The sequence below is a fragment of the Corynebacterium sp. LK10 genome (genome assembly GCF_008042455.1).
Taxonomy (GTDB): Bacteria; Actinomycetota; Actinomycetes; order Mycobacteriales; family Mycobacteriaceae; genus Corynebacterium; species Corynebacterium jeikeium_D.
Genome location: NZ_NOVT01000002.1, coordinates 288358 through 346028 on the forward strand (window position 1 = coordinate 288358; position 57671 = coordinate 346028).

Below are 57671 nucleotides of genomic sequence, written 5' to 3' on the forward strand. Positions count from 1 at the left end.
GAGGAGGACGCGTCCTTTACTTCGCTTACCTCAATGCCCTCGCGCTGCAGAATTTGGCGAGCAGTATCCTCCGACTTGCCCACGACATTGGGCACTTCGATGCCGTTGTTAATGGTCAACGTCACAGAACTACCGCGTTCGAGGCCAGTGCCTTCCTCAGGAGACACGGAAAGAACCTCTTCCGGCTCAGCAGAGGAGGAGAACTCCGCCGATACCTCCCGGACTTCCAGCCCGGCCTTGCTCAACAGCTCACGAGCTTCATCCTCTTGAAGCCCCACGATTTTTGGCACCTTCACCGGTGCTGGCCCCTTGGAGTAATGCACAGTCACAACTGAGCCAACTTCGACGGTCTGTCCTGGAGCAGGAACCGCATATACCAAGCCGCCGGTGGAGACATCATCGGAAAAGACGGGGTCTCCGACCTCTTCTTTCAACGTCCGCTTAGCTAGGGCAGCACTGAACACTTCCTTTGAGTGGTTCGCGGGATATGCGGGCACAGTCGGGCGGCCGAGACTGACCAGTACGCGAACATCATCACCGCGGACAACCCGCGCTCCAGCCAGGGGGTCCGAGCCAATAATCTGGGACACTGCGACATCGTTGTCGTAGCGCTCATCAACCACCGGTTCAAAGCCCGCCTCACTGATTGCGGTCATCGCCTGTGGTTGCGACAGCCCAGTGATAGAGGGCACTTCGCCATAACGGCCAGAGCCCAGCCACCACGCGCCAAGCCCCATGCCCAACGTGGCAACCAGGGCGATAATCAGCCACAATGCACATCCACGGCGCGTCCGCTGTCGGGTAGCTCGACGGCTCTTAGGCGTCTGAGTCTGAGCAGATCGCGGCTGCGGATGCTGTGGGTGCTGTGGCCCCTGAGTGTCCGGCGGCAGCGGATATTCCGGAGCGCCTGGAACGTCGGCTGGTACGAGAGCTCCACCAGACGGCTCCGGGGATTCCCAGCCAGTGGGGTTGTACTCGTCATAGCGATCGAAAGTGCGTGTCCGCCCCGCATCCGGGTCGTCGAAATCATCGAAAACGTTTGGTGGTCCCGGTGGTCGGGAAGAAACGGGGCTACCGGGTGCGTCCGTCGAGAAGCCATAGCCGTCGTGACCGAAGCGCTCGGGTGCCGTCTCTGCGGTGCCGTGTCTGTCATCGAAATGGTCGTTGCCCGGTCGGTGGAAGTCCTCTGTGAGCCCCTCCATGGCGGCAGCGTTGGCGGCTGCTGAATTGACGGGCGATGGCACGCGGAATGGTGGCAGCGCGAGTTTGTCCGCAATGTCTTCGAGTGCGTCACCGAATTCCTCGGCCGTCTCAAACCGATCCTCCGGCCTGCGGGAACAAGCGCGGGCGACCAACTCGTCGAACTCCTCGGGAACGCCGTCGATGAGCTCCGAGGGTGGCGGGACATCTTCGTTCAATCGCTTCATGGCAACGCCGAGCGAAGAATCGGCGATGAATGGCGTGGTGCCGGTAAGCAGCTCAAAGAGCAAAATACCCGCCGCATACACATCGGAGGCAGGGGAGATGGATTCACCCGTGACCTGCTCCGGAGCCAGATAAGCGACGGTGCCGACGATGACCGAGTTAGAGGTCACCTTGGCATCAGCGGCCGCGCGCACTAGACCGAAGTCCGCCAGCTTCACTCGCCCGTCCGAGGCAATCAGCACATTTTCCGGCTTGATATCTCGGTGCACCATGCCGCGGGAATGCGCCACCGATAGGGCGCGCAAAACCGAGCGCATTACGACGGCAGCTGCATGTGGAGGCATCGGACCGCGCTGACGGAGCAGCTCGCGGAGGGTCCCACCGTCGACGAATTCCATAATGAGGAAAACATGCCCCGCCGGGTCCGTGCCCTGGTCGTAGACGTTGACGAGCGACTCGTCATTGAGGTGCGCGACCGCGCGGGCCTCACGTTCGAAGCGGATGCGGAAAGACTCGTCGTCGACAAAACGCGGATCCATGACCTTTGCGGCCACCCTGCGATCGAGCCGCAAATCGGTGGCGCAGTACACGGTGCTCATGCCACCGTGTGCGATGGTGGCTCCGATGCGGTAGCGACCATCGAGAATCTGCCCCTCGACAAGCTGCGACATAAACCAGCCTTCCCTGTTCCAATCAGTTGCTTCTAATAAGTATATGGGGACGTACCTACTGCAAGGCCAACGCGCTAAAGTGACCAGTGTGAGAAAGATTCCAACTTGCCACGATGTCCTGAGCGCCGACGAACCCACTCTTGCGCTGCCCGATGCCGCTGACCTCATTGGCGTCACCGTCACCCGAATTCACGCGTTGCTGCAGGAGGGTCGCCTTATTGCAGTCCACCGCGACGGCATTGCACAAATTCCCGCCCGCTTCTTTGAAGATGATGAGGTCGCGCGTTTTGTACCTGGCGCACTCGCATTGCTTGCCGACGGCGGCTACACGCGAGAAGAAACGCTGGAGTGGCTATTCACCGAAGATGAATCTCTGCCTGGACGTCCGGTGGACGCCCTGCACGGTCACCTTGCACGCGAAGTAATGCGCCGCGCACAGGCTATGGCGTTGTAAAGACCCGGACGGCGTCCTACGCCCGCCGTCCTACGCCCGCGATAGCTCCTGTCGTAATCGCCCGGCCACTGCTGTGAAAAGCAGCGGGAGGGCGATTTTTGCTTTTCGAGCGCGTCCCACTTGAGCGCGTTGCGCAAAGACGTTGTAGTTCATGCGCTCAATTTCGCCGAGAATGTCTGAGTAGAGAATCTCCGCGGCACGGATAGCCTGACGCCCTGGCACCTCTAACATGTCCACGCCGCTGCTGGCTTCGGCATAGAGTGCGCGGTTGCGAGCGATGAAGAAGGCCAATGCCTGACGTACCGCCGGGGTCGTCTGTCCCGTGGCGGCACAGTAGCCGATCTCCTCGGTACCCACTCCGAAGGCCTCCCACTCATTCAGTGGTAGGTAAATACGGCCACGGCGAAAATCCTCGGCGATGTCGCGGAGGAAATTCGTCACCTGAAAGGCTTTTCCCAGGAGCTCTGCGTAGGGAGTGGCTTCCTCCCGGGAGACCCCTGTGCGGGTGCCTAGGATGGGCATCATCTCAAGGCCGATGACTGCTGCGGAGCCCCACATATACGAGTCGAGTTGCTCCCATGTTTCAAAATGCGCAATGTGGCACGATGTGTCGGGCACGTCCATCAACATGGAGTGAACAAAGTCCGCAGAGAGCTGTGGATCGATGTCGTAGTCGCGAAAAGTCTGTGCGGCCGCCGAGATGACGGCACGGTCGCGGTCGCGGTGGACGTCGTCAAGCGAACCGATGACGACAGCTGAGTGGAAAAGCTCGCTTAAACGTGTGACCGTGGCTTCGATGTGCGTGGGGGAGCGGTCGGCGTCGGCGGGGCAGTCGACGTAGTCATCGACGATGCGTGCCCAGGCGTAGAGAGACCACACCGCACGCTGTTGGCGGGGTGCCAATAGTCGCGTGGCCAGGGAATACGTGCGACCGTGGGAGGCCATAATATCGCGGCAGAGCTCGTAGGACTGTGGCAGCGCGATGGTCGAGAGGGGCTGTGGGGTGGGCATGGACAACTATGCGACCTCGGTCGACCGCGACAGGGGCGCCACCGTGGAATCCGTGTCTGCGGCGGTTTTATCGTCGCGCCACGGGTACTTCCAGCTGAATTTTCCAGTGGTCAGCCAGCCGACGGCCAGCCAGCCGAGAACGGTAATGATAACCATCCAGGGCACGTCGTAGAAGCGGTGATTGCCGCCGCCGGCGAAGGACAGCGACAGGATGAATGTGAACAACACGGTGCCTTGAACCACCCATCGTGGCGGGCGAATCGTTCCCATGGGAGTCAATAAGCTGGCGTAGTACCAGGGAAGTGCCACGGCATTAAATACGCAGGCCACCACGTAAGCGGCAATCATGCCAGCGACATTGTTACGAGGGGTGGCTCGGAAGTAGAACCAGGAGATCACGAGTCCCACCAGCATGATGATAGAGGAGACCACGCGTGTGTGGCTGACGATGACATTGAAACCGATGTCGTCGTTGAACCACGCCATGACGCCCGAGATCACACCAGCGACCGCTGACGGTGCTGCCAGGGGGTTAATCACCTTGGTATTGCCGCTGATCTCGGAGATCCAGCCCCAGCTCGAGCCGGTCAGCCAGGTCACCACTGCAAGCGTGCCGACGCAGACTGCGACCAACACGATGCCCACACCGGCAATCGCCGGAATCTTGCGCAGCATCTCTTGAACCGTGGCGATGGGCTGGCGCCTGGTCAACACAATCCACACGACGAAGGGCAGCGCCAGGACAGCGGTGGCTTTCAGCGCGACGCCGATTCCGATGAGGACAGCAGCGACCAGGCCACCCCGCATGTGCTCCATGTGCAGTGCGGCGACTAGTGCCAGGCTGACCAATCCGACCATCAGTGCCTCGTTGTGCATACCCGCAATCAGATGCAGTAGCACCAGTGGATTGAGCACACCGAGCCACTGTGCGAAAGCCGGATTTGCTCCAAGCTCCCGGGCGATTCGCGGGATCGACCAGACAATGGCGGCGAAGCCCAGCAGACACACAATGCGGTAGAGAATCACGCCGACGGTGATGTTGTCGCCGACAATCCGCGTGATGACCTCGCCAATTCCCAGATGCAGCGGGCCATACGGGGTGGTGGTATTCCGCCAATCTGCGGATACCTCCAGCAGCATCGGCCCTGGATTGGCTGCAGCTCCCTCAGTGTAGGGATCAAACCCATCGCGGACCATCGCGCCCTGCATGAGATACGAATAGACATCGCGAGAGAACAGCGGTGCGGCCAGCGCGAGGGGAATTGCCCAGGCCATCAGGATTGAATTGAACCGACGCAACGTGGACTCATCGCCGCCAGCGTTCGCTGGAACCGCAGCGTCTGCTGCGTCGCCATCATGGGCAGAACCGGCCACAATGTCCCGGATGGTCCCCTTCGAGAACAGCAGTTCCCGCCCGATGCGCAGCCACGAGATAAGCAGCAGGGCGATACCTACCCAAATCACAATCTCACAGAAAATCTGACCGTGACCGTAGGTGATCCAGTCGAGTCCCAGAGCGTGGACAAGGCCGCCACGGTAGCGATTCGCACCGGAACCGTAGGAGCCCAGAGCAATGAGGATGCCACCGTAGACACCCAGCTGAGCACTCCGCGATAAATTCATGTCAACCTAAACAATCGATACATTGCTGATGCATTAATCCTAGTTGGTCAGTGACCACCGGCAGACATCCGGGAGACATTCATGAGCTAAGGCGTTTCAAACCGCTGTGCCGCAAGTCGTCCCGAAATCATGACCGTCGGCACGCCAACCCCCGGCACCGTCGTCGATCCCGCCAGCGTCAGATTCTTTGGCATCTTCGGAGAGAAGTTGCGGGGACGGAACGGCCCCGTCTGTCGGAACAGATGCGCCAGCCCAAACGGCGAGCCAACGCCCATGTCGCGTTCTTGCCACTGCTGAGGGGTATCGATCCGACCGACTCGCCACTTCGTAGAAATCCCGGTCAGTCCGCGCCGCTCCAGCTCAGCGGTTATTTTCGCAACGTAGTCCCCACCGATTCGTGACCAGATCAGATTGGCCGACTGCAAGTTGGGGCACGGCGCGAGCACACTGACGGGCTCCCACTGCACGCCGTTCGCATCTGTGACAATACGCTCCGGCGCGCTCACCGCAGGCCGGGTGACCAGCAATGATGGGTCCGACATTAGCTTTCCATGGCGCGGTGACGAGATCTCCTCAAAGGTTTCGTTCCACTTTTCGCCAAACGAAATCAGGTGATGCCGCTTCGGCCACGTCGCAGTCTCCGAAACCGGAATCAGCCCGTGCGCCACCACCGCCGATGGAGAAAATCGAACTGGGAACAACCGTCGCGCTCCCGTCCGCTTTACGACGCTCCGAAGGCCTCGCCGCTTCGATGAGCTACCGGCGGCAGAGGTAGCCGCGTCGTGAAGCCAGCTCTGCACCACAGGTAAATCGGTCGTAGCGATGACGGCATCGGTGGGACGCTCGCCAGTTGCCGTGGTGATGGCGGAGACAAAGCCTACTTCGTCAACTTTCAGCCCAGTGACATCAACGCCGAAGTCGATGGTTCCGCCAGCTCGACGGACGGCCTCGGCGAGCAACTCGCTGACGGCGCCTATACCCGAACCAAATGCGGGGGAGTGCGGATAGTAAACCCCCATCGAGGTATCCATGTGGGAAATGCAGCCGTAGACCGCACGGGCCTTAGCGGGAGGCACACCTGCGTAAAGCGCCTGGAAGCTGAAAACGCGAGCGAGATCATTATCTCCGAGGAAGGCACGAATCTTAGGTTCGAGGGCGCCGAAGGCACCGAGTCGGAGGAGCGTAGTGAGGTCGCGAAGCGCGCCGGGCCCGGTGAATAGGTCCGTAACGCGGTCAAAGCTGCGGGACATGAAGTTGTCGAAGCAGGCATTGAAGAGAGTTTGCAGCCACGTGCGAAGTTTGCGGTAACCGGCGACGGTGGAGTCAGAGGCACCGAAGCGCGCGAGTTCATCGGCCATCATGTCTTCGTTGGAAAACACGTCGAGTCCGCCGCGGGTGGCAAATTCCGCACGGTAGGTGGGCGTGATTGGGGAGGCCGAAAAACCCGGGTCGATATCGCGCGCGTAGAGGCCGACGGCGGCGAGGGCATCGTCGACAAGCGAGGGCATGGTCCATACAGTTGCGCCAGTGTCGAAGACTGCGGTGAGCGATTGCTCGTCGATATCGACTGTGATGGGTTCACTGGCGCAGCGTCCGCCGACGAAACTTCCCCGCTCGACAACGGTGACATCGTAGCCATCGGCGATGGCGTAGAGCGCGGCGGTAAGTCCGGACAGGCCTGCGCCGATGATGGTCAGTCGTGGTTTGGAGCCCTTATGAGGACGAGTGACCGCACGTCGCAGACGCGGGGAATTAATGGGGGCACGAGTGGGGGAAGCAGCGGGCATGACTACGCAACACCTGGTCTAATGCTGACGAGCGGTGGCGCGAACGCCCATAGCAATGAGGTTCTCGCGCGACGTTGCAGGCAGGTCGGCATTCTCGATAGTGGAGAAAGCGCGGCTGGTCAGGCGGTCAATTTCACGTTCGACGGCATCGGCAGCGCCGGAATCAGCGATGAGATTTCGTAGCTCATCAATATCTGCAGCAGACGAGACCGCTCCCAGGCGTTCATCGATAAAGCGGGCCTTTTCAGGTGCGGAATCGAGGTAGAGGCTTAAAGCCTGGCCGACCAGTACGGTTCGCTTGCCCTCGCGGAGGTCATCGCCGGCAGGCTTGCCCGTGACTTCGGGATCGCCGAAAACACCCAGCTGATCGTCGCGGAGCTGGAATGCCACACCGATATCGCGGCCGAAGCTGCGGTAGGCCTCAACCAATTCCGCTGGGGCGCCGGCAATCGCAGCACCAATGTGGAGCGGCCGCTCGATGGTGTAGGCGGCGGTCTTGAACAGATTGATTTTCTCAGCGGTCTCGACGCGACTGTCCCGGCTGGCTTCGGCCGTGATATCGAGCAGTTGGCCGCCAAGTACTTCAGTGCGCATCGCCCGCCAGGGGACAAGTGCGCGGGTTAGCGCCTCCGAGCTGAGGCCTGAAGAGTGCATCATGTCATCAGCCCAGGTCAGAGCAACATCGCCAATGAGGATTGCGGCCGAAATACCGAAGCGGTCGGCGGCTCCATTCCAGCTATTGGCCTCGTGCTTGGCCTCGAATACCTTGTGGATAGTCGGTGCGCCACGGCGCGTATCAGCGTCATCGATGATGTCGTCATGAATGAGTGCACAGGCTTGAATGAGTTCCAGGGCGCTCACCGCGTTCATCACAGCCTGGGAATCCTCGGCTGGGGAGAAACGGCCTTCGAGGCCGCCTGCTCCCAACCACCCCTGCCAGGCGAAGGCTGGACGCACGCGCTTGCCCCCATTGAGGACGAAGGAATGGAGCGAATCTATGGCCTCGGTGTACACCGCATCGACCGACGCGACATCGTCGCCACGGCTTTTGAGGTAGTTCTCCAGCGTTTTGGTAACAGCAGCTGGTACTTCGCGGGGCTGCAGCGCGGCCAAATCCAGTTCTTCGCTCATGTGAGCCTCTCGTCGATGACGGGTAATGCTGACTCAAGAATAGGACACCGCTTAGTATGAGTGACTATGTCCTCAACAATGCCACCGTCGCCAGGCCGCCAAGTGACGATCCGCCAGGCGCTTTCAATGCCGAGCGCGGGCAGTATTCCCTTCTCGGTCGAGTTCATGCCCCCGCGTGACGACGCCGCCGAGGAACGTCTTCTTCGAGCAGCTGAGGCTTTCCATGATCTTGGTGCCTCCTTTGCATCCGTGACCTACGGCGCCGGTGGTTCTAGCCGCGACCGCACCCTGCGAATCGCCCAGCGCGTTTCGAGGCAGCCGCTTACAACGCTTGTGCACCTGACATTGGTAGAGCACACTGTCGACGAGCTGCGGGAAATCCTGCGCTCTTATCTCAGCGCGGGGCTGACGAATCTGCTTGTTCTGCGTGGTGACCCACCGGGAGACCCGCTTGGTCCTTGGGTGGAGACCGAGGGCGGTCTGCACTACGCCAGCGAGCTGATTGAGCTGATTAAGGCCGAGCCGGAGTTCGAGAAGTTTGAAATCGGCATTGCGTCGTTTCCGGAAGGACACTACCGCTCGCCGGATTTGGACCATGATACGCAGTACACGCTGGCCAAGCTGCGCGCGGGAGCCGAATACTCGATTACGCAGATGTTCTTCGATATTGAGCACTACTTACGCCTTCGAGACCGCCTGGTGGAAGCCGACCCAGTGCACGGTGCCAAGCCCATCATTCCGGGGCTGATGCCGATTACATCGCTGCGCTCAGTGCGCAGGCAGGTTGAGCTCTCCGGGGCACAGTTGTCATCCGATTTGGAGGAACGCCTGATTAAGGCAGCAGATGGTGACGAGCAGGCCAATAAAGATGAGATTCGCAAGATTGGTATCGAGTTTTCGACCAACATGGCAGAGCGGCTCATCGCCGAAGGCGTGCCGGGGCTGCACTTTATGACTATGAACTTCGCTCGCGCCTCCCAGGAAGTTTTGCACAACCTCGGCATGGCGCCCGAATGGGGCACCGGCCAGGATATGCTGCGCGGCGGTTTTTAATTGCTAAAAGTCCTGCATGTCGCGAACTCTTCGCGCCCACAGGACACCTAGCACTGAGGCTAGGACACCGGCGGCTGTGGTCACACCGGCAAATAATAGGAATTGATTCCGCTTGGTGGATCCAGCCGGCGACGAAGCCCATACATTATGGTTCTCGCCACTGGCGAGCTGCCATTCCACCTTGTTCGGTTCGGTCTGGCGGCCATTGGAGTCAGTAACCTGCTCCGGGAACGCGACGACGAAATCAACCTTCGCGCCGGGCAGGTGAGTCAAATCCATGTGGCCGTTCATCGAAATCTTGCCGCCACCGGTACGGTCTAGGTCGATGTCTACGCGATCGTCGGAAAGCTGTCGGAGCGTATCGGTGAGTTCAATGAAGTGCAGCTCGTTGAACGAGACTTCCATCTTTCCTGTGGAGGAGTCGATTACTCCCTGCGAGACGCGGTCGGAGAGATCTTCCGGTACTTGCCACTGCTCAAATTGGGAACGGACTTCCTCCGTGGGGGTTACGTGAATTGTGCCCGAGACCCTGTCGTCGCCGGAAATGGTAATGCCAGCCTGTGCGTCAAAGCAGCCGCTGAGCGGCAAGATGGCGGCAATTCCGGCCATTGCTGTGGCAATGCGCAGAGGCGAAAGCCGTCGACGTGGTGTGGAAGGTTCACTCGGTGATGATGTCACGGGGAAGATCTACTCCTAGAACTGCGAAGGGACGGGAGTCCCCTGTGAAATAAAAGTTCCTTAAAACATCCTTGAAACCAAATTGGCGGTAGAGCTGCCATGCCCTATTGGCCTCATTCGGGTATTCCGGGGTTGACAACAGAACTCGCGTCTCTGGGCGGGAATCGACCAACTCGCGGAGCAGTCGTTTACCGAGTCCCCGCCCCTGAAAGCTGGGGTGTATGTGAATCTCAGACAGTTCGGCGTAGTTGCCCAAGAGCTTGACGACGTCCGGTAGCGAGCGCCCGTCCATGAGCAGTCCATCTCTTACCTGGCGATACCACCAGTGCGTGTCCAATCCTGTACGGCAGTAGCCGATGCCAACCAACCTGCAGCGCGGGTCGCGGAGAGCCTGGGCAGGGGAGAGCTCTTTGGGGTGAGCTATGGCTGCAGCAGCCATGAAGCCGGGTTGAGTGGTTTGCTTCTGCCATTCGTGGAGACGACCGGGCAAGATTGCGGGGTTGTACTGCATCGCGGTGATGTAGAGAGCCACTGCTTCTTGCAGGCGGAGATTGAAGTCTCCTGCTGTCATCGGAACCACGCTGTATTTCACAGTGACCAGATTAGCGACTTGGACGAACTTAGTTGTGAGATTACTGCAATAACATCGAGTCGAACAGGTGTGCGAAAGTGCGCATGGCGTAGTCCGGGCTTGGGGATAGATTGCAGTCAATCCCGCTAAGGAGAAGCGGAAAATCCGTGCTCATGTGAATGCTGTGTGAAAGGAGAAGCAGGGTGGTGGCAAGGTCGAACGTGGTGGAGTTTAGGGCGATTTCGCAGTCGGGTTCGGTCGCCCCGGTCGGTGTCTCAAGGCAATCGCTGGAGCTGCTGGGGCGGGCAGAGGCTCTGCTAGCGAATGCTCGGAATGCCAGCTCTGATGAGATGTTGGAGCTTTCCTACTGTGCGGCGCTGCGTTGCGCAGGCGCGCTGTTGAATCGCGACGATGTGTCGGTGGCTGGGGGTTCTGGCTCGGGCGCTCGTTCGGGCTCGGTAGTTAAGCGTCGTCGTTCGGCAACACAGAGTGCCTGGTTGCGTTTAAAGAAAGAGCAGCCCGAATTTGATAGCTGGGTCACCAAGTTTGAGCAGTTCACCGCGCTGCGTGAGGAAGTCCGGTTGGGTATTTCGCGTCGCATTGACTCTCGGCGGGCGCAGGAGTTGTGGGATTTAAGTTGTGCATTCTTGGGGGCTGTCCGGGCTGAGCTGGGTGTTCTGCCCGCGGCTGCGTAAGCCGGTGGGGGCGTGTTAGAGCGTTGCTTTCCTAAATAAATGGGGGATTGTTCGGATTCATGGAACAATAGAGGTGAGTCGCCCGTTGAAGGGGTAAGAATGAAGCTAACGGACGCCGCGTTAGCAGCACGTGGCCTGTAATTAACTTTGTTGTATCGGCATTGTTAGTTGAGGGGTCAAGGCTCGCCAGTATCGCGGTGGGCAATGCTCAAGTAGGCGATGGAGGAATTGTGGGACTATCTGAGCACGAACAGCGGATGCTCGACGAAATCGAGTCTGCACTCTACGCTGAGGATCCTAAATTTAGTTCGACGATGGCCGGAAATGCGTTCAGCTTTCCGGAGGAAAACAGCGCACCTCGTGGGTTTTCCATCCAGGTTTTTGCGCTCATGCTCCTCGGTCTGCTGATGTTGATTGGCGGCGTCGCTCTTTTCTCTGTGAGCAATTGGTTCATTGTGTTATCGGTTGCCGGCTTTGGCCTTATGTTCGGTTCCGGCGTTTGGGCTCTGACCGGCGCCGGTAAGCAGGAGAAGGCTAGTTCTGCTTCGGGGCTGAGCTTTGGAAAGTCTAAGTCCGGGGCGGCAAAGAGTCGTCGAGGGACCTCGGGTAGCCGTGGCTCCTCTGGTGATTCCACGTTGGAATCGCGTTTCCGTGGCCGCTTCGAGGGGCGTTAGGGGATAAGCCTCAAGAATTAACAAGTGAGGGCAAGCCAGCGATGGCTTGCCCTCACTTTTTTGTTTTTCTAGACGTGAATCGTCTCCACAAGATCTCACCCACTTTGCCCCACCCCGAGTCCCCACTTTCCCCCACTTAGCTATTGGGATGGAGGAATTCTTATCTGCGGTCGTTGTTGGTATCTCCGAAAGTTTGGCTCTGGCGACACAAAATTGCAGGTCAACGCACTAAGTCTGGCGACCAGGTTGAATCTGGATGGTTTTTAGCAGGTAAGTGGTGGGTAGTGGGGCGTAAACTGCTTTCTGTTAACAATGTGGTTGGTGTGGCGTCGTTATCGGCGTGGTCGCGGGTGGGTGCCCCACTTTTTATTCGCGCTTTAATTGTCGAGGTGATTCTTTAAAAGTCCAGGTCAATTGGGTTAAAGCAGATGTCCTAGCGGTGGGGTTGCGCTGATGCTGTGGCTATTTTTCTCCTTCTTGTGTTGATAGTGGCAGATAGTGGGGTAAAGTGGGGCATGATGTTGATTGAGGTTGGTCAACATTGCAGAAGTGAATATCCGATTTGCGCTTAAAGTTTGGCGAGATTTTGGCACAGCGGGAAAGCACAGCCCTCCGGCTCTGCTTGAAGGCAACGCCTAAATCCCTGAATTCGGTAAGCGTTTGTGCGTTGACATTGAGGTTGACACGGGGATAGGAGGCCAGTGACGCATGTTTCTGGGCACCTATACGCCGAAGCTTGATGACAAAGGGCGCCTGACGTTGCCGGCGAAGTTCCGTGAGGATCTCGCAGGTGGCCTGATGGTCACTAAAGGGCAGGATCATTCTCTGGCGGTGTATCCGAAAGAGGAGTTCGTCAAATTAGCTCAGCGGGCTACTAAGGCCTCTCGTACGAATGCCAAGGCGCGAGCTTTCATCCGAAATCTTGCGGCGAGCACCGATGAGCAGCGTCCTGATGGCTCGGGGCGAATCACGTTATCGATGGATCACCGTCGGTACGCGAATCTCTCCAAGGAGTGCGTGGTTATCGGCTCTATTGACTTTCTGGAGATCTGGGACAAAGAGTCCTGGGAGGCCTACCAGGCGGAGCATGAAGCTGATTTCTCCGAAGGTGAGGATGACTCGCTGTTCGGCGTTTTATAAACCGCTTGGAATAACCGAAAAGAGGGAATGTCCGCATGGACTCTGCCTGATAGCCCCTGGTGTACTTCCCCGATACCAGGTTCTGTCAGGCGGGGCCCTGTGAACATCCCCGCTTTTTGTTTTAAGCACCGATAGCAGCATTCCCAGTAGTGCTCATGAGGTGCGGTCTGGTTGCTGGCGCGGCACTCGTCGTTAAGCAAACCGGGAATACACTCGATAGATTCTCTGACCAGTGCGAACATACCCGGTGAGGAGGGGAAATGAACGGATCGGCACCTGCGGATGATCGCAAGTCCGGCGAGTTTGGTCATGTCCCCGTTTTGCTTCACCGAGTGACTGATTTGTTGCGCCCGGGCATCGAGGCACTGGGTGACGACGCAGTAGTTGTCGACGGCACTCTTGGTGCCGGTGGGCACACGGAATACCTGTTGGAGCAGTTCCCGAAGCTCTGCGTTGTTGGACTCGATCGCGATGACAATGCATTGCGAGGGGCAGAAGAACGTCTCGCGCGCTTCGGTGATCGCTTTGTATCCTTCCGTGTGCGTTTCGATTCGCTCGCCGAGGTGCTCAGTGGTGAGATTCCTGCAGCCGCTGGTGGCAGTGGCGCGGAGGACATTCTCGCCCGCGCCGCTGAGAAGGGCATTGCAGGTGCGCTTTTCGATCTCGGTGTTTCCTCGATGCAGCTTGACCAGGTCAATCGTGGATTCGCCTACCGAGTCGACGCCCCGCTGGACATGCGCATGGATGCAAGCCAGGGGATTACCGCAGCGGATGTGCTCAATACCTATTCGCACGGTGATATCGCGCGTATCCTATCGACTTACGGCGACGAGCGCTTCGCCGGCAAAATCGCCTCGGCAGTCCTGCGTGAGCGGGAGAAGGAACCGTTTACGACCTCCGGTCGTCTGGTCGAGCTGCTCTACGAAACCATTCCGGCGGCATCTCGCCGCAAGGGCGGACACCCGGCCAAGCGTACGTTTCAGGCTCTTCGTATCGAGGTAAATCGTGAGCTTGAAGCTCTGGAAAATGTACTGCCACAGGTCTGCAATGCACTCGCAGTCGATGGGCGTGCAGTGTTCATGAGCTACCAGAGTCTGGAAGACCGCATCGTCAAGAAGGACTTTGCGGAGCGCGTGAAGTCGACAACCCCACCGGGGCTCCCGATGGAGCTTCCGGGGCATGAACCGCACTTTGCTCTCATCACGAGAGGTGCGGAGAAGGCGTCGGCAAGCGAGATCGAAGACAACCCCCGAGCCGCACCGGTGAGAGTTCGCTGTATCGAGCGAATTCGAGCCGATTGACCCAAACCTTTCAACCGCACCAAACGCACCCTTAACGATCTAAGTACTGGGAGAACTTTCGAGCATGGCAACGACAATCACGGAGCACGCCCCCACCCGGCGCACCTCCCGCGGCGCATCTGCAACCGTCGCCGGTGCCAAGACGAAGACTCGTCAGCGCGGTCGCAGCGCCCGCACGAAACAGGATCTTTATCAGCGCCGGCGGTTTGGGCGCACAGGTTCTCAGCAGGTCATCTCGGTGCGTGGGCGTCGCGTTACGACGTCCTCGAGGGATAACCACAAGTTTGCCGGTGCGGCCGTGATGATCATTCTCGTCGTTGCCGGAATCGTGGCGGCGATGTGGCTGTCGGGTATTTCGACCTCGACATCCTTGCAGCTGGATGCTGCGCAGACCAAGGAAAAGGAGCTGCGTAACCAGCTGGAGGTGCTCGAGCGGGATGTTGCTTACATGAAGTCAACCGGTGCTATCGCGCAGCGTGCTGTGGAAGAGGGCATGGTCAATCCGGAGCAGCCTGCCGTTTTGACGACTGATCCGGAAGGCAAGGTCGTGGAAGTGCGACCGGGCGATGAGAAGCAGCAGAAGATTATCGACCTCAACAGTGAGTCGCCGAATGTTCCGCATGCGCCGTCGTCGAACCCGAAGGACACCGAGAATGTTCCAGGGATGCAGGCACCGGCCATTGAAGAAGCGCACCCACGTCCCAACGGGTTGCCGGCAACCGCTCCGTATGCGCCGCAGAACCATGAGCCCGCACCAGCACCTGCGCCGGCTCCGGCACCCGCGCCTGAGGCTGAAGCTCCAGCGCCAGCTCCGGAAGCGCCCGAAGCGCCAGCCTCGGTGCCGGAAGTACCGGAAGCACCGGCACCCGAGCCAGCTCCAGCACCGTAGGAACTTAGAAACTAAACACGGCCAAACTGGCCAACTGTCCGATATTCTGGCGGTTCCACTGTTTCTGGTCAGGCGACTGTAGACTAATTAATTCAGTACTCGCGATGGCAGGGAATACCGCCTAACGTTATCGCGCGCGGGAGAATCGACTTAGTAGAAAGCACTAGCGCATGATTCGATCTGAAGACGACTACCCCAACCGTGGAGGGGGGTATGACTTCGGCGAACGTGCTTACCGAATTACATCCCGTGAGCGCAGAGACCAAAGTCGAGTTCGGGATGGTCAGCGCAGCCGGAGGCTCGATGCTAATACCAACCGAAGCGTGCCCCCGCGCGAAAAAATGCGCATTAGTAATAAGGACTTCATCCGGCGTCGCAACTGGCTGCAGTTTATAGGCGCTATCGCAGTCGTAGTGCTGGTCTCCCGTTTGGCTTGGGTGCAGCTCGTCGCAGGTCCTGACCTTTCTGCGGCGGCACAGAATCAGCGCACGGTGGAAGTTGTTGATGCAGCTCGGCGCGGTGCGATTCTCGACCGTAATGGAGCTCAGCTTGCCTTCACGATGGAGGCACGCAGTATTACCGTGCACCCGAACACTTTGCGCAAGTGGATTGGGGACGCACATAAGCAGCGCCCGGATGATGTCGCTGCCTACGATGAACGCCTCGAGCAGATCGCCAAGGATTTGCCGAAGCTACTCGACGTGGCCGACATCGACGCGGAGAAGTCGGGAAGCAGTCGCCGTCGTCAAGCGGAACCCGAAACCGAGGAGAACTCGGTGATGAGCGCGCCGTCCCGGGTGAGCTCGAAGGACATTCTAGAGAAGCTGCGCAATGAGGACAGCACCTACGAGGTGCTCGTGCGTAATGTCGATCCGGACAAGGCCGCCGCCATCGTGGAAAAGTATCCGGAACTGGTGGCGGAGCGTCAGGATATTCGCCAGTACCCGAATGGGGCGACGGCGGCTAACGTCATCGGCAAGATTGGCATGGATGGCGTCGGCCAGTTCGGCTTTGAAGCCTCTCGTGATGCCACTTTGCAGGGTATTAACGGTGGCAAGACCATTGATATCGCCTCCAACGGCGTGGCAATCCCGGGATCCACGCGCGATGTTCACGCGGCTGTGGACGGTACGACATACGAGCTGACCCTGGACCTCGACATGCAGTACTTTGTCCAGCAGCAGGTCAACCAGGCGAAGGCCAACTCGGGAGCGAAAGATGCGTCGGCAGTTGTGCTCGACGCGAAGACCGGCGAAGTGCTAGCAATGGCGCAGGCGGACACGGCTAACCCGAATAAGGATATGGGGGCCGAGCTCGAAGAGGGGCGCACTATCGGAAACTCCGCTGTATCGAACCCATTTGAGCCGGGCTCTGTAGCAAAGATCATTACCGCCGCGGCCGCTATCGAAGATGGCAAGACCACACCGGATGAGGTTCTGCAGGTCCCGGGCACGATTGATATGGCGGGTGTCACCGTGCGCGATGCATGGGAGCACGGCACGGAAGCTTTCACGACGACCGGTGTATTCGGCAAGTCCTCCAATGTCGGCACCCTAATGCTGGCAGAGCGTTTGGGTCAGGACCGCTTCGCTGAGATGCTGCATCTCTTCGGGCTGGGGCAGTCCACGGGTATCGAGTTGCCCAGTGAATCGTCCGGCTTTGTGCCACAGCGTCCGCAGTGGTCCGGCGGTACATTTGCGAACCTGCCCATTGGTCAGGGTATGGCCATGACACTGCTGCAGATGACAGGAGTTTTCCAGGCAATCGCCAACGATGGCGAGCGCATCCCGCCGCGTATGATTCGTTCGACAATTTCCCCGGACGGCACGAAGACGGCAACAGAGCGCCCGGAAACAGTGCGTGTGGTTAGCCCGGAGACCGCCCAAACTGTGCGCGCTATGTTTGAAGGCGTTATGCAGTCTGATCCCACGGGGCAGCAGTCGGGTACCGCGGCCGGCAATAGTATTGAGGGATACTCGCTCACAGGCAAGACAGGTACGGCGCAGAAGTTTGACCCCGACACCGGCGCGTACTCGAATTCCAAGTACCACATCACGTTTGCAGGCATCGCGCCTGCCGACGATCCCCGTTTTGTCATTGGCATTATGCTTGACGAACCCCAGCGTGGTGTCCATGGTGACGGCGGTCAGTCAGCAGCCCCACTGTTTAAGGACATCGCCGCTTGGGCGCTTAACCGCTACAACGTACCGCCGTCGCCACCCCGCGAGGGCAAGTTGTTGCTGCAGCCGTAACGAGGTCACCACCACAATGAAGTTACCGCGACAGCACTAATACACAGACTTTTATTACTTTGGTTTCTGCAAAGTGAATCTCTTGAATTTTTCCAACCTGTTGTACACCAACGACTGACTTGAAAGAGGGAACAGCCAATGACCGCCACCCTTGCGAAATTGTGTAACCTCGCGCATGGCCGACTTGACGGCATTACCGAATCCGCGGCGGCAGGAGCGGATATCGCCGCAATCGAACTCAACGCTGCCGAAGTGCCTGAAGGCGGAATGTTTGCTGCCGTCCCAGGTACTCGCACGCATGGTGCGCGCTACGCGCAGCAGTCGGCTGCTACAGCGATCCTGACTGATGAGGAAGGTCTGAAAATCCTGCGGGAAGCAGGGGAGACTCGACCAGTCCTGGTTGTCGACGATGTCCGGGCCGTCATGGGGCACGTTGCTGCAGAAATCTACGATCACCCCTCGGATTCACTGACCATCATTGGGGTTACCGGCACCTCTGGCAAGACCACCACGACCTACATGCTGGAGGGCGCGCTCCTGGCAGCTGGATGCTCGACAGGCATCATTGGTACTACCGGCACGCGCATCAATGGCCGTGCCGTTCCGTCGAGCCTGACTACCCCAGAAGCTCCGGCCCTCCAGCGCCTGTTCCACCAGATGCTCTCCGAGGGGGTGACGCACGTTGTCATGGAGGTTTCTTCTCACGCACTGTCGTTGGGGCGTGTAGACGGAGTCAGTTTCGAGGTCGGGTGTTTCCTCAACCTCTCGCAGGATCATCTGGACTTCCACAAGACCTTGGAAGAGTATTTCCAAGCCAAGGCCAAGCTCTTTGATCCCGCAGGTCCGACACATGCACCGAAGGCTGTCGTGTGCATCGACGACGACTGGGGTGTCCGCATGGCAGATATCGCTGCCGGCGACCCGGATGTCCAAGTCACCACTGTCCATACTCAGCATCGCGTAACCGACAAGACGCCAGCTGCCGAGGTCTTTGCAGAATGGCACGCCGCTGCAGCCACTGTCGCCACCAACGGTGTCCAACATGTGGAGCTAACGCGAAATAACACTGACACAGTTGAGGTGGAAGTTCCTCTGCCGGGTGCTTTCAACGTTGCCAATGCCGCAGTCGCATGGGCTGTGCTCGATGCGATTGGGCATGCCAATCACGCGGCCAAGAGCGGTCTGGCACAGGTGCGTGTGCCAGGCCGCATGGAGCGCATCGATCGCGGACAGGACTTCCTGGCTGTGGTGGACTATGCCCACAAGCCAGCCGCAGTAGCTGAAGTGTTGGCCACCTTGCGTGCACAGACCGAAGGTCGCGTGCTGGTTGTCGTCGGCGCCGGTGGCGACCGCGATAGTGCCAAGCGTCCAATTATGGGAGCTGAGGCTGCATACGGTGCCGATGTCGTCATCATCACCGATGACAATCCACGCTCCGAGGTGCCCTCTGAAATCCGTGCGGCCGTGGTCGCCGGTGCGAAGGAAGCGGTTGCCAGCGGCAAGGCCAGTTCTGACACGGTTGTTGAGGAAATCGGCGATCGCGGCCAGGCAATTCGCCGTGTCGTCGAGCTCGCCCACAGCGGCGACAGCATCGTGGTGGCAGGCAAGGGACACGAAACCGGCCAGAATATCGGTGGCGTAATTCACCCGTTCGATGACCGTGAACAGCTGGCCGAAGCACTCACACAGCGACTGGAGGGATCCGCTGATTGAGATTGCTGAAATCGCTGAGGAAGCGCACCACCTGACATGCCTACCGCGAACCATTCGCGGTAGGCGAATAAAATCAAGAAATCATCCTTTACTAGGCGCCTGGAACTCTAACCAACAAGGACTATAGACATCATGATTGCCCTGACCGCCGCGGAAATCGCTCACATCGTGGGAGGTGAACTCGCCCACGTCAATGATGACGCCACAGTGACTCAGCCCGCAGAATTCGACTCCCGAAAGATTCGCGAAGGCTCGCTCTTCCTCGCCCTGCCGGGCGCGCGTGTCGACGGCCACGACTTCATCGATCAGGCTGTAGCAGCTGGAGCGCCGATGGCACTGGCGGCACGAGATGTTGGGCAACCTGCGGTCGTCGTCAAGCCTCTTGGTAAGCAGGACTCCAATGCCGACGCATTTGCACACGATCCGGATGGTTCCGGGGCGGCGGTGCTGGAAGCGCTTGGTAAGTTGGCGCGTTACGTCGTCGACGAGCTGAAGAAGGATCAGCTGCATGTCGTCGGTGTGACGGGTTCGGCGGGAAAGACGTCGACGAAGGACATGATGGCGACGCTGCTGCGTACCGACGGTCCGACGGTGGCGCCGAAGGGGTCGTTTAATAACGAAATTGGGCATCCGTACACGGTGCTGCAGTGCACTCCGGAGACGAAGTACCTAGTTGCGGAGATGAGTGCGCGCGGAATTGGGCATGTGGCCCACCTTGCGCGCATCGCACCACCGACGATCGGTGCGGTGCTCAATGTTGGTACGGCGCACCTTGGTGAGTTTGGCTCGCGCGAGGCAATCGCGCAGGCTAAGGGCGAGCTCGTGGAAGCGCTGCCGGCTGCGGAGCAGGGCGGTGTGGCCGTACTCAATGCCGACGATGACTATGTCACTGGCATGGCTCCACGTACCCAGGCGAAGGTGGTGTTCTTCTCTGCCGATGAGAACTCCGAACGCCACGCAACTGCGGATTACCGCGCCACGAATGTGCAGCTCGACGATTTTGCTCGTGCGTCCTTTGACCTGCATATACCGGATGGGCGTACATTCCCGATCCAACTGCAGGTCTATGGTGCGCACCAAGTGGCCAATGCCCTGGCGGCGATTGCGGTGGCAGTGGAGTCCGGTATTGATGCTGAGCAAGTCGCAAAGGCGATGGCCGCGCATGTGGCAGCGTCAGAGCGGCGCATGGATGTCCAGCAGCTCACTGGCAATATCGTCGTAATTAACGATTCCTACAATGCCAACCCTGATTCGATGCGTGCGGGGATTGATGCTCTGGCACGTACAGCAGCTGGCCCAACGCACCAGGACGCCTCATCGTGGGCCGTGCTGGGACAGATGGGTGAGCTTGGTGATTCCGCTGAAGATGAGCACTCGTCGCTTGGCGAGTACCTTGTGGGCCGCGGCATCGATCGACTAATTGCAGTCGGAGAGAGTTCTAATGTGCATGCCCTGGCCGACAAAGCGGAAGAGTTGGGGTTAAATACTTCTAGGGTGCCGGATACATCCACTGCCGCGGATTTGGTGGCGGCCGAGGTGCGTCCGGACGATGTGGTGTTAGTCAAGGCCTCCTATGCGGACGGTATGTGGCGGGTCGCGGACTCGCTGGCTGCCAAGGTTGGGACTACGCCCGAAGGTGAAAGCGGAGAGGAAAAGTAAGTGATTCAACTTATTCTCAGTGGTGCGATTGCATTTCTGGTGAGTGTCTTTTTAACACCAGTGCTTATTCGCAAATTCTCTGCTGAAGGTCTTGGCCAGGAGATCCGTGAAGAAGGGCCGAAGAGCCACCTGCGCAAGCGGGGAACTCCGACTATGGGCGGCATCGCCATCATCGCCGCAATCGTCGCTGGTTATTTCCTCTCACACCTCGTTACGTATATCCAGACTGGCGTGGGGCCGTCCGCCTCCGGTCTGTTGGTGATGTTCCTGGTTCTGGCGATGGGCGCATTGGGTTTTGCCGATGACTTCATCAAACTCTACAAAGGACGCAACCTGGGGCTGAACAAGACAGCGAAGCTGGTTGGGCAGCTGGCGGCAGCGCTGATTTTCGGCGTGCTGCTGCTGCAGTTCCCGGATGCGTCTGGCTTGACTCCCGGTTCGACGAGCTTGTCGCTGATTCGAGATATTCCGTTCCTGAATCTGGCACCGGGGCCTGTGTGGTTCGGCATGATTGTCTTCCTGGTATTTGTCTTCATCGTCATTGCCGCATGGACGAATGCCGTCAATCTCACTGATGGCCTTGACGGCCTGGCCGCTGGCGCCACCGCGCTGCTACTGGCCACCTACACGCTGATTTCCTTCTGGCAGTTCCGTAACTCTTGCGAGGCTTCGCTGGGCAGCGGTTGCTACAACGTCCGCGATCCGCTGGATATCGCCGTTATTTCCGTCGCGGGTCTGGGCGCCTGTTTGGGCTTCCTGTGGTGGAATGCAGCGCCGGCAAAGATCTTCATGGGAGATACCGGTTCGCTGGCTCTTGGCGGTTTGGTAGCGGGTCTGTCATTTGTCACCAAGACTGAGCTGCTGATGGTTATCATTGGCTTCATCTTCGTGATGGAAGTTGCTTCCGTGGCAATCCAGATCGCGGTTTTCCAGACGACTGGCAAGCGCGTATTCCGCATGGCTCCTCTCCATCACCACTTCGAAAACGGAGGTTGGGCGGAGACAACTGTTGTCGTTCGCTTCTGGCTACTCGCAGGCATTTTCAACATGATTGGCGCAGCCATCTTCTACAGTGACTGGCTCTCTCAGGTAGGCGTATTTCAATGATTAACTCACCAGACCCGACCAACCTCACCGATATCCGAAATCTCGACTTAGTCGCTACGGTGCGCTCTGGTCGAGTTCTGGTGGCAGGAGCCGGAGTTTCCGGTCGCGGTGCCATTGCGATGCTCAAGGACATCGGCTGTCCGGAAGTTGTCGTCGTGGACGATTCCGCTCTCGGCGCACTGGTTGCCGCTGACTTTTCGGTTCGGCATGTCACGACCGCAGACGCTCGCGACGAGCTTGCCGACGCGGTTGCGATTGTGACCTCGCCGGGGTGGCGTCCGACCAGTCCGCTGTTCGGCGCCGCCGCTGAGGCCGGTGTCCCGGTATTCGGCGATGTGGCGCTGGCTTTCGCCGGCGACTGTGCCCAGCTGTGGGGGCCGAAACGTACCTGGCTGGTAGTCACCGGCACTAACGGCAAGACCACAACCACCTCCATGCTGGCCGCCATGCTCGGGGAGCAGGGCGCAGCTGTGGGCAACATTGGTGTGGCTCTGTACGACGCACTGACTGCTGAGCCTCGTATCGAGGTCTTGGCCGCAGAGCTGTCCAGCTTCCAGCTGCACTGGGCTCCAAACATTCGCCCAGATGCGGGAGTACTGCTGAACCTGGCGGAAGACCACATCGACTGGCACGGTTCTTACGAAAACTACGGTCTGGACAAGACCCGTGCGCTGCGCGGTACTGTCGCAATCTACGGTGCGGATGACGCAGATGTCGTCGAGCACGTGGAAAAGATGCTGAAAAACGACGAGCTCGGCAACTCCGTCGTGGGCTTTACCGATGGTCCCCCGGAGGCACACCAGGTCGGAGTTCGCGACGGCATGATTGTCGACCGCGCTTTTGGCGGCGGCGATGCCGCAGCTGACGACTCTGGTCCGGGCATTGTCATCGCACCGGTAGCGGGAATTTCTCCTCCCGGCCGGGCAGGTGTTCTCGACGCGGTGGCCGCCACTGCGATGGCGCGCAGTATCGGTACCTCACCGGAGCAAATTGCAGCGGCATTGGAGACTTTCGAAGTTCGCGCACACCGCGGTCAGATTGTCCATAAGGCAAATGATGTCGTGTGGATTGATGACTCCAAGGCCACCAACCCCCACGCTGCCGACGCTGCACTGTCCGGTCATGAGCGTGTCGTTTGGATCGTCGGTGGTCAGCTCAAGGGCGCGGAAATCTCTCCGCTAGTGGCGAAGCATGCTCATCGCCTGCAGGCCGCCGTGGTTCTGGGCGTCGATAGGCAACTAGTCAGCGATGCGCTCTCCCGCATCGCACCTGCTGTGCCGGTCGTTGTCATTGATGACACCGACAAGGTTGATGCCATGGCAAAGGCCTGTATGGCAGCTAGTGAATATGCCAACCCTGGGGATGTGGTGCTGTTGGCACCAGCTGCCGCCAGCTTGGACATGTACTCCGGAATGGCTGAACGTGGCGACTTGTTCGCGCAATGGGCGCAGAAGGTGACGTCAACTGATGGATAACTCCCGCAAGGCTCGTAATTTAAGCGCTAGTGCCGCGACGGCACAAAAGGGGACGAAGGCTACCAGTTCACAGCGGCCCTCGTCGTCTAGCTCTAGTGCTCGAGAGCGGCCGGCGTGGGTGGAGCGTTTTAACGACTGGAAGTCGCGTCCGCTGTTCGACTACCACCTACTGATGATTATCGTCGCGCTGCTGACGTCAATCGGACTGGTGATGGTGCTGTCGGCATCCATGGCCAGCGCGGGTAACGACTCGGGCAGCGTGTGGTCGGTGTTCATCCGTCAGCTGGTCATGGTGGTGGCGGGTCTTATCTCCATGTGGATCGTGCTGCGAATGCGGGTGGAATTGATTCGCTCGCTATCGACAGCAGCGCTGATTTTGTCCTTTGTGCTGCTGGTTTTGGTGATTATCCCTGGTATCGGCATCGGCCTGGAGGAAACCGGTGCGCGTTCGTGGCTGAGTATTGGTGGTATCACCATGCAGCCATCAGAAATCGCGAAGATCGCGCTGGCACTGTGGGGTTCGAAGCTGCTGGCTGAAAAGGTCCGCACTGCTGTGTCCTATACCGATTTGTTCGGGCTGTTCGGTGCGGTCAGCTTCGTGGTATTGGCACTGGTGATGCTGCAGCGTGACCTCGGCATGGTTGCTTCCATGGCGTTCGTCGTGGTGGCGTTGGCGTGGTTTGCTGGCCTGCCGCGAGTATTCATCACCGGGCTGCTTGCCGCTGCGGCTTTCGCCCTGGTGATTTTTACCGTCACCGCGGGTTTCCGTTCGGCGCGAATCAGGGTCTACTTGGACTCGCTGCTCGGTAGCTTCAACGATGTGCAGGGAGATGCCTATCAGTCCTACCAAGGCTTTCTTTCGCTTGCCGACGGATCTCTCACCGGTGTCGGTCTTGGTCAGTCGAGCGCGAAGTGGGGATACCTACCGGAGGCGAAGAATGACTTCATTTTCGCCATTATCGGTGAGGAGACTGGTTTCCTCGGCGCGCTGATGGTTATTTTGCTCTACGCAGCGCTCGGCTGGGTGGGACTTCGTATCGCCGGTCGCCAGAACGATCCGTTTCTCCGTTTGCTCGCGGGCACGATTACTGCTGCAACCGTGGTGCAGGCTTTTATCAACATCGGCTACGTCGTCGGTGCGTTGCCAGTGACTGGTCTGCAGCTGCCGCTGATTTCCGCCGGTGGTACATCGGCGATGGTGACGTTGTTCTCGATGGGGCTGCTGGCCACATGTGCCCGCCACGAATCGGAAGCAGTCTCTGCAATGCAGACTTCGGGACGTCCGGGGCTGGACAGGTTCCTGGGTATACCGGAGCCAATCCCGTATGACGAATCGCGTCGCCACGCGCCGAAGGTGCGTGCCCATCGCGATCCGCAACGCTTCGGTCCTCCCGTGGTGACCAGTGGAGCGCGTACTCCACGCGGCGAGGGGGCGCAGGTGCGGGAAACCTACAGTGGCCGAGCTGACCGACCCAATCGGCCCGGCCGTAGTGGAGGCAGCCGCAGTGGTCGAGGTGCCGCCCCGCAGCGTGGCTCCCGAACCTCCGGCAGCTCCGGAAACTCGGGCAGCGTTCGTGGCCGCGAAGTGGATTATTCCCCTCGCAGTGACAACGGACGGACGCGGGGATTTACAGCGAGGTCGCCGCGGGCTGGACGGTCACAGGGCTCCTGGTCGTCGTCAAGCTCAGGCCGGGGCAGTAGGATTCGGGGCGAAGGCCGTGGCGGACAGTCGCGTTCGCGCCAGCGCCCGGGCCGAAACAATAGGAACGGCGGTTCAGCACCGCGGAGGAGGAATCGATAACACCATGGCAGACAAGAATCTGGGCGCAGCCGCTGGGGCGAAAGGCGCTTCGGAGTCTGAGCAGTTTCTCAAGGAAGATGGCTCTGCTCCGACCATTGTGGTGGCCGGCGGTGGTACGGCTGGCCATATCGAACCTGCACTGGCAGTAGCGGATGCGATTTTGAAACTGCAGCCGGATGCCCGCGTCATTGCACTCGGTACGAATCGGGGGTTGGAGTCGACCCTCGTACCGGCGCGAGGCTATGACCTGGAGCTGATTCCGCCAGTGCCGGTGCCGCGCAAGCCGACTGCGGATTTGTTCAAGCTGCCTCTCAACGTCGCTCGTGCGGTGCGTGAGACCCGCAAGGTTTTCAAGCGCATTGACGCTGATGCGGTCATCGGCTTTGGTGGCTACGTATCGGCACCGGCCTACATGGCGTGCCGTGCGGGGAAGAAGATTCCGTTCCTGGTTCACGAGGCCAACGCCCGTGCGGGCCTGGCCAATAAGCTCGGTGTCGCACTCGGGGGCGTCGGCTTGGCCGCCGTGACTGGCTCTGGTCTGAAGGCCGAGGTCGTTGGCAATCCCGTGCGTGCCAGTCTCGCGGCGTTGGACCGCGACGCCAAGCGTGCCGAAGCCCGCGAGTTCTTCGGTTTACCGCAGGAGGGACCGGTGCTCTTTGTCACCGGTGGTTCGCAGGGGGCACGTTCCATCAACGAAGCTGTTACCGGTGCAGCCGCAGAGCTCGCCAACGCCGGTGTATCTGTACTGCATGCCTACGGCAAGAAGAATCACGTCGAGGTCGAGTCCATCCGCGAGGACGCCCCCTATGTCGCTGTGCCGTACATCGACCGGATGGATTTGGCGTACTCCGCCGCTGACCTGATTTTGTGCCGTTCCGGTGCGATGACGGTGGCTGAAGTCTCAGCTGTCGGCTTGCCTGCGGTGTATGTACCGCTGCCACACGGAAATGGGGAACAGGCGCTCAACGCCACCGATGTCATCGATGCTGGTGGCGGTATTCTCATCGCCGACGAGTCGCTGACTGCGGCATCAGTTTCGGATATCGTGATTCCGCTGGTCACGTCCCCAGAAAAGCTTGCCGACGGGCGCCGCGCCCTGGCCAACATTGGACATGGTAACGCTGCGGAGAACATTGCCCGTCGGGTGCTTTCTGCGGCTGTGAACCCTAAGAAGTAAAGCGAGCATAAACATGAACGTTAATTTCGATGACTTTCAGCCGGTAACGGGAGAGCTGCCCGCAAGTGTCCACATGATTGGCATTGGCGGTGCCGGTATGTCCGGTATCGCTCGCATCCTGTTGGCTCGTGGCATTCGTGTTACCGGTTCCGATGTCAAGGAGTCCCGCGCGGTGGTGGGACTGCGTGCGATGGGAGCCACCATCGCCATTGGCCATGACCGTACGAATCTTGAGCTTGCTGGCGAGGGAGAGCTGCCGGACGCAGTGGTCATTTCCTTCGCTGCTATCCCGAAGACGAATCCGGAGCTGGCCGGTGCACATGAGCTGGACATTCCGGTGCTCAAGCGCTCCGATGTGTTAGCGCTGTTGATGCAGGATTCCAAGGCTCTCCTGATCGCCGGTACTCACGGCAAAACCTCGACTACATCGATGACCGTCGCCGCTTTGCAGGCAGCTGGTTTGGATCCGTCTTTTGCCGTTGGCGGTCTGATGAGCAAGGCCGGCGTCAATGCTCACCAGGGCAGTGGTGACGTTTTTGTTGCTGAGGCCGATGAGTCGGATGCCTCGCTGTTGACCTACCAGCCGGAAGTGGCCGTAATTACCAACATCGAGCCCGATCACCTTGACTTTTTCGGTGACGACGAGACCTACTACGCCGTCTTTGACGCTTTTGCAGAGCGCATTAAGGATGGCGGTCATCTGGTCATCTGTGCTGAGGATCCGCATGCGGCCGCATTGGGCGAGCGCGCGGTGGAGCGCGGCATTAACGTGCTGGCTTATGGTGGGGAAGAAGCCTTGGCTAAACACCCGACGCTGCCGGTCGGTGCCGTTTTGCACGGCTGGACTCCCGTCGGTGGTGGCGCCCGCGTGGAGGCCACTGTTGGCTCGACATCGGTGAGGTTTGAACTGCATCAGCCCGGCCGTCACATGGCGCTCAACGCGCTGGCTGCAATGGTCGGTGGCGACTGCGTCGGGGCAGATTTGGGGCGTATGGCGCGCGGTCTCGGTGAATTCACCGGTGTCCGTCGCCGCTTTGACTACCACGGCAGTATCGGCGAGGGGCCATTTGTTGGCGCTCGTATCTACGACGACTACGCGCATCACCCGACCGAGGTCTCCGCAGTTCTCGGCGCAGCTCGGGAGTTGGTCACCGAGGCCGGTCGTGGCAAGGTCATCGCTGTGTTCCAGCCTCACTTGTACTCGCGTACTCGCAACTTTGCCGACGAGTTCGCTGCCGCCCTGTCTCTGGCGGACAAGGCCGTATTGCTCGATGTCTTCGGCGCCCGCGAGGAGCCACTGCCGGGCGTCGACGGCGCGCTCATTGCCAACAAAATGACCATCCCTGTGACGTATGAGCCGCATTTCACCAGCGTCCCGGCTCGCGTTCGCGAAATCGCCGAACCGCACGACGTCATCCTGACCATCGGCGCTGGCTCTGTGACGATGCTTGCCGACGAAATCGTGCGCGAGCTCAGCGGAGACAACGACGAACAGGTGGAGTCGTAGCACTGTGAAAACCAGCCGAAAGCAATCTCAGCAGACCGACGGTGCAGGCCGGGGCGCAACAGCGTCGCGGCGTCGGCGTTCAGCGCGCGCCCCGCGACGCGGCTGGCTCGTCGGCGGTGGCCTGGTCGCGATTATCGCCATCGTTGCAGCGGTGGTGTGGTTTTCGCCGTGGCTGGTTGTGAAAAACATCGATGTTGAGGGCGTCGTCCACGGGGATAAAGACGCGATTGTCGAGGCCAGTGGTATCTCCGAGAATCAAAAGCTCATTCGCTTGGACACGGATGCCTCAGCGCGCTCCGTGGCGGGGCAGCCGTGGGTCGATAGCGTGACTGTCAGTCGTTCGTGGCCGCAGGGCGTGACTATTTCGGTACGAGAATTCACCCCGGTGGTGTTTGTCCGTGCCACTGACGGAGAGCATCTGTTTTCCGCAAATGGTCAGGAGTTCGTCACGGCAGCCCCGCCGGCGGGTGTCATCGAGGTTGTTGATGCACCTCGTGTGGATGAGCCAACAGACGGCAAAGTTGACCCCGAACCGCGCGTTATCAAGGCGGTTTTGAACGTCGTCAAGGCGTTGCCAGAGCCCGTTGCACACCGTGTGGAGCGGATTAGCGCTCCTTCCGAGGCAGAGATCAAGCTATTTCTGACCGATGGATACGAGGTGTACTTCGGGTCCTCGGATAATGCGGCAGAAAAGGCACGCGCGACGGAGATTGTGCTGAACCGTGGCGAGAAGATTTGGAATGTCTCCAACCCCCGACTACCCGCTGCTAAGGGAGAGTAGAGAATGGTGGTGTCTGGAGTGATTTCTGTGGCTAAACACTATCCCTCAAGTGCAGGTTTAAGGTAGCGACACGCGCTAAAAGGTCGCTGAATTATTTGCAGTTTTCGACCACAATGGGGTCAACAGCTTTTCGGCCATGATGCACTTCTTCCGTGCGGTGTCATGGAGAGCTGTACTGCCCGGCGGTGCCAATGCTGTCGTGCGGCCCATGTGCAACGTGGCTAGATGAAATTATTTAGGACCTATAGGAAAGGGCGAGAAACGCGCAATGACCTCCCCGAATAACTACCTCGCCGTTATCAAAGTCGTCGGTGTCGGCGGCGGTGGCGTCAATGCTGTCAACCGCATGATCGAGGAGGGGCTGAAGGGTGTCGAATTTATCGCAGTCAACACCGACTCGCAGGCCCTGATGTTCTCCGACGCTGATGTCAAGCTCGACATTGGGCGTGAGGCAACTCGTGGTCTGGGAGCTGGCGCTAACCCCGAGGTTGGCCGCACTTCCGCGGAAGACCACAAGGACGAGATTGAAGAGACCCTCAAGGGCGCCGACATGGTCTTCGTTACCGCAGGTGAGGGCGGTGGAACCGGTACCGGTGCAGCTCCGGTTGTCGCGAGCATCGCCAAGAAGTCCGGTGCCCTGACCGTCGGCGTGGTAACCAAGCCGTTCGACTTCGAGGGCAAGCGCCGTGCGCGCCAGGCCGCTGAGGGCATTGAAACCCTCAAGGAGGTCTGTGACACCCTTATCACCATTCCGAACCAGCGTCTGCTGCAGATTGGTGAGCAGGATCTGTCCATGATGGACGCGTTCCGCTTTGCCGACGAGATTCTTTACAACGGTGTCCAGGGTATTACTGACCTGATTACCATTCCGGGCATGATTAACGTCGACTTCGCCGACGTCCGCTCGGTAATGGCTGAGGCTGGCTCGGCTCTGATGGGCGTTGGCTCCGCACGCGGCGACGACCGTGTGATGAATGCCGCGACTCAGGCCATTAACTCCCCGCTGCTGGAGTCCACCATGGATGGTGCACAGGGTGTGCTTATTTCCGTCGCCGGTGGCTCCGATCTCGGCCTGATGGAGGTCAACGCCGCCGCGTCCATCGTGGAGGAAAAGGCTGATTCGGATGCCAACATCATCTTCGGTACCATTATCGACGACAACCTCGGTGACGAAGTTCGCGTCACTGTGATTGCTACCGGTTTTGAGCAGGGTAACGGCAACCCGCTGGACAAGCCAGCTGCAGGTGCCGCTGCACGTCCGGCTGCACAGGATGCCGAGGCGCGTCCGGCCACTGAGCAGGCACCGCGACAGGGCAGCGCACTGCCGGGCGGTGACAACCTCGGCGCTCCGGCCCCGCGTGTGGAGGAAGAGCGCCCGGTCGCACAGCCGCGCGAGCGTGAGGATCGCGACCGCTTTGTCCCGCGCACCAACCCGAACAGCGGTGGTCTGTTCACCGATAACCCGACACCGCGTACGCAGGAAAACCGCAACTACCGTGGTGCTCACCGCGATGACCGCGACGACCGTCGTGGCGGCTACCAGGCTTCCAGTGACCTGCCGGAGTGGGGCTTCTAAGAAATCATGACTGAATCCCGCCGCAGCCGAAAAATTCTGACGAATCGGCGCGGCGGGTTTTCGCTGCCACCATATGATTCCTTCAATCTTGGAGATCATGTCGGCGATGACCCGTCCGCAGTCGAACGCAACCGCCAGCGCTTGGCCGATTCTCTGGGAATCGACCGTGCCCGCTTCGTCTACATGGAGCAGCTTCACACCAACACGGTCACCGTCGTCAACGAACCACAAACTGAGCCTGTCTCGGCTACCGACGCCATCGTCACGACCACGCCGGGTCTCGCGCTGGTAGTGCTCGTTGCCGATTGCGTTCCCGTCTTGCTTTCCGACGATTATGCGGGTGTCGCCGCTGCGGTACACGCAGGGCGGACCGGTGCCCGCAACGGAATCGTTCGTAAATCTGTCGAGAAGATGATTGAGCTCGGTGCCACGCCCGAGAATATCCATGCGCTTCTCGGTGCGGCGGCTTCTGGCCACAATTACGAGGTGCCTGAGTCGATGGCCGATGACGTCGATAAGCATTTGCCCGGAGCGAAGATGCGAACGAAGCAGGGGACTGCCGGTGTCGACGTGCGCGCCGGCCTGATGCGTCAGCTCTATGACCTCGGTGTACGGCATGTCAATGTCGAGCCCAGCTGCACTATTGACAATGAGCAGTACTTTTCCTACCGGCGGGAGGGGAAGACTGGCCGTCAGGCGGGCATCGTAATCCTGCCTGAGCAGGGCTAAGTTTCAAAGTTGTAATTTTGGCGCGCCAAATTTGCGCGTGTCTATGCGATATTGCCAACCCAGCCGGTAGGTTGTGGGTAGCACAGACTTAAATTCGCACACTAAGAAGGACGTAGCAGAAGATGGCTGATTTCTTCCGTGGGGTTTCAAATTTTTTCGGTCTTACCCCGACTGATGACGCGGCTTACGACGAGCACTACGACGAGTTTGACCGCCGTGACGAGGAGCGTTTTGATGACTCCTATGCCGACTCGCGTCGTGCGGAGCGCCACCGCTACGAGCTGCGCGAAGAGGCTCCACGTGAGACTGCAAGTGTGAACTCCCGCGAGGAGGACTACCGCTACGGCAACCTGCACTCCGTTGCTGAGACCAAGGAACCGGAGCAGGTCTTCATCAAGCCGGAAAGTGGTTTCCAGGACAAGTACTCCAAGGCTCCGGACATCGGTTCGCACTTCCGCGACGGTGACATTGTCACCTTCGATCTGAGTGAGCTTGACCCATCTGAGGCTAAGCGCTACGTCGACTTCGTTGCTGGACTGGTTTTCGGTCTGCGCGGTCGAATCAAGGCTGACGGCTCCGTGTTCACCCTGTACCCGCATGGCTGCGATGTCAACGAGGGCCAGTTCGACCGGATGTCCGGCTAGTCAGCCGGCTCGCATGGCTTGTTAGTGTTTCGTATTTCGATTAATTAGCTAGACTGTTTATTCGTGTCTTCACTACTGCTAGTTCTGCTAATCCTGCTGAAGCTTTTCACCTATCTGCTGTTGGCTCGCATTGTGATTGAAATGATTCAGTCATTTTCTCGCTCTTGGCGACCAGGCAGGGTGTTTTCGTCGATTGGCGAAGTTGTTTTTGTCATTACCGACCCGCCGGTGAAGCTGTTGCGCCGACTCATCCCGCCTATGCCGATGGGCAACGTGATGGTGGACATGTCTGTGCTTGTTTTGTTCTTCATCCTTATGATTCTGCGAATGGTGCTGCAGGTAGCTCTCGGCGCGGTGGCGTAAATATCGCTAACTGTTTGCTTGGGATCCACAATGTGGATTTCGGTGGAGCTGTGTTGTTTTGACTGTCCCGAATGCGATGTTCTCGGGCATTGAATTGCCGCCGGGGGTGTTAATCGGGGGCAACAATAGGAACCCGTTGGGGAATGTAATCCCCAATGGGTTTTTATTGTGTCGGGGGTAAAGTTCTGTGGCTAAAGGTGCAGGGTAAGGGCGAGGTTTAACGTTTTACTAGAACTTTGCCATTGGTTAGAACGTGGGGGATAGAGTCCTGCCCAAAATAAATGGGGTGAGGACTGTGACTAGAGCAGGTAGGATTGGCCGGGTAAACAGTACTACTGGAAATAATTCTCTTAAGATTTCTTAAGAACTGTCCGCTCAAAGTGTTAGGGGAACTCACCATGCCGTTGACTCCGGCTGATGTGCATAATGTGGCTTTCAGCAAGCCTCCGATTGGCAAGCGTGGTTACAACGAGGACGAGGTCGATCAGTTCCTCGACCTCGTAGAGGACGCACTGGGTGAGCTCCAGGATGAAAACGCTGAGCTGCGCCAGCGGGTTGAGGACCTTGAGGGTCAGCTAGAGCAGGGTGGCGGCGCAGACTACGCTGCTTCCGGTGCTGCCGCTGCGGCGCCGGCTGTCGATGAGGACAAGCTGCGCAAGGAAATTGAGCAGGAGCTGCGCGCTGAGTACAACGAGCGCCTGAGCGCTCAGCAGCAGGAGATTGAGGCTCACTACCAGGATCGTCTGGATGCTCTTGAGAAGCGTGCTTCTGAGGCAGAGGCTTCTGCACAGCAGGCTTCCTCCGCAGCTGCGGAGCAGCCGCAGGCAGTTGCAGCAAGCACCGGCACCGAGTCGCAGGAAGTTAGCCTCCGCGCTGCTCGTATCCTGCAGGCTGCTCAGGACACCGCTGATCGCGTCACCACTGACGCCGACGCTGAGGCCAACAAGCTTGTCACCGAGGCTCGTGAAAACGCTGACCGCACCGTGGCAGAGGCCAATGAAGAGGCCGAGCGCACTATCACCAACGCTCGCAATGAGGCAGAAGCAACTTTGGCTGATGCCAAGAAGCGCAGTGAGCAGCTGTTGGCTGATGCCCGTAACGAGTCTGAGTCGACCCTCACTGACGCTCGCCAGCGCAGCGAGCAGATGATCAGCGACGCAGACGCTCGCTCTAACGCCACCATCACCGCAGCGCAGCAGAAGGCAACCGCGCTGCAGGACGATGCAGAGCGCAAGCACCACGAGATCATGACCACCGTCAAGGAGCAGCAGACCGCTCTGGAGGGGCGCATCGAGGAGCTGCACATCTTCGAGCGCGAGTACCGCACTCGCCTGAAGACCTTCCTGGAGTCCCAGCTCGACGACCTGAACTCTCGCGAGTCGGCTGCCCCGGCCGACGGCTACAACAACTAATTACGTAGCCAACACGTAGAAAACCACCACGCTCGGCTCCCCAGGGAGGGGAGGCAGAGCGCGGTGGTTTTTGCTATCTTTCCCTGCGAACCAATCGCATTCTTTGTTCCGGTCAGGGTTGTAGTAGTTGCCTGAGACACTGCTATACTGACACCCATACGCGCAATGAGCCGGCCATCACCGGGGAGCGTTTCGGAAGAACAGTCCAGTAGAAAATGGGCCCAGTAGAACCGAACGGTTTGGCACCGTTACAAAGCCTTATTAAATAAGCGGGCTATCGCGTGAAGCCGCATGGTTCTTGTTCGCAAGAACCGTCGTAAAGCGTGATGCCAAGCGGGGTGGTACCGCGCGAGACTCCTTTTCAGCGTCACCAGTAACAACGCTGAAGGGGCTAGGCATGCGTCCCCGTGGTGAGTATTAATGATGTTCGACCACGGAAGTGACGTAGAAACGGTGTCTAATTCGAACGATGTAAATGCCTCTGCTGAGGCCACTCCGGCAGGTGGCGCGTATCCGCGCACTGCTGACTTTGGTAAGTACACCTCCAGCCCGAAGTTTCCGGAACTGGAGGAAAAGGTTCTGGAGTACTGGGGCAAGGACAGCACTTTCCAGGCCTCTATCGATCAGCGTAATGGTGCTGACGAATACGTCTTTTATGATGGCCCGCCGTTCGCCAACGGTCTACCGCACTACGGTCACCTGCTGACCGGTTACGTCAAGGACATTGTTCCGCGTTACAAGACCATGCGTGGCTACCAGGTTGGTCGCGTCTTTGGCTGGGACTGCCATGGTCTGCCGGCTGAGCTGGAGGCAGAGAAGCAGCTCGGTATTAAGGACAAGGGCCAGATCGAGGAAATGGGTCTGGCTAACTTCAACAAGTACTGCGCTGAGTCGGTGCTGCGGTACGCGGGCGAGTGGAAGGAATATGTCACTCGTCAAGCGCGTTGGGTTGATTTCGACGGCGGATACAAGACCATGGACATGAGTTACATGGAGTCCGTGATTTGGGCCTTCAAGGAGCTCTACAACAAGGGCCTGGTCTACCAGGGATTCCGCGTGCTGCCGTACTCCTGGGCAGAGCACACCCCGCTGTCCAACCAGGAGACCCGCCTGGATGACTCCTACAAGATGCGGCAGGACCCGACTCTGACCGTGACCTTCCCGTTCACCGGCGCCAAGGCAGGCTCGGCAGCGGAGAAGACGCTGGCGGACAACCCGGTGCTCGCTGACACTGCAGCTATCGCTTGGACCACCACGCCGTGGACGCTGCCGTCCAACCTTGGTCTGGCCGTGAACCCGAAGGTCACCTACGCCGTAGTTAAGGTCGGCGAGGATTCCTCCGTGCCGGAGTTTGCAGGTAAGACCTTCCTGCTGGCAGAAGCGCTGATTGGTGCCTACGCCAAGGAATTGGGCAAGGAACACGAGGTCGTGGCTACCTTCGCTGGTGCTGACCTGGAAGGTCTGACCTACCAGCCGATCTTCGACTACTTCGCAGATCACCCGAACGCTTTCCAAATCATGGTGGCCGATTATGTCACCACCGAGGACGGTACTGGTGTGGTCCACCAGGCGCCGGCCTTCGGTGAAGACGATATGAACACCTGTAATGAATACGGCATTGATGTCATCATTCCGGTGGACATGGACGGTAAGTTCACTTCGCAGGTGCCGGAGTACCAGGGCAAGTTGGTCTTTGACGCCAACAAGGACATCATCCGTGACCTGAAGGCCGCTGGCCGCGTCGTCCAGCACCGCACCATCGAGCACTCCTACCCGCACTCCTGGCGTTCGGGCGAGCCGCTGATCTACATGGCACTGCCGAGCTGGTTTGTGTCCGTTACCAAGATCCGCGAGCGCATGGTGGAGCTCAACCACAACGAGATTGAGTGGATGCCGGAGCACGTCCGCGACGGTCAGTTCGGCAAGTGGCTCGAGGGCGCACGTGACTGGAACATCTCCCGTACCCGCTACTGGGGATCGCCTATTCCGGTGTGGGTTTCCGACAACGACGAGTACCCGCGTGTCGACGTCTACGGTTCCCTCGATGAGCTGGAGGCGGACTTCGGCGTTCGCCCGACCACACTGCACCGCCCGGAGATTGACGAGCTGGTTCGCCCGAACCCGGACGACCCGACCGGTAAGTCCATGATGCGCCGCGTCCCGGATGTCTTGGATGTCTGGTTCGACTCCGGTTCCATGCCGTTTGCGCAGTTCCACTACCCGTTCGAGAACAAGGAGTGGTTCGAGTCCCACGCACCGGCCGACTTCATTGTGGAGTACATCGGCCAGTCCCGCGGCTGGTTCTACCTGCTTCACGTCCTGTCGGTTGCACTGTTCGACCGCCCGGCGTTCAAGAAGGTCGTCGCCCACGGCATCGTGTTGGGCGATGACGGCAACAAGATGAGTAAGTCCAAGCGCAACTACCCGGACGTCAACGAGGTCTTCGACCGCGACGGCTCCGACGCCATGCGCTGGTTCCTCATGTCCAGCCCGATTCTGCGCGGCGGCAACCTGATTGTCACCGAGCAGGGCATTCGCGAGGGCGTGCGCCAGGCGCTGCTGCCGATGTGGAACGCATACTCGTTCCTGCAGCTCTACGCTTCCAAACCGGCCGAGTGGTCGGTAGACTCCGACAACATCCTGGACAAGTACATCCTGGCCAAGCTTGCAGCAACCGTCCGTGCTGTTACTGAGTGCCTGGACAACACTGACATTGCTTCTGCCACCGATGAGGTCCGTCAGTTCTGTGACGCACTGACCAACTGGTACGTGCGCCGCTCCCGCGACCGCTTCTGGGCCGGCGATGTCAAGCACCCAGAGGCCTTCAATACCTTGTACACGGTGCTGGAGGTTCTCACCCGCGTGGCTGCTCCGCTGCTGCCGATGGCCACCGAGGTCATCTGGCGCTCGCTCACTGGCGGCCGCTCGGTGCACCTGGAGGATTGGCCGGACGTCGACAAGCTGCCGACCGATGACGAACTCGTTGAGTCCATGGACATTGTCCGCAATGTCTGCTCGGCAACATCGCGCATCCGCAAGGCCAACCAGCTGCGTAACCGCCTGCCGCTGAAGAAGCTGACCCTGGCATTCCCGGATGCCGAGCGTCTGCGTGAGTACACCGACATCGTTTCCTCCGAGGTCAACGTCGACAAGGTGGAGTTCACCTCCGACGTGGACTCGGTGGGACGATTCGAGGTCTCCGTCAACGCTCGCGTGGCCGGTCCGCGCCTGGGTAAGGACGTCCAGAAGGTCATTAAGGCTGTGAAGTCTGGCAACTACGAGGTTGTCGACGGCACGGTTGTCGCCGATGGTATTCCGCTGCAGGAGGGTGAGTACACCCGCAACCTGGTCGCGATCTCGCCAGATTCCACCGCTGAGGTCGACGGCGTCAATGGCCTGGTTGTGCTCGACACTGAGCTCGACGAGGACCTGGAGTCCCGCGGTTGGGCCGCTGACCGCATCCGTGGTCTGCAGGATGCCCGCAAGAACGCTGGCCTTGAGGTCACCGACCGCATTTCGGTGAAGTTGCAGGTGCCGGCCGAGCGTGAGGAGTGGGCCAACCGCCACGCTGACCTCATCGCCCGGGAAGTTCTCGCAACCGCTTTCGAGGTCGTCGCTGGCGGAGAGTCCCTGAGCTACGATGTGGCGGACGGCTGCTCGGCGGATATTGCCAAGCAGTAGGGGAGAGTAATCTCTATGCCGACTTCCGGGCGGTGGGTTCTGCACATCGACATGGACGCGTTCTTCGCGTCCGTCGAGCAGCTCACTCGCCCGACTCTGCGCGGGCGGCCAGTTCTCGTCGGCGGACTGGGCGGTCGAGGTGTGGTCGCCGGTGCCTCCTATGAGGCCCGCGCGTACGGCGCGCACTCGGCTATGCCGATGGCTCGCGCACGTCGTCTCATGCCACCGACCGCAGTGACGGTCAGCGCGCGCAAGGGCATCTATGGGCCGGTGTCGCGCCGCGTGTTCTCTGTAATCCGCGAGCGCGTGCCCGTGGTCGAGCAGCTCAGCGTCGACGAGGCTTTCATGGAACCCGAAGAGCTGCAAGGCGCCTCGAAGGAGCAGGTCATTGCCTGGGCGGAGCAGCTGCGGGCAGATATTCGGCGGGAGACCGGCTTGGCCTCGTCGATAGGCGCGGGCGCGGGCAAGCAGTTCGCGAAAATTGCGTCAGGCCTGGCGAAACCCGATGGCGTGTACGTGCTGGACCCCGCACGCAATCACGAGCTTCTACACCCATTGCCGGTAGAGAAGCTCTGGGGCATTGGCCCTGTCACCGCTGCAAAATTGCACACGCTGGGTGTGGAGACGATCGGTGATTTTGCCGCCATGTCCCAGCGCGATGTCGAGGTTTCGCTGACATCCAAAACCGGTGTGATGCTGTGGCAGCTGGCGCAGGGGACGGACGATCGGCCGGTTAAGGAGCGAGATGTCGCCAAGTCTGTATCGGCGGAGTACACCTATCCTGAGGATTTGGAGTCGCAGGCCCAGCTCCACGCCGCCGTCGATCGCGCAGGTGAGTCCGCATTTCGACGGCTCAAGAAAGATGGCCGTGGTGCCCGCACCATCACTTGCAAGGTGCGTCTGTCCGACCTGAGCATCCATACCCGATCTGAGACACTCGCCTATGCCACACAGGATTTCGACACCCTTATGTCCGTGGCGCACCGAATCGCGTTCACGCCTGCGGAGGTCGGCCCAGTGCGACTGGTGGGCGTCGGTTTCTCCGGGCTGGATTCGCACATACAAGAAGTCCTGTTTCCTGAGCTCGACCGCGCAATCACCGTCGAAGATCGAGTACCAGCACCTGCGCTTTCCGACGCTCCCGCCGGCCTGGTCGAGCTATCTGGAACCGGCGCGTTACCGACCGTTCGGCTTTCCGACTCCAAGTGGGCACCCACCTCGGACGTACACCACAGCGAGTACGGACATGGTTGGGTGCAGGGGTCGGGCCACGGGATTGTGACTGTCCGCTTTGAAAGCCGCACCAGCGGCCCCGGGCGCATGATCACGCTGAAGGAAGACGACCCGGAGCTGCGCCCGTGCTCTGCGGTGTGCAGTTTGGACTGGCCGGAGTGGCTGGCATCCGACGAAGCAGCAGCTCTCGACTTGCCGCAACCTGAGCGGGAAAGCGAAGACGAACTCGGCCCCGACGCGGATGCGTGATGCGGTTGCCTGCCTCGATGCCGTTCGCGGCGCTCTGTTTATGCGCTGTCCGTAAACTGGGGCACTATGACTACCGAATCCCGCATTGCAGAGCTCGAGGCAGCTCGCCGCGCCTCGTTGCGCAACACCGATCGAGATCCGAATCCGTCGACCACACTTCCCGACGAGGGTCTGGATAACCGCCAGCGCATGCTGAACGGTCAGTGGTATATCGCCGATCATCCGGAATCACAGGCTCTGAACGTGCGAATTGGCCAGGTGGCCGCTGAATTTGAGGTCGCATTCCGCGAAGACCAGCAGGCAGCACAGCAAGTGCTAGCACCGGCACTGGGGTCTTTCGGAGAGAGCAGCACCGTTCGCCCGCCGATCTACCTGGACTACGGCGATAACATCCACATCGGCGACAACGTTTTCATCAACTTTGGGCTCACCGCACTTGACGTGGTGAAGGTGACAATCTGCGACTATGCGCAGCTCGGGCCCAACGTACAGCTGCTTCCACCAGTACACCCACTGGGAGCTGAGGCCCGCGCCGCTTATCTAGAGTCTGGAGATGAAATCATCATCGGACGCAATGCCTGGATCGGTGGCGGAGCCATCATCCTGGGCGGTGTTCACGTCGGCGACAATTCTGTGGTCGCCGCGGGTGCCGTGGTGACTAAGGACGTTCCCGCGGGCGTAGTTGTGGCTGGAAACCCGGCGAAAATCATCCGCATCATCGAGGCGTGAATTAGAACAGCGTCTGCGGATGCACATTCGCAGCCAGCGCGGCGGCGAGAATGATGCGCGCCTGCGGTGCATGCACGCAACCAGCGCTAATCACACCGTGCCGAGCCAGCGTCGCACCGCCACCGGCACCGCCGTAGGCGGCGTGGACATCACCGCGCGGAACGCGCGTTGCCATCACGACGGTCACATCAGCCGCAATGGCCCGGTCAATGGCAGCGGCAAACTCATCGGAGACATTGCCCGACCCCAGGCCCTCTACGACAATGCCGCGTGCACCGGCGGCGACTGCCGAATCCAACAGTGATCCATCTGCACCCAAGTAGGCGGGGATAATCTCTACCTTCGAGCCCGCCAATGCCGCCAGAGGCAGCGGATCTGGACGAACCGGCTCCTCCGGTGCATTAGTGGCAAAAGCCAAAGGATCGGTTGTGTGCCACTTCGTCGCACCTCGTACCGGCAAGACTGCGTGGCCAAAGACAATAAGAACGCCAATTCCCTGCGCAGAGGCATCGGAAGCAATGGTCACGGCTTCAAAGAGGTTCCCCGGTCCGTCGGTTTCCGGATGATCATAGGGAAGTTGTGCACCAGTAAAGACAACCGGACGCGAGTCAGCATGGAAAATATCGGCAGCCATGGCCGTTTCCTCCATCGTGTCCGTGCCATGAGTTACGACGACACCGTCCACGGAGTCGTCGTCAAGCACTTCGTGAATAGTGGCGAGAATACGGTCAACGTCGGTGAACGCGAGATTCGACGAGTCCAGCATCCCGAGCTCACGAACCTCCAGCTCTAACATGCCCTCTGGATAACGCTGCGCGACCGCTGCGACGAGCTCCGTGCCCGAGATGGTCGGGGTTAGCGCACCGCTGCGATCCGTGGTGCAGGCGATGGTGCCGCCGGTGGTGATGACAACGATTCGGCGAGGGGAGACCGTGCTAGACGAGGCCGAGCTAGCCGGGGAATGATCCTGAGTCGACATGTCCACCATCTTACCTAGGCGATGTTTTGGCCTTGTGTAGGATTATGGAAGGCGTGAAGCCAGCGAATCTTCATGCAGATTTTATTGGAGTAGTGCACATATGAAAGTCCCCTGCAACCAGCGCGTTAGCGGAATGCGTTGGCGCACAGCGCGTGGTGTGACAGTAGCGGCGATTGTCTCGGTCAGCGCACTTGGGCTCGCTGCCTGCGGTGGCGGCAATACTGCAGCGCCGACGACTGAATCGAAGACATCCAGCTCGGCGGAACCAGTCATCATGCTGCCGACGCGCGCAGAGCTTAACGACGTCCTCGCACGCCTTATTAACCCCGATTTACCTATCGAGGAAAAGGCGCTGACCATCGAGGACGGAGATACTGCCGGCGATTTCTTCGACATTGTCACCAATAGTGCCAATGAGCAGGAAATTAGCTTTGATGTCATTGATCCGATCACGCCCGGCTTCACGACGAAGCAGGCCGTAGCCGGCGTCAATATCCTCCGCCCGGAGGAAGATCCGATGCTCGTGGATCAGGTGGACTTCATTTACAGGGATGGCCGTTGGATGCTGAGCAAGGAATGGGCCTGCAACCTGGCGTCGACGCTTGATCCGGAGCACAAGCCGGGGTTCTGTCTCGCGCCGGGCGAAACCCCTCCGCCGCCGCCTGAGCCGGAGGAAGAAGCCCCAGTTGAAGAGGCTCCGGTCGAGGAGGCCCCAGCACCGGTCGAGGAGCCAGCCCCGGCTCCGGCGCCCGAACCACCCGCTGAGGAAGTTCCGCCTCCTGCACCTGAACCGCCGGCTGAGGAGGTCCCGCCTCCTGCGCCGGCCCCGGCTCCGGCTCCGGCGGAGGACGCGCCTCCTCCGCCTCCACCGGCTTAGGCGCCGTCGGGCCAGGTATCACAGCCTAGTCCGGTCGGGTGCACTGGGCAGACAAAAGAAAGTGTCTAGGTTTATGACAGTTCCGCCCATTTTTTGGGCAGAAAAGTGACATAAACCTAGACACTTTCTCGTCTTCTAACCTTGCGCTGGCCAGAGCTATTTCTTCTGGACTCTGGGCTACTTCTTCGACCCGCTGCCGTCCTTAAACTCCAGCCCGCGGTGCGTCTGCTGAGTGATGCGCACATCGGAGTTGCCGTCGCCGTAGGTCACGGAGGTCACAAAGTCGATGTTGCCCTTCATCGGAAGCGGCTTAGTCAGGTCGATGGTGACGCGGTCGGCAAGCATGTCAGTCGTGGCCTCGACAACCTTCAGTGCACCCTCGCCGCCAGTGTCCAACTCGGTGACGGTCGGCACCTGCTTGACATCGACCTTCAAATTAACAATGTCGCCCGCACGGCTGAGCAGGGTATAGGTCACCTTCTGCGTCATCGTGGTCTGGCCTTCGACCTCGCTTTCGACCGTCCAGGTCGCATCCTTTCCGATGTCCTCGGAAGGGAAGACGATAGGTACGGAATGCAGCTGCTGCAGCGCCATCTCCACACCAGCGCGAGCGGTGTCGGTCGCCTTCTCCGGCGCTCCCAGCTTGAGTTCCTTGACCTCACCAGTGGCTGTTGTTGACCAATCAGAGATAAAGCCCTGTGCGGTAGCGATATCCTCATTCAGCTCATCGTTGGAGCCGTGGGGTTTACCCACCTCTGACGTCACCACACGAGTATCGTTATCGCTGGTAACAGTGCTGGTCAGGGGGATTTCCAGGCGGGTGTCCGGGAACGTCTGGTCGCTATCGGCGTTTCCGCCACGCTGCGCGAAGCCCTGCGTCACCGCCACGGTCGACTCCTGCTCTGCACCGTCGTCCTTCCAGCGCACGCTCGCCAGCTCACCGCTACCAGCACTGGTCAATTCGACCTTGGGTTGTGCAACGTCCACGGGTTGCGTTTCCACCGAGCTTTCCGACGAGCACGCGGCCAATGACACCACAGTGGTAGCGGCAACAACAGCGGTGCCGACCCTCGCCAGCAGGCCATGCTTGGTGTGACCAGGCTGGTCGCTGCGGCTAGGTCGACGGAACCACGAGGAGGTGGATTCTCCTGCACGTCGTAAAGCAGAGGAGGCCGGAACAAACTGAGATTGGAAACGTCGAGTCACACCGGTTAGCGTACCGGTTTCGCGGTGGATAGGAACCACCCGGGCGGTGTCAGTTGGCTGAATATGGGTTTGTTAGGCCATTATGGGACAGTGACTAAGAAGGAAACGAGGACATATTTCCCGCGGCGGGGGATTCTCGCTGCGGTTATTGTGTCAGTTGCGATTATCGATCAGCTGACCAAGATTATCGCTTTGAAGACTCTCGATGGCCGTCCTGCGGTGCAGGTCATTGGCGATCTCTTCGAGTTGCGGCTCGTTTTTAACCCCGGTGCAGCCTTTTCCTTTGGCACGAACGCCACCTGGGTTTTTACTACGTTGCAGCTGGTTTACATCCTGGCTGTGATGTGCTTTTCCCATTGGTTGCGCAGTCCTATATCGGCGACTGCGGCGGGGCTTATTGCTGGTGGTGCGCTGGGCAACCTCATCGATAGGCTGTTTCGGGAACCCGGTTTCTACGTCGGCCACGTCGTCGATTTCCTGTCGGTTAAGGGTTTTGCCGTATTTAATATCGCGGACTCCGCGATTACAGTGGGCGTTATTATCCTCGTTATCTGGATGGTTTTTTCCAAGGAGCCGGATCTCTTCGCTGATCAGATTGCAGCGGAGAAGAAATCTTCCCAGACGGATCAGAAGCAGTCGGCGGAGGGAGGACAGCAGTGAACGACAATGCAGTAAATATCGGTGCAGCACTCGGGGGAGCGCACCAGCCCGACCGAGAAACCCGGCAGATGCCCGTTCCACCGGGCTTGGCCGGTATGCGGGTAGACGCCGGTGTGGCTAAGTTGCTGGGGCTCTCGCGCACAGCGGTGGCTGATTTGGCAGCGGCTGGGGACATCACGGTCGATGGCGTGAGCGTTGGTAAGTCCGACCGATTGGAAGAAAACGCTTTCCTCTCTGTGTTGTTGCCGCCGGTGGAAAAGCCATTGGTTCCCAAAGAGGAACTCGTCGAGGGCATGGACGTGCTCTACCACGACTCCGATTTGGTGGCTGTTCACAAGCCTGTCGGTGTGGCCGCACATCCGTCGGTCGGTTGGGAAGGCCCAACGGTTATCGGCGGACTGGCGGCTGCTGGTTTCCGCATTTCTACCTCCGGTCCGCCCGAGCGAAAAGGCATCGTGCATCGCCTCGATGTTGGCACCTCTGGCGTGATGGTTGTCGCCTGCTCCGAACGGGGCTACTCCGTGCTCAAGCGGGCGTTCAAAAACCGTGAGGTGTCCAAGACCTATCACGCTCTGGTTCAGGGGCATCCGGATCCGCTGTCGGGGACAATTGATGCGCCGATTGGCCGTCATCCTTCGGCGGGTTGGCGCTTTGCCGTCCGCCAGGATGGCAAGCATGCTGTGACGCACTACGAAACGCTTGAGGCCTTCGCCCCAGCAACGCTGCTGAAGGTGAATCTAGAGACTGGGCGCACGCACCAGATTCGCGTGCACTTCTCTGCGTTGAATCACCCATGCTGCGGCGATCCCATGTACGGTTCCGATCCGGCATTGGCCAAGCGGCTGGGGCTCAACCGCCAGTGGCTTCACGCGGTCTCGCTTGGTTTCCACCACCCGGCAGATGGGCGCTGGATGGAAATCGAATGTCCATACCCAGATGATTTGAACCACGCATTGGAAGTTTTGAGGCAGAGCGCATGACGCAGACCCCATCGGGATCCAAGAACCCACCACGCCGTGAAACTCGCGCGAAAAGCACTGGTGACGGCAGTATTTCGCCAGTGATGGCACTGATCTCTGGTTTCTGTGTTGTCGTATTGGTGATTGTTTTAGCAGTCGCTTCGACCTCCGATCGGGTAAGCAAGCCGCAGAATCTCAACGGCGATGCTCTCGGCCCGGACCCGTGGGAAGCAACCGAGCAGTACGTAGAGCGTGCCGACGAGTCCCTCGCGAATATGAAGAAAGAGGACTACCGGCTAAAGACCGGCCAGCCAGTCGTGGAGGACCCGAAGTTCTGGGCGATGGTGACTTTTGACCGGCTGCTCGATGCGCAAGAAGCGGCGCAGGTCTATGAAAAAGAGCCCTCTCTGCGAGTATCGACTGCAATCATCGGCGGTGTGAGCACCCGGTATTTGCCGCAGCCGAGTAAAACAGCGAGCGAAGAAAAGCTGCTGCAAGATCAGCTGGAGTTAGCGGCTGCTTACGCAGACGTCGCGATTGACGACGAACGGCTCGGCTTCAACGGGTTACTGGTCTATGGTGACGCTGAATCGTTGATGGATGTCAAGAAAATGCCCGATGTGAAAGCTGTCGAGGCGCTGCCATCAGATGCGGCGCGTGGCCGTTTTGGTATTCGCCCGGTGCTGAGTTCCGGCTTCACGGATAAAGATCCGCTCTTTGCGCCGGGGCTGAGCCAGAACTAAGCGGCCAGACCTAATAGAAGCCAGGACTAAGCGGCCAAGTCCAAACGACTAGGATGAAGCGGCTAGAACTCTGCCGCCAGTACGCAGTTAGTTTCAACGAGAACGAAAAGGAGTCAGCCAACAGTGATTCAGGCATTCGGTGCGTACCTTTTGTGGGCGCTGTTTCCGCTCTATTTCCCCTTGCTGGAACCAGCAGGGGCCGTAGAGATTTTGGCGCACCGATTCGTCTGGACCCTTGTCTTTATGGTCATTGCCCTCAGCTTCATGCGCGCATGGCCAGAGCTGAAGGCCGCGAGTGCCAAGACCTGGGGCACTATTTTTATTGCCGCACTGTTGATCTCCGTCAACTGGGGGGTGTACGTCTACCTGGTCAACAATGGGCAGGTGGCGGAGGCCGCGCTCGGCTACTTCATCAACCCGCTGGTCAGCGTTTTGTTGGCGATGATTTTCTTCCGTGAAAGCATCTCGCGGTTGCAGCTCGGCAGTGTCATCCTGGCAACCATTGCGGTCATTGTTCTCACAATTGGTGTGGGACATCCGCCGTTGGGTGCGCTGGCGCTGGCGTTCAGTTTCGGTTTTTACGGACTAATGAAGAAGCGGGTATCGCTTTCCTCCGCAGCTTCGCTGACGGCCGAGTCCGCCGTAATCACACCGATTGCGCTGGCCTACATCCTCTGGTTGACCTACAACGGGCAGAGCACCTTTACCTCCGAAGGAACTGGTCACGTGCTGCTCATGATGAGCGCCGGTGTTGCTACCGCCATTCCGTTGCTTCTCTTCGGCGAAGGTGCCAAACGCCTGCCGCTGGCCACCTTGGGTCTGATGCAGTACCTGACTCCAGTTCTCCAAATCACCCTGGCAGTCACTGTGCTGGGCGAGGAGCTCGAACCGGAGCGCTGGATCGGATTCTTCATCATCTGGGGTGCCGTCGCGCTGTTCATCTGCGACCTCATCCTGAAGATGCGCCGGCAGCGTCGGGTACGCCGGGAACTCCACAAGGCCGGTGTTGAACCGGCCCCGGTTTCCGCCGATGCCGCCGACCAGACGGATGGGGCGGTTACCCGGGACGTCGTAAAGCCGGCAGATAATTAGCAGAAAAGTTCGCGCAGGTGCTCGTTGAGGAAGATTCCCTGCGGGTCGACCTTTTCCCGTAGTGCCTGGACCTCGCCGAACAGCGGATAACGTTCCGCGAAATCCTCCGCGCGAAGCGTGTGCAATTTGCCCCAGTGCGGGCGACCTTCGTGGGCCTTGAAAATCGGCTCGATGAGGTTGAAGTACTCTCGGTAGTTTTCCTTCCAGTAGCGGTGGATGGCGATGTAGGCACTGTCGCGACCGTACGCAGTGGACAGGGCCACATCATCGGCTTTCGCGGAGCGCACCTCGATGGGGAAAGAGACTTTCATCCTCTTGCGGGCAATTGCGTCGTGGATTTCCCCGAGAACATCGGAAGCAGCCTCGAGCGGGACGGAGTACTCCATCTCGGAGAAACGCACTCGGCGCGGCGAGACAAAGACCTTGTGCGCCTCGTTGGAGTAGCGGCGCTCTGGCACGGTGTTGGTGGCAATCCGGTTGATGGTATCGGTCGTAGCGGGAATGGCCTTAGCAATCTCGCAGCACGCCAAGAGTCCCATGTTGTTGACGACTTCGTCGTTAAGATACGTACGCGCGCTGCCCAGGCGCTGCTTCAGGCTATTGCGGCTCGGGCGGCGGTGGCGCTGCGGTTCAATGCGAGTATTGTGCTTGACCAGCGTCTCGCGCTGTCCCGGGAACCAGAAAAACTCCAGGTGGTCAGCTTCTTTGCAGCGCTCGGCGAAACTCTTGCGCAGGGAATCAAACTCTTCGCGGTGCTCGTCGGCGTGCAAATCAAACGCTGGCACGACTGACATCGTGACCTCCGTAAGCACGCCGAAGACACCCAGTCCCAGCCGGCCGAGGCGGTAGAGCTCGCCGTCGATTCCCTCAGCGTCCGGATGGCAGTGCCTGACGACGCCATCCGCGGTGACAATCTTGAATCCTTTCACGGTGCCCGCGAAGCCGGTGAATCCAAGCCCGGTGCCGTGTGTGCCAGTAGAGATAGCACCGGCCAGCGACTGCGGATCGACATCGCCCTGGTTGGGAAGTGCCCAACCGAGCGGGCGCAGAATACCTGGAGTGTCGCGCAGGCGAGTGCCGGCACGCAGCGTGGCGGTCTGGTTGGCGGCGTCGAGTTCGACCAGACCAGAGCAGCGGTCGAGTTGAATGCGGTGCCCATCGGTGGTGGCCACGGAAGTAAAAGAATGACCGGCCCCCAGCGGGCGCACCGTAGTCCCTTCGGTCTTCGCCGCTTTAATTACCGAGATGACACCCTCATCATCGTGCGGCTGATGAGTGTAGGACGGGGTGCACGATTGCGTGTGCGCCCAATTGCTCCAATGCGAGTTGGCGACGGCTTTCGCCTGCGCACGCCGACGTACGCGTGGTACTCGGGACTCAACTGTAGAGACTGTGAAGCGGGCGTTGTTGTGTGAATTGCTCATGTGAAGATCAATCCCTTTCCTCGGTACGTGGGCCAGTGGGCGATGATGGTGCCATCTCGAACTGCAATGACTTCTTGTGTGTGTTCGGCTATTTCGCCGGCCTTGGCGTGGCGGAACCACACGGGATCTCCCAGCGAAATTGCGTCGGCGGTCTTGCCGAGCAGCGGAGTCTGCACCTCACCTGGGCCTTCCTCTGCCGCGTAGCGCAGGTCAGTGGGGTACCAGGGGGTTGGCAGCCGGTCAGCTCCCGCCGGCCCAGAGGCAATTCGACCACCGCCGGACACCGTGACCACGCCCTTCTTAGGACGTCGCGTCGCCGGCAACACAAACCAGGACGCCGGGCGCAGATTGAATGCACGATAGTTATCGAAGAGGGTTGGTGCCAGGAACCCCGACCCCGCCGCTGCCTCGGTGACTGCGGCCTCGGCGCACGTCGACTCCAGCGACCCCGTGCCACCACCGTTGACAAACTCCAGCGGCCCCGCCACTTTCTCGACTGCAGCGACAACCTTCGCGCGGCGCTTTGCCAATTCCTTCTTTGAGACGGCCTGCATCACTCGAATTGCGCGCGCACGCAGGGAGTTTCCGGCATCGCCCACTCCGGCAATGTGTCCCTCATACATCATGATTCCGGCCAGCTGCAGCTCCGGGTGGGCAATGATCTGCTTGGCAAACGCCGCTGCCTGCTTCGGCGAGAACAGGCTTGAGCGCAGCGTACCGATATGCACGCCGGGGAGGGGACGAAAGGATGCGTCGACGTCCATGCACACGCGGATTGGCGCATTTTCGCTTGCCGACGACGCCAGCGCCTCCAGATGCTCGGGACGGTCAACCATGACGCAGATGGCGGCACGCGCTGCATCATCGTCGGCAAGCTCTGAGATAGCGCGGGCGTCAAGAGTTGGGTAGGCGACGACGATGTCGTCGCTAATGCCTTCTCGGAATAGGTACAGCGCCTCTGCCAGTGAATATGCCAGCACGCCCTGGAAACCGGGGAAGGCCAGGACGTGCGAAATAAGCTGTGGAATGCGAATCGATTTCGAGGCCACGCGGATAGGCATCCCGTTTGCACGGCGGAGCATATCGCGGGCATTGGCTTCGACCGCCGCGAGGTCGACGACGACTGCAGGAAGGGAAGTGCAGTTAAGCAGCGTGTCGGTAGCTAGTGGCGGGCGGGCTGTCTGGGGCGTCTGCGGCGGCAGCGCTTCAGGCAGGTGAGACATCGATGTCGGAGCCGGGCGGGATGTGTCCGAGGACTCCGGGGCAGAAGCTCGAGAAAGTTTCATGCCCTAAAACGTAATCATTGAAAACCTGTACTGTCTTTGATTTTGAAAAGAAAGTCAGAATTTTCCAGGTCTGCGCCCTTTTAGACCAGCCAGCTGTAGCGGGCGGCATCCATGTTGGAGGTGATGACATCGCCATCGATGAGGTAGCCGGCGGCAACTGGGCGGCGGTCGATGGTTGCAAGAACCTCGTCAAGCTCGGGCTTGGGGAAGTAGGTGAAGTGGCCATCGGAAAGTGGTGCGAACACTGTATTGCTCCTTTGGTTCTTTGCTCGAGGGCAGTGCGTTTCTCTATGGTCGCGAGGAAATATGAGGACTTCCTCACGAACTGTGATGTCGAGTATTGTCAACTGGTTTTGAAAAGTAAAGGAAAAGTAAGAGTGATGTTGCACACGTCTTTAGCTATAACTGTGCAGGCATAAGGGGCTGCTTCATTTTGGGTGTTCGATGGAATCGTGTTCAATCCGGGGGATTGTCTACAATCTGGACTCATGGCTAACTCCTCCTTCGTGCACCTCCACAATCACACCGAGTACTCCATGCTCGACGGTATGGCGAAGATTGATTTGCTTGCCGACGAGGTTGCGCGACAGGGAATGCCTGCGGTCGGTGTCACCGACCACGGCAATATGTTTGGCTCGAATGCGTTCTATCGGCAGATGAAGTCCAAGGGCATCAAGCCAATCATCGGCATTGAGGCATATATGGCGCCGGAGAGCCGTTTTAATAAAAAGCGCATTCAGTGGGGTGAGCCGCATCAGCGTCGAGATGACGTCTCGGGTCGCGGTTCCTACTTGCACCAGACCATGTTGGCTGCGAATGCGCAGGGTCTGCGGAACCTGTTCTACCTGTCGTCGATGGCGTCGTATGAGGGGCAGATTAGTAAGTACCCGCGTATGGATGCCGAGTTGGTGGCGGAACGCGCCGAGGGCATTATCGCGACCACTGGTTGCCCGTCGGGTGATGTGCAGACGCGTCTGCGTCTGGGGCAGTTCGACGAGGCTCTGCAGGCCGCCGGAATGTGGCAGGACATCTACGGCAAGGAAAACTACTTCCTTGAGCTGATGGATCACGGGCTGGATATTGAGACCCGTGTGCGAAGTGAGTTACTGGAGATTGGCCGGAAGCTGAACCTGCCGCCACTGGTTACGAATGACTGTCACTATGTCACCCGTGACCAGGCCAAGGCTCACGAGGCCATGCTCTGTGTGCAGACGGGTAAGACGCTCAATGACCCGGACCGTTTTAAGTTCGACGGTGACGGCTACTTTATTAAGTCCGCCGAAGAAATGCGCGCGACCTGGGATCACCTAGTCCCGGGTGCCTGCGATAACACGCTGCTCATCGCAGAGCGCGTTGAGGACTACGACGAGCTGTGGGAAGAGCACCCGCACGATCGCATGCCGAAGGCGGACGTTCCGGAAGGGGAGACGCCGACGACATGGCTGCATCACAACGTGATGGAGGGGCTGCGCAAGCGCTTTGAAGGGCGCGAGGTACCGGAGGAGTACATCCGGCGCGCGGAGTACGAAATTGAGGTTATTGACGGTAAGGGCTACCCGTCGTACTTCCTTATCGTTGCGGAGTTGATCCGCCATGCCCGTGAGGTGGGCATCAAGGTCGGTCCGGGGCGTGGTTCCGCTGCCGGTTCCCTGGTTGCGTACGCGACGTGGATTACCAATATCGACCCGATTGAGCACGGTCTTCTCTTCGAGCGATTCCTGAACCCAGAGCGTCCGTCCGCGCCGGATATCGATATCGACTTCGACGACCGCCGCCGCGATGAAATGATTCGCTACGCGGCAGATCGCTGGGGCGAAGACAAGGTGGCGCAGGTGGTCACCTTCGGTACGGTGAAGACCAAGCAGGCTCTGAAGGACTCGGCGCGTGTGCAGTTCGGTCAGCCGGGTTACCAGATTGCAGACCGCATTACTAAGGCGCTGCCACCTGCGATTATGGCTAAGGACATTCCGCTGAGCGGCATCGTCGACCCGGAGCACCCACGCTACGGCGAGGCCGCCGAGGTTCGTCAGCTTATTGAAACCGACCCGGATGTGGCTCGAATTTACGAGACAGCCCGTGGTCTCGAGGGCGTCGTTAGGCAGACCGGCGTGCACGCTTGTGCCGTGGTGATGGCGTCGGTGCCACTCTTGGATCACATCCCGATGTGGAAGCGACAGGCTGACGGCGCGATTATCACTGGCTGGGACTATCCGGCGTGTGAGGCCATCGGTCTGTTGAAGATGGACTTCCTGGGTCTTCGAAACCTGACGGTTATCGGTGACTGTATTGAGCACATCAAGTCCAACCGAGGCGAGACAGTTCTGCTCGATGACCTTCAGACCGATGATCCGAAGGTCTATGAGCTGCTGTCGCGCGGTGACACCCTCGGTGTGTTCCAGCTCGATGGTGGCGGAATGCGTGAGCTGCTCAAACGCATGCAGCCAACGGGCTTCGACGACATCGTGGCATCGCTGGCGCTGTACCGTCCGGGGCCGATGGGTGTGAACGCGCACTTTGACTACGCGGATATTAAGAATGGTCGCAAGCCTTATAACGCCATCCACGCGGAACTGGATGAGCAGCTGAAAGAAATCCTGGAAGAAACACACGGCCTGATCGTGTACCAGGAGCAGATCATGAAGATCTCGCAGAAGCTGGCGAATTACACCGCGGGCCAAGCAGATGGTTTCCGTAAGGCCATGGGTAAGAAGAAGCCCGAGGTGCTGGCCAAGGAGTTCGTGAACTTCGAAGGCGGCATGTTGGAGAATGGTTTCTCCAAGGATGCTGTCCAGAAGCTGTGGGATATTATTCTGCCCTTCGCCTCGTACGCGTTTAACAAGTCTCACGCGGCGGGCTACGGCCTGGTGTCCTACTGGACCGCGTATCTGAAGGCCAACTACACCGCTGAGTACATGGCGGCGCTGTTGACCTCGGTGGCGGATGATAAGAACAAGCTGGCTATTTATCTGTCGGACTGTCGCCACCTTGGCATTAAGGTGCTGCCGCCGGATGTCAATGAGTCGGGTATGGACTTCGAGCCGGTCGGTGAGGATATTCGCTTCGGCCTCGGCGCTATCCGCAACGTCGGCCATGATGTGGTCGCGTCGATTGTGAAGACGCGCGAGGAGAAGGGCAAGTTCACGTCGTTCTCGGACTATCTGGACAAGATTGAGACGCTGCCGTGTAACAAGCGCATCACCGAGTCGCTGATTAAGGCCGGCGCTTTCGACTCGCTGGGGCACCCACGAAAGGGCCTTGCGCTCATTCATGAAGAAGCCATTGACTCGGTGCTGTCGACCAAGAAGGCTGCAGACAAGGGACAGTTCGACCTGTTTGCGGGCTTCGGTGGGGAAGAGGACACCGGATCGGAGAGCATCTTTGAAATCCGTGTGCCGGATGAAAAGTGGGATCGCAAGCACGAGCTGACCCTGGAACGAGAAATGCTGGGCCTCTATGTCTCCGGTCATCCACTCGATGGGTTCGAAGAATCGCTGGCCGCGCAGACCGATACCGCTTTGACCACGGTCGTCGGTGGGGAAGTCGCTAACAACACCGAAATCACTATTGGTGGCATTGTCTCTAGCGTTGACCGTCGCGTGAATAAGAACGGTCAGCCCTGGGCGATTATCGGTATTGAGGACCACAACGGTGCGCGCGTGGAAGTTATGGCTTTTGCGAGAACCTACGCGATGATTGCCACCAGCATTGCTGAAGACGCCATCGTGCTTATTCGTGCCCGCGTTCAGTACCGCGATGACCGCATGAGTGTGGTCTGTGATGACCTGAAGCTGCCGGACCTTGGTCGCAATGGCTCCACTTCGGCGCCGCTGCGTCTGACCATGCGCACTGATCAGTGCACTCCGGAGATGATTGCCAAGCTGAAGTCCGTACTGCTGGACAACCCAGGCGACTCCGACGTTTACCTCAAGCTTGTCGACGGCGATTCCCACACCACTTTGGTTCTCGGCGAGCACTTGCGGGTCGACCGGGACGCCAGCTTGATTGGTGATCTGAAGGCGACGATTGGGGCCAGCATTTTGGGGTAGCTTATCGTGGCCCTGATTGTCGCAACCGGTTGTATGACCGAGTAGAGTCATAGCTCATGAGTGAGAATTCTGTGCCTGCTTCCCAGACCGAACGCCGACTTGTTCACGCGGCCGATATTCAGATTGCGCAGGCACGAATTTCTTCGGTTATTGCGGCCACTCCGCTGCAGTTCAGCCCACGTCTTTCCGAAATCACCGGTGCAAAGGTATTCCTCAAGCGGGAAGACCTCCAGGACGTGCGCTCGTACAAGATTCGCGGTGCCTACAACGCCATGGTTCAGGTTACCGACGAAGAGCGAGCAGCAGGCGTCGTTGCGGCATCTGCAGGAAACCACGCTCAAGGCGTGGCATATGCCTGCCGCCAGCTGGGTATTAAGGGGCGCATCTATGTGCCCAATGCCACGCCGAAGCAGAAGCGCGACCGTATCGCTTACCACGGCCGCGATGCCGTTGAGATTGTCGTTGTCGGGGACTCCTTCGATGAGGCCGCCGCTGCGGCGCGTGCTGACGCACAGCGCACTGGTGCCACCATGGTGGAGCCATTCGACTCCTTCAACACCATTGTCGGACAAGGCACTGTCGCAGCTGAAATTATTGCGCAGCTCTCCGGCCAGGGGTTGACTCTGGATACCATCTGCGTACCGGTCGGTGGCGGTGGTCTGCTCAGCGGTGTCACCTCTTACCTGTCGGATATGTCGCCGAACACCCAGGTCATGGGTGTGGAACCTGCGGGTGCGGCCTGCATGCGCGCAGCCCTGGAGAACAATGGCCCGATTACGCTGGGGCACACCGATCCGTTCGTCGATGGCGCCGCGGTGGCCCGTTTCGGTGACCTGCCATGGCACATCCTGGAGGCCAACCGCAACCGCGTTCATCCGATGATTGCGCCGGAGGGCGCGGTCTGTGAGGCGCAGCTGGATCTCTATCAGAACGAAGGGATCATCGCTGAGCCGGCCGGTGCGCTGTCTGTGGCAGCTCTGGAGCAGATGCAGTTTGAACCGGACGAGGTTGTTGTCTGCATCATCTCGGGCGGTAATAACGACGTGCTGCGCTATGCCGAGATCATGGAGCGCTCGCTGGTCTACCGCGGCCTCAAGCACTACTTCCTGGTCAACTTCCCGCAGAAGCCCGGCCAGCTCCGCATGTTCCTCAGCGATGTTCTCGGCCCGGATGACGACATCTCGCAGTTCGAGTACCTCAAACGCAACAACCGCGAAACTGGCGCGGCTCTTGTCGGTATTGAGCTACGTCGTGCCTCTGACCTCGAGGAATTGCTGGCACGCATGGATGCCTCGCCGCTGAAGTGCCGCCGACTGGTACCCGGCACACCAGAGTATGACTTTTTGACCTAGACTTGCTGGGTCCAGCTGGGAAACCTCCGAGGAAGTCCTCCCAGCTCCGTTAATTAAATGAATCTTTTCGAGCAAGCTTTGTAGCGAAGGGGAGCGTCCACCCACTATGACTGGGGCAAGCAGTGTCGACCAGGGTGTCCGAGTGGAAAATACCGTGATTGTCGAAATGTGGCTGGCTGCCGCAGAGCAGGACCTGGCCACCCGGATTCCGGGTCTGCTGGAATCCGCCACACAGGCCAAAGTTGAGCCACTGTTTGTCTGGTCAGGGCTGGCGATGGACGAGGTTGAGCGTATCGACCGCTTCCTGGGAACGCTCCTGGCCCATCATCTGGCGGGTGGTACTGCTGCCGATATTGAAGCTGCGAAGAGTGTCGTTGACAATCACCCGCTGGTCACCCTTGCCTCGCTGGTAGGACGCGCCGCGCGTGTTGCGTCGGCAAGCGAAATGTGGCTGGACTGGCCAGCCGCTCTGCAGCTGAATCCAGACGCTGACACTACCGGCGCGCTCATCGAGCACCTCGCCGCCGCAGTGCCGACAATGCTGGCCAACGCTGGTTTGCCTAACGACGTCGACAGCAACCAAGCCGACGCGGATCCGCTGCAGCGGGCAGCGCAGGTGCTTTTGCTGCACGCGGGTGTGCAGCTATCGGTGATGCCACTGATTATCGAGCGCTGTGAGGAGCTCGCGGGGGTAGCGGAGCTATCCGACCCTTCATCAAATGACCTGGTACAGGCGCTGTCGAAGGTTCATCCGCTGCTCGAGGAGCTGCTGACCGAAATCGCAGAGGCGGAAGATGGTGTCTACCCGCTGGCGCTGCGTCAGTTGGCCAGGACGGCACCTCGTCAGGCGCACAAGTTGTTTAAGGCAACCCTCGGCTATGCCATTGCCACTGCCGCTGATCCGGCCAACTGGGAGGCTCGGGAAGAACTCGGCCAGCTCGATGCGGGGCTGCCGCCTATTCTGGTGACCGCTGCGCGTGAAGAGCTGCGTATGCGTCCGGCGGGTACTGCGAATCGTCGTGAAGCCGTGGGCGTGGTGGCAACGACCGGCCGCCCGCAGCTGTACTTCGATGAGCTGACGCAGACCGTTGGCGTACAGCTACCGACGCCGCTGGATCCGGCGGGACGGACCTGGCGTGTCACCTTCGGCGGCACGGTAGCAACGACGCCGGTGGTGGGCCTGCAGGATTCGCTGCCGCGTCCAGTGGTGACCATCGATGAGCCGGTGCGCGATGTGCTGGTGGAAATCGGCGATGAGAAGCACTGGCGAGTCCCCGCGATTAGCACTGAGGACCCAATTCTCATTTTCGGTGCCGACGGTCAGTCAGTCACAGACAAGGTCTCGCTACACTCGACGTCCGCTACGGTGGTCTACCCGGTTGATGCCACACTCGTTGACCCCGTCACAGGCGCTGAGGTGCCATTGCTATCGGACCCGCGCCCATTTAACTGGGAGTTGTGGCAAGTCGCTGAGATCGATCTCCGCGATGTTCATGCAGTTCAGGTTCGTCGGTCCGGGGCGGCCGGCGAGGTTCGGTCGGCATCCCCGCAGCGTCAACCGCGAATGACCATGCCCCACGCGCGTCTCGACGGCACGGTGTCTGCCTACGGCACCCCGGTTTACGCCGGTGGTCCGGTCGCTGTGTTCCCGCCGACGCTGTCCGGTAAGGACGAGTCCTGGCGCGCGATCGTCACCGATTTTGGTGGATATGGTGCGTTTACCACGGATTCCGTCATGGTCTATGACCTCGAGGTACCCGCCGCGGGTGGCGAGGTTGAGATCCTTACCGATGACGATTACCCGTGGGTCGGCGAGTTCGTGGTTCGTCTGGTCAATCCGCGTGGCCGCAGCTTCCAGAAGCACTTCGCCATTGCGGAGCAGGCAGACCTCACGATTACTTACAGCGGTGGTGGAGACGGCTTCCGCATCCCAACCATCGACGGGCTGAGCCCCGCCGACATCCGCGTTGTTTCCGGTGACAAGCCGCTTGACGCCGAGCCCGCTATCGTGCGCCTCGGGGCGGACGAAGTCACAGGCACCGTCGAGCTTTCCACCGAGGAGGGCGCATGGCTGCAGTTGCAGGTCACGCCAGGCACGCTGCAGTTTGAGGTTTCGCTTGCCGACGAATCCGTCGCCCGCCGCACCACTACATTGGTCACCCGCCCGAAGCGTGTCGATGCCTTCGGCAAGATTGTCGTCAATGCCCCGGGCGAGTTGCGCCATGCGCATGTTGCAGTTTCCAGCGGTGAGCGCGACATCTGTCGCGTCCCCATCAAGCGTTTCGGCGATACTGGCTACGCGGAGTTCGGCAAGTTTGCCGACCGTATCTCCCTGCTGAAGGCCCTGCGCATCAGTTTGGACTGGACACGTGTGACGGGACGGAAGCGCCTGTCTGTACCACTGGTGGAGGCTTCCTCCCGCGATGCCATCCGCCAGATTGCCTTCAACGATGAAGCCACTGACATCATCGAGGTTGATGTCGCTGACGACGTTTCGCACTTGCCGATGACCCTGTGGCTCTGGGCCGCCGGTCAGCCGTGGCGCGAACCCGTCGCCCTGGAAGTCGTAGAGGGCGAATGCGAGCTTCCCGCCGAACTCCGCGGCCTTGGCCCATTTGTCGCGCAGGTGACTCTCGGTGTGGAAAAGGAACGCCACCCGCAGTGGCCGGCGGCCGGGTCGACCATTCTGAATCATGTCGATGATGCAGAGGCTATCGACCTCGATGGCGAGGACACCGATCCCGTTGCTCGCGCGCAGGAACTGTGGGGCGAGCTAAATCAGGATCAGCTCGCACGTTTGTGGACACTACTGGCGACCTTGCGGGCTGGTCGTGCAACCGACATGGTGCAGGCGAATCCGCTGCTGGCCGCACCTAGGTTGGGTGCGATCTTGTGTGCCGAACCACGCGCCGGTCTGGCAGCGTTGAACCGTTCAGTCATCGCGCTCGACGATCAGCCGGGTATGTTTATCGCCTCCGGACTCGTGCTGGGAGACTTCAGCGCTACTAAGCCAGTGCCGGGGCGTCGCCGTGTGCCGTGGCTCGGTGCATTGGCAGCATTGGCGGATCTCACTGATGAGAGCGTGGACCGTTCTCGTCAGCTGGATTACCTGCGCACAACTGGTGGCCAGGGACTGCTGGACATTGCTGCCAGCGGCCAGGACACCACCCTGGAGTCCGCTACTATCGACCAGAGCTCGGTGCAGATTACCTCGCTGCCGGAAGCACAGGCCAGCGCTATTCTGTCGCAGGTCTTTGATCCTTACCGCATGGTCCCGGGTCCGCTGACCGACGATGACGCTCGCTTCACCGCAATCTACGAAGTGGTACGCAATCGTGCTGAGATTGTGGAATCCGGTGTCATGACCCAGCTTGCCGCCGCCTCTCGGGTGTTGTTTAAGACGGTATCGAAGGCGTCTCCACGACTGCGCAAGGCGGTCAATGTGCGCTTCCACAAGCTCGACGGCATCGATGCGGATGATCCTTCGCTGCACTGGACTCTGGTGCCGGGAACGTCACTGCTTATTGCAGTGGCTGCCCGCGTATTGGCTCGTACTCAGGCTGAGAACTCTGATGCCAGTGTCGCCGCTGTCCGTGAGCTGATTCCGATGTGGGCTCAGCTGGCGGACCTGGTTCCGACGTTGGTGATGAGCGATATTCTCATCGCAGACGCGTTGGTGGCTCACGTCCTCCACGGTGATGTCACCGAGTTGCCGTGGCCAGCACCCGAGTCGGGTGCAGCGGATGAGGAAGAGTCCGACACCGAGGCTGAAAATCCGGCTGACTAGCTGAGCGAGACGACAGCGTAGCCCCACGCTGGAAGCGAGATTTCGGGACCGGCAGCTTCGTCATTGACG

Annotated in this window: 45 protein-coding genes (2 of these 45 only partly in view); 32 read left to right on the forward strand and 13 right to left on the reverse strand. The window is 59.6% G+C overall.

Features of this window, described 5'->3' with window-relative positions; translation table 11 throughout:
- Positions 1 to 2096, reverse strand: the 5' portion of a protein-coding gene (locus CHU70_RS01285) for a PASTA domain-containing protein (RefSeq protein ID WP_070429539.1). 277 nt of this gene lie to the left of the window's left edge; only the first 2096 of its 2373 coding nucleotides appear in the window; the start codon lies at positions 2094 to 2096; its stop codon lies beyond the left edge, outside the window.
- A 79-nt stretch (positions 2097 to 2175) separates the two neighbouring features.
- On the opposite strand from CHU70_RS01285, the gene CHU70_RS01290 reads away from it, so the two are divergent.
- Positions 2176 to 2550 (forward strand): Rv2175c family DNA-binding protein, encoded by a 375-nt coding sequence (locus CHU70_RS01290; RefSeq protein WP_005510311.1) that lies wholly within the window; start codon positions 2176 to 2178, stop codon positions 2548 to 2550.
- 30 nt (positions 2551 to 2580) lie between these two features.
- On the opposite strand, the gene CHU70_RS01295 is transcribed toward CHU70_RS01290, so the two are convergent.
- From CHU70_RS01295 to CHU70_RS01310, 4 genes are all read right to left on the reverse strand, one after another.
- Positions 2581 to 3561, reverse strand: coding sequence for a phytoene/squalene synthase family protein (locus tag CHU70_RS01295; RefSeq protein WP_049170403.1), 981 nt, complete (start codon positions 3559 to 3561; stop codon positions 2581 to 2583).
- A gap of 6 nt (positions 3562 to 3567) precedes the next feature.
- Positions 3568 to 5184, reverse strand: coding sequence for an alpha-(1->6)-mannopyranosyltransferase A (locus tag CHU70_RS01300; RefSeq protein WP_049170255.1), 1617 nt, complete (start codon positions 5182 to 5184; stop codon positions 3568 to 3570).
- A gap of 86 nt (positions 5185 to 5270) precedes the next feature.
- On the reverse strand, positions 5271 to 6971 hold the full coding sequence (gene crtI, locus CHU70_RS01305) for a phytoene desaturase family protein (RefSeq protein ID WP_147719381.1): 1701 nt from the start codon (positions 6969 to 6971) through the stop codon (positions 5271 to 5273).
- 18 nt (positions 6972 to 6989) lie between these two features.
- Positions 6990 to 8102: a polyprenyl synthetase family protein gene (locus CHU70_RS01310; protein ID WP_048731197.1), complete on the reverse strand. Its 1113-nt coding sequence runs from the start codon at positions 8100 to 8102 to the stop codon at positions 6990 to 6992.
- 66 nt (positions 8103 to 8168) lie between these two features.
- Here CHU70_RS01310 and metF point away from each other — a divergent pair, with 66 nt between their 5' ends.
- Positions 8169 to 9155 carry a methylenetetrahydrofolate reductase [NAD(P)H] gene (gene metF, locus CHU70_RS01315; protein WP_048731195.1) on the forward strand — a complete coding sequence of 329 codons (987 nt, stop codon included), beginning with the start codon at positions 8169 to 8171 and terminating at the stop codon, positions 9153 to 9155.
- Between the two features lie 3 nt (positions 9156 to 9158).
- Here the strand turns inward: metF and CHU70_RS01320 are convergent, their stop codons facing one another.
- Together CHU70_RS01320 and CHU70_RS01325 are read right to left on the reverse strand one after the other, a co-directional pair.
- Positions 9159 to 9833, reverse strand: a complete 675-nt coding sequence (locus CHU70_RS01320; protein WP_016423011.1) for an LppM family (lipo)protein — start codon at positions 9831 to 9833, stop codon at positions 9159 to 9161.
- The gene (locus CHU70_RS01325) at positions 9814 to 10404 is read right to left on the reverse strand and encodes a GNAT family N-acetyltransferase (RefSeq protein WP_048731193.1); all 591 of its coding nucleotides are present in this window, start codon (positions 10402 to 10404) and stop codon (positions 9814 to 9816) included. Before CHU70_RS01325 ends, CHU70_RS01320 begins: the two co-directional genes overlap by 20 nt.
- Positions 10405 to 10610: 206 nt before the next feature.
- Between CHU70_RS01325 and CHU70_RS01330 the strand changes: the two genes are divergently transcribed.
- The 22 genes from CHU70_RS01330 to CHU70_RS01435 all read left to right on the forward strand — a co-directional run bounded on the left by CHU70_RS01330 (position 10611) and on the right by CHU70_RS01435 (position 39191).
- A complete protein-coding gene (locus CHU70_RS01330) occupies positions 10611 to 11099 on the forward strand; it encodes an SAV_6107 family HEPN domain-containing protein (RefSeq protein ID WP_048731236.1) in 489 nt (162 codons plus the stop codon).
- Positions 11100 to 11329: 230 nt separating this feature from the next.
- Positions 11330 to 11773: a DUF3040 domain-containing protein gene (locus CHU70_RS01335; RefSeq protein ID WP_016423008.1), complete on the forward strand. Its 444-nt coding sequence runs from the start codon at positions 11330 to 11332 to the stop codon at positions 11771 to 11773.
- A 708-nt stretch (positions 11774 to 12481) separates the two neighbouring features.
- Entirely contained in the window at positions 12482 to 12913 is a 432-nt protein-coding gene (gene mraZ, locus CHU70_RS01340) for a division/cell wall cluster transcriptional repressor MraZ (protein ID WP_005510286.1), read from the forward strand.
- A gap of 260 nt (positions 12914 to 13173) precedes the next feature.
- A complete protein-coding gene (gene rsmH, locus CHU70_RS01345; protein ID WP_070605646.1) occupies positions 13174 to 14214 on the forward strand; it encodes a 16S rRNA (cytosine(1402)-N(4))-methyltransferase RsmH in 1041 nt (346 codons plus the stop codon).
- A 64-nt stretch (positions 14215 to 14278) separates the two neighbouring features.
- Positions 14279 to 15103 carry a hypothetical protein gene (locus CHU70_RS11175; RefSeq protein ID WP_070605644.1) on the forward strand — a complete coding sequence of 275 codons (825 nt, stop codon included), beginning with the start codon at positions 14279 to 14281 and terminating at the stop codon, positions 15101 to 15103.
- A gap of 170 nt (positions 15104 to 15273) precedes the next feature.
- The gene (locus CHU70_RS01355; protein WP_083296885.1) at positions 15274 to 17355 is read left to right on the forward strand and encodes a penicillin-binding protein 2; all 2082 of its coding nucleotides are present in this window, start codon (positions 15274 to 15276) and stop codon (positions 17353 to 17355) included.
- Positions 17356 to 17493: 138 nt separating this feature from the next.
- Positions 17494 to 19068, forward strand: a complete 1575-nt coding sequence (locus CHU70_RS01360; protein ID WP_049192947.1) for a UDP-N-acetylmuramoyl-L-alanyl-D-glutamate--2,6-diaminopimelate ligase — start codon at positions 17494 to 17496, stop codon at positions 19066 to 19068.
- Between the two features lie 132 nt (positions 19069 to 19200).
- Positions 19201 to 20727: a UDP-N-acetylmuramoyl-tripeptide--D-alanyl-D-alanine ligase gene (murF, locus tag CHU70_RS01365; RefSeq protein ID WP_070866629.1), complete on the forward strand. Its 1527-nt coding sequence runs from the start codon at positions 19201 to 19203 to the stop codon at positions 20725 to 20727.
- Positions 20728 to 21834 carry a phospho-N-acetylmuramoyl-pentapeptide-transferase gene (gene mraY / locus CHU70_RS01370; protein WP_016423002.1) on the forward strand — a complete coding sequence of 369 codons (1107 nt, stop codon included), beginning with the start codon at positions 20728 to 20730 and terminating at the stop codon, positions 21832 to 21834. It begins immediately after the preceding gene.
- Complete coding sequence (murD, locus tag CHU70_RS01375; RefSeq protein WP_049190466.1) at positions 21831 to 23309, forward strand: UDP-N-acetylmuramoyl-L-alanine--D-glutamate ligase; 1479 nt, start codon at positions 21831 to 21833, stop codon at positions 23307 to 23309. Before mraY ends, murD begins: the two co-directional genes overlap by 4 nt.
- Positions 23302 to 25110: a putative peptidoglycan glycosyltransferase FtsW gene (locus CHU70_RS01380; RefSeq protein WP_070652763.1), complete on the forward strand. Its 1809-nt coding sequence runs from the start codon at positions 23302 to 23304 to the stop codon at positions 25108 to 25110. Before murD ends, CHU70_RS01380 begins: the two co-directional genes overlap by 8 nt.
- 4 nt (positions 25111 to 25114) lie before the next feature.
- Positions 25115 to 26287, forward strand: a complete 1173-nt coding sequence (gene murG, locus CHU70_RS01385) for an undecaprenyldiphospho-muramoylpentapeptide beta-N-acetylglucosaminyltransferase (RefSeq protein ID WP_070652764.1) — start codon at positions 25115 to 25117, stop codon at positions 26285 to 26287.
- Positions 26288 to 26300: 13 nt separating this feature from the next.
- Positions 26301 to 27794, forward strand: coding sequence for a UDP-N-acetylmuramate--L-alanine ligase (gene murC, locus CHU70_RS01390; RefSeq protein WP_069359187.1), 1494 nt, complete (start codon positions 26301 to 26303; stop codon positions 27792 to 27794).
- Between the two features lie 4 nt (positions 27795 to 27798).
- Positions 27799 to 28575: a cell division protein FtsQ/DivIB gene (locus CHU70_RS01395; RefSeq protein ID WP_016422997.1), complete on the forward strand. Its 777-nt coding sequence runs from the start codon at positions 27799 to 27801 to the stop codon at positions 28573 to 28575.
- Between the two features lie 268 nt (positions 28576 to 28843).
- Entirely contained in the window at positions 28844 to 30151 is a 1308-nt protein-coding gene (gene ftsZ, locus CHU70_RS01400) for a cell division protein FtsZ (RefSeq protein WP_147719382.1), read from the forward strand.
- A gap of 6 nt (positions 30152 to 30157) precedes the next feature.
- Positions 30158 to 30880: a peptidoglycan editing factor PgeF gene (gene pgeF, locus CHU70_RS01405; RefSeq protein ID WP_049190457.1), complete on the forward strand. Its 723-nt coding sequence runs from the start codon at positions 30158 to 30160 to the stop codon at positions 30878 to 30880.
- Positions 30881 to 31002: 122 nt separating this feature from the next.
- Positions 31003 to 31524, forward strand: coding sequence for a cell division protein SepF (sepF, locus tag CHU70_RS01410; RefSeq protein WP_048731168.1), 522 nt, complete (start codon positions 31003 to 31005; stop codon positions 31522 to 31524).
- A gap of 63 nt (positions 31525 to 31587) precedes the next feature.
- Entirely contained in the window at positions 31588 to 31887 is a 300-nt protein-coding gene (locus tag CHU70_RS01415) for a YggT family protein (protein WP_048731166.1), read from the forward strand.
- A gap of 398 nt (positions 31888 to 32285) precedes the next feature.
- Positions 32286 to 33299, forward strand: coding sequence for a DivIVA domain-containing protein (locus CHU70_RS01420; protein ID WP_049170271.1), 1014 nt, complete (start codon positions 32286 to 32288; stop codon positions 33297 to 33299).
- Positions 33300 to 33719: 420 nt separating this feature from the next.
- Positions 33720 to 36980: an isoleucine--tRNA ligase gene (ileS, locus tag CHU70_RS01425; RefSeq protein ID WP_147719383.1), complete on the forward strand. Its 3261-nt coding sequence runs from the start codon at positions 33720 to 33722 to the stop codon at positions 36978 to 36980.
- Positions 36981 to 36995: 15 nt separating this feature from the next.
- On the forward strand, positions 36996 to 38462 hold the full coding sequence (locus CHU70_RS01430) for a DNA polymerase IV (RefSeq protein ID WP_147719384.1): 1467 nt from the start codon (positions 36996 to 36998) through the stop codon (positions 38460 to 38462).
- Between the two features lie 66 nt (positions 38463 to 38528).
- The gene (locus CHU70_RS01435; RefSeq protein ID WP_147719385.1) at positions 38529 to 39191 is read left to right on the forward strand and encodes a sugar O-acetyltransferase; all 663 of its coding nucleotides are present in this window, start codon (positions 38529 to 38531) and stop codon (positions 39189 to 39191) included.
- A 1-nt stretch (position 39192) separates the two neighbouring features.
- On the opposite strand, the gene CHU70_RS01440 is transcribed toward CHU70_RS01435, so the two are convergent.
- The gene (locus CHU70_RS01440) at positions 39193 to 40170 is read right to left on the reverse strand and encodes an asparaginase (RefSeq protein WP_070429640.1); all 978 of its coding nucleotides are present in this window, start codon (positions 40168 to 40170) and stop codon (positions 39193 to 39195) included.
- 100 nt (positions 40171 to 40270) lie between these two features.
- Here CHU70_RS01440 and CHU70_RS01445 point away from each other — a divergent pair, with 100 nt between their 5' ends.
- The gene (locus CHU70_RS01445; protein ID WP_069359184.1) at positions 40271 to 41047 is read left to right on the forward strand and encodes a hypothetical protein; all 777 of its coding nucleotides are present in this window, start codon (positions 40271 to 40273) and stop codon (positions 41045 to 41047) included.
- 177 nt (positions 41048 to 41224) lie between these two features.
- Here CHU70_RS01445 and CHU70_RS01450 read toward each other — a convergent pair whose 3' ends face one another.
- Positions 41225 to 42253 carry a hypothetical protein gene (locus CHU70_RS01450; protein WP_242451342.1) on the reverse strand — a complete coding sequence of 343 codons (1029 nt, stop codon included), beginning with the start codon at positions 42251 to 42253 and terminating at the stop codon, positions 41225 to 41227.
- 90 nt (positions 42254 to 42343) lie between these two features.
- Between CHU70_RS01450 and lspA the strand changes: the two genes are divergently transcribed.
- The 4 genes from lspA (at position 42344) to rarD (ending at position 45707) form a co-directional block, all read left to right on the forward strand.
- Positions 42344 to 42913 (forward strand): signal peptidase II, encoded by a 570-nt coding sequence (gene lspA / locus CHU70_RS01455; protein WP_016422985.1) that lies wholly within the window; start codon positions 42344 to 42346, stop codon positions 42911 to 42913.
- A gap of 68 nt (positions 42914 to 42981) precedes the next feature.
- On the forward strand, positions 42982 to 43893 hold the full coding sequence (locus CHU70_RS01460) for an RluA family pseudouridine synthase (protein WP_042389388.1): 912 nt from the start codon (positions 42982 to 42984) through the stop codon (positions 43891 to 43893).
- Positions 43890 to 44615, forward strand: coding sequence for a hypothetical protein (locus CHU70_RS01465; protein ID WP_049170281.1), 726 nt, complete (start codon positions 43890 to 43892; stop codon positions 44613 to 44615). Before CHU70_RS01460 ends, CHU70_RS01465 begins: the two co-directional genes overlap by 4 nt.
- Positions 44616 to 44738: 123 nt before the next feature.
- Positions 44739 to 45707 (forward strand): EamA family transporter RarD, encoded by a 969-nt coding sequence (rarD, locus tag CHU70_RS01470; protein ID WP_070858905.1) that lies wholly within the window; start codon positions 44739 to 44741, stop codon positions 45705 to 45707.
- On the opposite strand, the gene CHU70_RS01475 is transcribed toward rarD, so the two are convergent.
- The 3 genes from CHU70_RS01475 to CHU70_RS11180 all read right to left on the reverse strand — a co-directional run bounded on the left by CHU70_RS01475 (position 45704) and on the right by CHU70_RS11180 (position 48662).
- Positions 45704 to 47131, reverse strand: a complete 1428-nt coding sequence (locus CHU70_RS01475) for a D-arabinono-1,4-lactone oxidase (RefSeq protein ID WP_070858904.1) — start codon at positions 47129 to 47131, stop codon at positions 45704 to 45706. The genes rarD and CHU70_RS01475 overlap by 4 nt on opposite strands.
- Positions 47128 to 48417, reverse strand: coding sequence for an alanine racemase (locus tag CHU70_RS01480; protein ID WP_147719387.1), 1290 nt, complete (start codon positions 48415 to 48417; stop codon positions 47128 to 47130). The genes CHU70_RS01475 and CHU70_RS01480 overlap by 4 nt, the downstream gene beginning before the upstream one ends.
- 80 nt (positions 48418 to 48497) lie before the next feature.
- Positions 48498 to 48662, reverse strand: a complete 165-nt coding sequence (locus tag CHU70_RS11180) for a hypothetical protein (protein ID WP_016422979.1) — start codon at positions 48660 to 48662, stop codon at positions 48498 to 48500.
- A gap of 243 nt (positions 48663 to 48905) precedes the next feature.
- Between CHU70_RS11180 and dnaE the strand changes: the two genes are divergently transcribed.
- From dnaE to CHU70_RS01495, 3 genes are all read left to right on the forward strand, one after another.
- A complete protein-coding gene (dnaE, locus tag CHU70_RS01485; RefSeq protein ID WP_016422978.1) occupies positions 48906 to 52463 on the forward strand; it encodes a DNA polymerase III subunit alpha in 3558 nt (1185 codons plus the stop codon).
- Positions 52464 to 52519: 56 nt separating this feature from the next.
- Positions 52520 to 53815 (forward strand): threonine ammonia-lyase IlvA, encoded by a 1296-nt coding sequence (ilvA, locus tag CHU70_RS01490; RefSeq protein ID WP_049190440.1) that lies wholly within the window; start codon positions 52520 to 52522, stop codon positions 53813 to 53815.
- A gap of 106 nt (positions 53816 to 53921) precedes the next feature.
- A complete protein-coding gene (locus CHU70_RS01495) occupies positions 53922 to 57602 on the forward strand; it encodes a hypothetical protein (protein ID WP_070862935.1) in 3681 nt (1226 codons plus the stop codon).
- On the opposite strand, the gene treZ is transcribed toward CHU70_RS01495, so the two are convergent.
- On the reverse strand, positions 57599 to 57671 hold the 3' end of the coding sequence (gene treZ / locus CHU70_RS01500) for a malto-oligosyltrehalose trehalohydrolase (protein ID WP_070862936.1). The gene runs 1844 nt beyond the window's last position; only the last 73 of its 1917 coding nucleotides appear in the window; the start codon falls outside the window, past its right edge; the stop codon is at positions 57599 to 57601. The two genes, CHU70_RS01495 and treZ, sit on opposite strands and share 4 nt — an antisense overlap.

Coding starts and splice junctions, on each gene's coding strand:
- CHU70_RS01295 (WP_049170403.1), bottom strand. CDS start 3,561: ATGCCCACCCCACAGCCCCTCTCGACCATCGCGCTGCCACAGTCCTAC.
- CHU70_RS01300 (WP_049170255.1), bottom strand. CDS start 5,184: ATGAATTTATCGCGGAGTGCTCAGCTGGGTGTCTACGGTGGCATCCTC.
- crtI (WP_147719381.1), bottom strand. CDS start 6,971: ATGCCCGCTGCTTCCCCCACTCGTGCCCCCATTAATTCCCCGCGTCTG.
- CHU70_RS01310 (WP_048731197.1), bottom strand. CDS start 8,102: ATGAGCGAAGAACTGGATTTGGCCGCGCTGCAGCCCCGCGAAGTACCA.
- metF (WP_048731195.1), top strand. CDS start 8,169: ATGTCCTCAACAATGCCACCGTCGCCAGGCCGCCAAGTGACGATCCGC.
- CHU70_RS01325 (WP_048731193.1), bottom strand. CDS start 10,404: ATGACAGCAGGAGACTTCAATCTCCGCCTGCAAGAAGCAGTGGCTCTC.
- mraZ (WP_005510286.1), top strand. CDS start 12,482: ATGTTTCTGGGCACCTATACGCCGAAGCTTGATGACAAAGGGCGCCTG.
- rsmH (WP_070605646.1), top strand. CDS start 13,174: ATGAACGGATCGGCACCTGCGGATGATCGCAAGTCCGGCGAGTTTGGT.
- CHU70_RS11175 (WP_070605644.1), top strand. CDS start 14,279: ATGGCAACGACAATCACGGAGCACGCCCCCACCCGGCGCACCTCCCGC.
- CHU70_RS01355 (WP_083296885.1), top strand. CDS start 15,274: ATGATTCGATCTGAAGACGACTACCCCAACCGTGGAGGGGGGTATGAC.
- CHU70_RS01360 (WP_049192947.1), top strand. CDS start 17,494: ATGACCGCCACCCTTGCGAAATTGTGTAACCTCGCGCATGGCCGACTT.
- murF (WP_070866629.1), top strand. CDS start 19,201: ATGATTGCCCTGACCGCCGCGGAAATCGCTCACATCGTGGGAGGTGAA.
- murD (WP_049190466.1), top strand. CDS start 21,831: ATGATTAACTCACCAGACCCGACCAACCTCACCGATATCCGAAATCTC.
- CHU70_RS01380 (WP_070652763.1), top strand. CDS start 23,302: ATGGATAACTCCCGCAAGGCTCGTAATTTAAGCGCTAGTGCCGCGACG.
- murG (WP_070652764.1), top strand. CDS start 25,115: ATGGCAGACAAGAATCTGGGCGCAGCCGCTGGGGCGAAAGGCGCTTCG.
- murC (WP_069359187.1), top strand. CDS start 26,301: ATGAACGTTAATTTCGATGACTTTCAGCCGGTAACGGGAGAGCTGCCC.
- ftsZ (WP_147719382.1), top strand. CDS start 28,844: ATGACCTCCCCGAATAACTACCTCGCCGTTATCAAAGTCGTCGGTGTC.
- pgeF (WP_049190457.1), top strand. CDS start 30,158: ATGACTGAATCCCGCCGCAGCCGAAAAATTCTGACGAATCGGCGCGGC.
- sepF (WP_048731168.1), top strand. CDS start 31,003: ATGGCTGATTTCTTCCGTGGGGTTTCAAATTTTTTCGGTCTTACCCCG.
- CHU70_RS01420 (WP_049170271.1), top strand. CDS start 32,286: ATGCCGTTGACTCCGGCTGATGTGCATAATGTGGCTTTCAGCAAGCCT.
- ileS (WP_147719383.1), top strand. CDS start 33,720: ATGATGTTCGACCACGGAAGTGACGTAGAAACGGTGTCTAATTCGAAC.
- CHU70_RS01430 (WP_147719384.1), top strand. CDS start 36,996: ATGCCGACTTCCGGGCGGTGGGTTCTGCACATCGACATGGACGCGTTC.
- CHU70_RS01435 (WP_147719385.1), top strand. CDS start 38,529: ATGACTACCGAATCCCGCATTGCAGAGCTCGAGGCAGCTCGCCGCGCC.
- CHU70_RS01440 (WP_070429640.1), bottom strand. CDS start 40,170: ATGTCGACTCAGGATCATTCCCCGGCTAGCTCGGCCTCGTCTAGCACG.
- CHU70_RS01445 (WP_069359184.1), top strand. CDS start 40,271: ATGAAAGTCCCCTGCAACCAGCGCGTTAGCGGAATGCGTTGGCGCACA.
- CHU70_RS01460 (WP_042389388.1), top strand. CDS start 42,982: ATGCCCGTTCCACCGGGCTTGGCCGGTATGCGGGTAGACGCCGGTGTG.
- CHU70_RS01465 (WP_049170281.1), top strand. CDS start 43,890: ATGACGCAGACCCCATCGGGATCCAAGAACCCACCACGCCGTGAAACT.
- CHU70_RS01475 (WP_070858904.1), bottom strand. CDS start 47,131: ATGAGCAATTCACACAACAACGCCCGCTTCACAGTCTCTACAGTTGAG.
- CHU70_RS01480 (WP_147719387.1), bottom strand. CDS start 48,417: ATGAAACTTTCTCGAGCTTCTGCCCCGGAGTCCTCGGACACATCCCGC.
- dnaE (WP_016422978.1), top strand. CDS start 48,906: ATGGCTAACTCCTCCTTCGTGCACCTCCACAATCACACCGAGTACTCC.
- ilvA (WP_049190440.1), top strand. CDS start 52,520: ATGAGTGAGAATTCTGTGCCTGCTTCCCAGACCGAACGCCGACTTGTT.
- CHU70_RS01495 (WP_070862935.1), top strand. CDS start 53,922: ATGACTGGGGCAAGCAGTGTCGACCAGGGTGTCCGAGTGGAAAATACC.